We start from the raw sequence: 55,981 nt of genomic DNA, 5'->3' as shown, positions 1-55,981 counted from the left end.
CTGGATGTTCTAAGGGTGTACAACAAAGCGTCGTACGATAAATACGAGGCGCAATACCAGGCCATTGCTGCCAAGACCGCTAAGTACATGGAAGTCAAAGACTCGTTGGGTCCTGATTTGAACTACATGGTCATGCCGGCTTATCAATTTCAAATTCGTGAGTTCTGCTTCCGGGTCAAGACTCGTTTGACGGAGCTTGTGCTTCGCCAAGCCAAATAATGATTCCACGTTGGGATGAATCTTTTGCCAGTTGAAACTTCTGAAAAGATGTTCGTTTCTGGTTGATTATCCCATGACTACACAAGCCAATGCCCCGACACGTCGGGGCATTGGCTTTTAATCGGCGCGCGCGGTGTTGATCGGTCTCAATCCGTCGCAAACCGCTGCCTTTTCACCCGGTACATATCCCCATCCGCGTGACTCAACAGCGTGTCGGCATCCAGCCCGTTCCGTGGATAGAAGGCCACGCCGATACTGCAGGACGGCATTTTCACCCCGCCAAACTCCGGCCCCAGCGGCTCGGCCATTACCGCGAGCAAGTGCGCGACCTTGCCGGTCACCGCATCCTGTGAGGGGATGTCGGTCATCAGTACGGTGAATTCATCCCCGCCCATCCGGGCCACCAGGTCGCTTTCGCGTACGCAGCGCTCCAGTCGTCGTGCAATCACGCACAGCAGGCGGTCGCCCATGGCGTGGCCATGCACATCGTTGATGCCCTTGAAATCATTAATGTCCAGGAACAGCAGCGCCAGGGGCTGGTTGTGAAGCCGTGCGGTATGCAAGGCGTCATCCAGCCGGGCATTGAACAGCGAACGGTTGGTGAGGGCTGTCAGCGGGTCATGGTGGGCGAGGAAGCGCAGCTCCTCTTCGGCCTGGGTGAGTGCGGTCACGTCCCGTGCGACACCGATGCGCGCGCCCACTTCTTCGGACCAGAACGCCGCCCACAGGATGTGCACGACGCTGCCATCTTTGCGGATATAACGATTACGGAAGTCGACATGGGGTTGGCCGTTCATGACCCGGACAATGGAGGCTCGGGTGCGTGCCAGGTCGTCAGGATGCATGTAGTGGGTGATGGGTGTGCCCACCAGTTCATCGGCGCTGTAGCCGAGCAGTGCCTCACAGGCATCGCTCACGAACACAATCTGGTTGTCGCCGTCGACGACGAAGACTGTATCCAGCATCAGGTGGATCAGTTTGGGATAGAGGGCTTCCAGGTCAACGGGCATGGGCAGTCAGCCTTCTGGTTCATAGGGGGCGATCATAGCCTGAACAGGCCGAGTGTCGACTAGGCGTCTTGTGAATTTTGGATGCCCTGCGCAGGTTGTTCAAAGCGCTTGACCAAACGTATGATCAGGCCGGGCGTCCTCTACGGTCGCTGGGATTCACCCCCTTTTCAAGGACACGAGCATGCAAAAGCACTTCGGTAATTCAGGCCTGTTCAAGGCTGCTTCGTATCGCTGCAACGAAAACCTCGGCAACGGCATCGCCCGCTGGGAGTTGAAAAACAGTGCGTTGAATACGAAGGAGTTTTTGATATGTCCAAAGAACTACTCGGAGTTTCTGCTCTAGGGTTGATGGTCGTTGGTGAGTTTTGTGCAATCTACAGCGAGGTAATCACCGCCAGGCTGGCTCAGGCCGGCGACGGTTCATGGCAGGCGTTCATCATGCCGGTGGTGGTCATGTGTTTTGCCGGGCTGTGTCTGCTGGGGGCTTACTGGCTGGGGTATCGTGCGGTCGGTGATATCTGGGTGGTGACAGTCGTATCCATCACCTCGTTATTGCTGCTGGAGCCTGTGGTGATCTGGGCGCTGTTCCATGAAGTACCCGGGCGGGGTGCCCTGATCGGGTTTTGCCTGGGGGCTCTAGGCATGCTGGCCACGGTCTTGTTGTAGTTGCACGTTCTGGCCCGGCCAATGGGGGCGGGCCAGTTGCTGAGGAGGTTGCAGACAATACCTCCCAGCGCCGCAACCACGGCTGAATTTGACACCGGTGACACGTTTTCAGCAAAAAAGCTGAGCCACCGAAAGCAGGCAAATCATCTGAACAACCATTTGCGCCCGAATTGGATGTTTCATTGCCGTCACCTCCTATACAGCTGCTTATGAGCAAATGCGCCAACAACACACGCCGCTGTTGCCTTCAGTATAGGCCCTGAAACGAATCCTTCACGATTGCGCCGATTCACCTGCCCGGTGGTCTCTGCTTACAACTATCTGCCGGGGTCCACTGCACTTTTTTAGATTTCTCCGCTCTATCCTTGTCCCAGCCCTGCCGATTTCCCGTGTGGGCAGATGAATCAGATCGGGTGCCGATGGATCGCACGTTTCTTCGTTTCAACCTTCCGCGCTGTTGCCAGCCCTTGCTGCTGGCCGCCGTGTTGATGCTCTGCGCTGGCGGTTGCAGCCAGCAACAGGGGCGGGATATCGCCAAGCAGTTCAGCAACGGCAAGCCCGATGAGTTCTTCCAGACCAGTGTCGACCGCATGGCCACGCTTGGCATGCGCGACAACCTGCAAAGCCTGTATCTGCTGATGAGCAAGCTCTACCTGCGTAACCCTAGCCAATGGCGTCAGTCGGGCTATCCGGATGCGGTCACCGCTGCGCGCGAGATCCGCCAGGCCATCGAGCAGCGGCGATCGCTGCCGGCCCTGGGTGATCGGCGTGACCTGGCGGCGCTGAGTTATTCCCTGAGTGCGGAGTTCAAAGGCGACCGCGTCGGCGCATTTATCTACGCCATCGGCAGCATGATCGTGACCGCCCACGGTGGGCGCACCGAGTTCTACATCACCGATTCGATCAACCCGCAGTTCGTCAGCAACGCCGCACGCAACATCGAGAAGGCCACCTGGCTGCTGAGCAAGCGCCAGGATGCCAATGGCGTGCTGCTGTTGTTCTCCAACGAGATATCGGAGGAGGGCAGCAACCTCAGCTTCGCGGTGGAGTTCGGCAAAATCGTTGCGCGACTCGACTTGCTGACCCAGATGCTTGACGAACGCTACCGGCGCATCGGTCTCAATTACGCGCAGAGCCTATTGCTGATGAACTTTCTGCCGGTGCAATAAAGCCTGGCTTCCTTTGATGATTGGTACGGTGTTTCCCTTTCTTCTGTAGGAAGTGACCTATCTTGCCTCCTGATGCTTGAAACACCCTCAAGCCATCAATAGCCTCGGATTTTTCCGAAAGCTTGAGGCCTCTACCATGGGTAAGCAAAAAACGGTTTGGCCCACTGATCGCGAAATACGTTTGCGTTTTATCCTTTTTGCCGTGATCGATGCGGCGAGTGTCCAAGGCGTTTGCGCCGAATTGTTACTGGCGGCACACAAGCTGCTGCGTGACTCGCCAACCGAGGCGCAATTACTCGACGCGGTGGGCGAGATTCTGGCCGCTGATGAAATGTTCGGTTTCCGCCTTCCGCCAGGGTCGGAAGCAGAGGAGCTGATGCGAGCATTGGGCCAAACTGGAAAGTAGGCCTAGCGGGCGGATGTCAACAGGTCAGGTTACGTTATGTTTGAGCATAAAGTTCTGGCAGTGAGGCAATAAGCGATACAACGTGTCGGTAGCTGTGCTGCATACCTAGGAAGTGAGACATTGATTTCAGGTTTTCGGATGTGACTTTTTCGAGCATTGATCGATCCATGACAAGTTCTTGTGTTGTAGGCCATATCAAGACCATTTTTTTGTTGCGTTTGTTGGCATCCACTATTATTGGATAACTGGACGTTTCATGGCTAAGAATGTGCAACACCAAGGTGCCGAGCATTATCGCTGTTGATCGAACATTAATCGGATGTGCCTGTGTCGGTTTGGCCTTGAGCAAAACCGTTGTCCTATGCCTGATTTCCACTTGACCGTCTTCACAGTAGCCCAGCCAAATCCTCGTGTTAGGTGGCGGGGTCTTGTGCTGGAACACATGATGCGTGTGTCGTTCTGAATACCCTGAAGTGTTGACTTCAGTGAGGTCCCATTTTATCGCCAGTAAAATGGCCCACGTACTGAGGGCTCGTTGGTCATCCATCGATAAGGTGGTGAGCGATTGACGATGTAGTTTTTCATAGAGGGACATCATTTCTGTCTCTAATCTACTCATCCATTGGTTATTGCAAGTTGTACAAACTTTCTTGGTCTGAGTACTCAATACCGAGTTGCTGGTGTTTTTTGGGAAAACTTCTGTTGATGCACCCCCAATAGGTTGTTTTGTGACCAGTGTGCGATGGTAGCTTTTATCGTCGCTTCCCCGTTCGATGGGTATGAACTGCCTTAACCAACGGGGGAAAATGTGCTCGTTTGAGGTTTTATTACCTTTGCAAAATATGCACGTATTTCTGAATTGCTGTTTCTTTTCGCTCATTTGACGTTCGCTTGCCCTACTCGGTTTGAAAGCCGGTTTTTCGCCTGTCCATGCTCGGCCGTTGCTCGCGGGTGGTTCACGAGGTGTAACAGAACGGGTTAAACGCAGGGCGTATAGATAGCGGCTAATGGCCATATTTTCAAGCCACGCCCAATGGCAGGGGCTCTTTCAGCTACAGTTGACGTTACTGTGCTGCAGTTTGGCTTTCACAGTATTTCGATCAATGAACGGAGACGTTTCCAATGAAGAAATTACTGATAGGCGCACTTGCAGTAGTGTTTTCAACGATGGCCAGCGCGGTTACGACTGCGGTCCGCCAAGACCAGTCCGGATTGGACGTGTTTGCGACCAATACGGACGATAAGCCCCATACTTGTCATATCAGCTTCAGATTTTTCACAGAAAACAGCCCAGGAGGCCAAAGCGTCAACGTACAGGCGACTGCCTTACCTGGGATACAAAACCAAGTGATACATTCGACGCGGGGAGGTTGGTCGCAATTTCGAACAGACAGCGACCCCAAAGTGATCTGTATGTGAGCTGCTGAAAAAATCTATGCGTTTTCGGGAGGTTGAAATCGCAAACCTCCCAGGCTTAAAAGCCATCCCTCTCAAGGTCTTTGAAAAACCGGCCATATCTGGCTGATACCCTCCCATTAAAGACGAACACTGCATCGGTGGCGAGCGGGCTTGTCCCGCGTTGGGTTGCGAAGCGACCCTGGAAGGAAGAATGCGGTGAGTCAGGCACTCTTCGGCTGCTGGTTTTGGGGCTGCTTCGCAGCCCAACGCGGGACAAGCGCGCTCGCCACTTCCTACTGCTCTGCCACCATCCTGCAGAGAATAGTCTCGGTCCGACGTTGGTGTAGGAAGGGTCTGGTCCGTTAATAAGGAGTGACCTGGCGGGCGCCCCTGTCTTCCCACCACGTGCCCCCCGAATTCCAAGGACCTGCCCGATGCTGCTGCGCCAACCTCCGCTCCTGTTTGCCGCCCTGACCTTAAGCTCACTGGTGCACGCCGAAGACCTGCAATTGGCCCCGGTCGAAGTCACCAGCAGCCAAGCCAGCGACTTTGAAGTTGCCCAGGCGCAGCTCAAGAGCGTGCCCGGCGCCACCAACTATATCGACATGAACAGCGTGCAGCAGGGAAGGGTGAGCACCAACGAAGACGTGTTCAAGTACCAGGCTGGGGTGTATGCCAAGGCGGCCAACAATGAAGGGGTGAAACTCTCGATTCGCGGCTCGGGCCTGAACCGTAGTCCCGGTTCCCATGCTTCCGGCTTGTATGAAATGTTCGATGGCCTGCCACTCACCGGCCCCGGCGGCACGCCCTATGAGCTGAAAGACCCGCTGTGGCAAAGCCGGGTCGAAGTGCTGCGCGGCGCCAACGGTTTTGATCAGGGTGCGCTGGCCTTGGGCGGCGCGGTCAACTACGTGACCCGCACGGGCTATGACGCGCCCAAGCTGCAACTGCGTTACGAAGCGGGCAGCAAAGGTTATGCCCAGCGCGAGATCAGTTCGGGCCAGGTACTGGGGGATGCCGACTACTACATCAGCCTCACCGATTCCGAATCCGACGGCTACCAGCGCCAGAGCGCCGCCACCGGCAAGGGCGTGGCCGCCAACTTCGGCTACCGCTTCAACCCGGACCTGGAAACCCGCTTCTACTTCCGTTACCGCGAAACCACCAACGACACCCCAGGCAAGCTCACGCGCAGCCAGATCAGCCACGACCCGCGCGCGGCCAACAGCCTCAACGCCGCCCGCGATTCCAAGCGCCTGCAACCGGGCTCCACCTGGATCGCCAACAAGACCACCCTGCAGTTGGACGACAACGCCCGGGTCGAAGTCGGGCTGGCCTACCACGACTACCCGATGGACCTGCGCGAAGGCACCAACCGCCTTAAAGTCGCCTACACGGATATCAGCAGCACCCTCAATTACATCCGCCAGGACACGCTGTTTGGCCATGACAGCACAACCACCGTCGGCCTGCGTACCACCCAGGCGATGCCCAACAATGGCGCTTCGGAATACGTGCGCACACCCGCCGGCAATACCGCCGGCTACACCCCAGGTACCAAGACTCGCGACTACAGCTACCTGGGTTCCGACACCGTGCTGCATATCGGCAACGACCTGGAACTGGTGCCTGACCTGTGGCTGACCACCGGCCTGGCGGCGATCTACACCCGTCGCGAAACCCAGGTCACCTACCCTGAAGGCCAGGCGCCGCTCAGCCAGCACGACTGGGACTACGCACCACGCATCGGCCTGCGCTATGACTTCACCCCGCAATTGCAGGTGTACGGCAACCTGAGCCGCTCGGTCGAGCCGCCGCATGCGTGGTCGATGATCTGGGGTTCCAACAAATACTTTACCGGTGGTCCAGCCAAAGGCCTGGCACGGGAGGGCGTGAGCCTGAAAAACCAGACCGCCACCACTCTGGAGATCGGCGGGCGCGGTGAGGCCTGGCTCGGCCAATGGGACCTGGCCCTGTACCGCTCCGAAGTGCGCCACGAACTGCTCACCGTTGAAACCCAGGCGCAAACCTCCACCAGCAATGCCATCGTCGCCGAGTCCAACGCCAGCCCCACGGTGCACCAGGGTGTGGAACTGAGCCTGCTCAGCCCACTGTGGGACGGCGGCCGCAACGGCCAGCTTGCCCTGCGCCAGGCCTACACCTTCAGTGACTTTCACTACCGTGACGATGACCGCTTCGGCGACAACACCTTGCCGGGCATCCCCAAGCACTACTACCAGGCACAAGTGCGCTACAGCCATCCGACGGGTTTCTACACCAGCCTCAACACCGAGTATTCCTCGCGGGTGGCGGTGGACTACGCCAATTCCTACTATGCCGCGTCCTACACCGTTCTCGGCGCCACGTTCGGCTACGACGCGCCCAAGCAGGACTGGCAAGCCTGGGTCGACCTGCGCAACCTGGCCAACCGTCGTTACGCCAATACCGTGACGCCGGGTTATGACGACAAGGGGTTGGATGTAGCGCGCTCTACGCCGGCGGATGGTCGTGGCATCTATACCGGCGTGTCCTGGAGTTGGCGTTAAAGACAGGCCCTTGCCCCAGGCAGGTTTTACTGGCATTGTTCGCGCAATTGGTAACTCTTACCATTTGAGATCTTTTTGCGCATGCATGACATTCCGGCCGCGCTGGGCGACTCTGTTCGCCAGCAGACCCTCACGGCGATGTACAGCGAGCACCACGGCTGGTTGCACGGCTGGCTGCGCAAAAAACTCGGGTGTTCCCAGTATGCTGCCGACCTGGCCCATGACGCATTCATCCGCGTATTGATGCTGGCCGAACCGCAGGCGATCAAGGAACCCCGCGCTTTCCTCGCCACCACGGCTGGACGCTTGTTGATCGACGGCGCCCGTCGCCGCCGTATCGAAAAAGCCTACATGGAAGCCCTGCTGATCCAGTGCGAAGACGCCGGCATGCCCGACCCGGCCGCGATTCATGTGGCGCTGCAAGCCCTGGAGCGCATCGCCGAGATGCTCGCCGGCTTGCCTGCCAAAGCCCGTGAAGCGTTCCTGTTGAGCCGCCTCGACGGGCTGACCTACAGCGAAATCGCCCTGCGCCTGGACGTTTCCTCCAGTACCGTCAAAAACTATATTTCCAGTGCCCTGGTGCATTGCTACCACAGCCTGCACCCGGCAGACCCATTGGCATGAGTTCCGAGCAGATCATCCAACAAGCCGCGCAGTGGCTGACTCGCCTGCACGACGAAGGCGTGACCGACGCCGACCGCCAGGCGTTCAACGCCTGGCGCCAGGCCGACCCGCGCCACGCCGTGGCCATCGAGCGCATGAGTGCGTTATGGGGCAGCCTCGATGCCGTGCCCGCCAAGCCCGCGCGCATGGCCCTGAACCGCGCCTTCACATCGCGACGCCCGCGTGGCGCGCAGGTGATGGGCGTGCTCGGCCTGGTTTTATGCGGCTGGCTGGGCCTGCAACACCTGCCGGTGTGGATGGCCGACCAGCGTACCGGTGTCGGTGAGCGTCGACAGATCGCCCTCGAAGACGGTAGCCAGTTGCAGCTCAACAGCAACTCGGCAGTGGATGTGAAGTTCGACGGCCATCAACGGGTGATCGAACTGCTGCAAGGCGAGCTCTGGGTCGAGGTGGCGAAGGATGCGCAGCGGCCGTTCGTGGTTCGCACCGACCAGGGCACGGCCACTGCGCTGGGCACGCGTTATCTGGTCAAGCGCGCGGAGGACGGCACCACGCTGGTCACGGTGATCGAATCCACGGTAGCGGTCAAAGGTGAAAGCAACGAAGGAGTCAAGGTCACGGCCGGCCAGCGCTCGGTGCTCGACCACGGTCGTGCCCAGCCGCCGCAAGCCATCGGCGACAGCGACCCCGACGCCTGGACCCGGGGCCTGCTCAAGGTCAACGACCAACCCCTGAGCGAAGTCCTGCAAACCCTCGCCAGCTATCGCCACGGCATGCTGCGCTTCGACCCCCAGGCCCTGCAAAACCTGCGGGTATCCGGGGTGTTCAAGCTGGACGACACGGCGGCGGCGTTGTCGTCGCTGGCCGATAACCTGCCGATTCAGGTGGAGTACTTCACCGATCTGCTGGTGGTGGTCAAGCCGCGCTAGTTTTCGTTCTGGCGCAGGCGTTTGTAGAGAGTATTGCGGCTCACCCCCAGCTCCCGCGCCAGGTGGGAGATGTTGCCGCCGGCGGCCTTCAAGCGCTGGTTCAGGTCGATGCTGTCATCCAGGTACTCACTGGTGGGCAGTGGCGCGGTAACTTTCAGATCCACGAAGAAATCATCCGGCAGATGCTCGGCACGGATCGGCTGTTCCTCGGCCATGGCCAGCGCCACCTGCAACACACTGCTCACCTGGCGCAAATTCCCCGGCCACGGGTGCTGCTCGAACAGCGCCAGCACTTCGGCGCTCAGGCCCGCCCATTGAGTCGGCTCGCGGTGCTGCTGCCACAGTTGCTGGAACAGCGCCTGTTTATCGGTGCGCTCGCGTAACGGCGGCAGCTCCAGGGTCAGGCCGCCGATGCGGTAGTACAGATCCTCACGGAAACGCCCGGCCTGCACCAACTCCCGCAGTGCACGGTTGGTGGCCGAGATGATGCGCAGATCCACCGGGAACAATTCGCTGCTGCCCACCGGTTGCACGCAACGCTCCTGCAACACCCGCAGCAAGCGGGCCTGGGTGGGCAGCGGCATATCACCGATCTCGTCGAGAAACAGCGTGCCCTTGTCGGCCTTGCGGATCAGGCCGATGCTGCCCTTCTGGTTGGCGCCGGTGAATGCACCTTTTTCGTAGCCGAACAGCTCAGATTCCACCAGCTCGGCGGGAATCGCCGCGCAGTTCACCGCGATAAACGCCTTATGGCTGCGCGAGCTGGCTTGGTGCAGGGCTTTGACGAACACCTCCTTGCCCACGCCGGTTTCACCATGGATCAGCAGCGGGATGTCCTTCTCCAGCAGGCGCTCGGCCTGGCGCACGGCTTTCTCCACGCGCGCGTCGCCGAAGTGCAAGGTCTTGAGGCCAATCGGCGCAGGCTTCGATGGCGCCGGCGCGGTGAACACGCGCGCTTGCACCGGCGTCTGCTTGGGCCGCTTCAACAAGCATTGGAAGCGGTTGCGTCCCGCCGCTTGCAGGGAGAAGGGCAGGCCTTCCGGCTGGTTCAACAGTTCCAGCAACGACACCTTGAACAGGCTGTCGATCATCACCCGCGACAGGCTGATGCCCAGCAGGTTGTCGGCACGCCGATTGGCCGAGAGCACCTGGCCGCTCTCATCAAAGATCAACAGGCCGGCCCACTGGCTGTCGAGGTTGCTCAGCCCGGTATTGAAGGTCAGTTGGAAGTGTTCGCCGCGAAACAGGTTGAGGATCAGCCGGTTCTCCACGGTCTGGCTCATCATCTTGACCATGCCCAGGGTGTGGGAGGGCGGCAGGTAACTGTCGCTGGACACATCCAGCACCGCGATGATCTCGCGCTGGGCATCGAAGATCGGTGCCGCCGAGCCCGTCATGAAACGGTTGGCCTTCAGGAAGTGTTCATCGTGTTCGATATGCACCGCCTGGGCGCAGGCCAACGCAGTGCCGATGGCATTGGTGCCGCTGGCGCGCTCCATCCAGCTGGCTCCCGGGTTGAAACCACGGGCCAGCTTCGGCTCGATAAAGCGCTGGGTGCCCCAACTGGTCAGCACCTGGCCTTGGTTGTCGGCCAGCATGATCAGGCAGTTGGAATTGCTCAGGATGTTCTCGTAGTAGGGCAGCACTTCCTGGTGGGTGGTCTGCACCAGCGAGTGCTGGCTCTCCAGCAATTGGCTGATGCCCTCGGCAGGGAGTTGATCGAAGCTGGGCGTGCTCTGGTGGTCCAGGCCAAAGGCGCGGCAACGGCGCCAGGATTCCTGGATAAGGGTGTCGTGAGCCAGTGGGTCGGCCATGGGGTGACCTTCGTTTTTATTGTTATGGGGTCTTGCACTATTTAACGATTGGAACCGGGTCAATGTGGGAGGGGCGGTGCGACGATTCGACTTGCCCCCTCCCACATTTGTCCTGCGTTAGTCATGAGAGTGTTGTTCAGAACTGTTCATTGTCAACCCTCGAATTGTTCAGTTGTTCAGTCAGATTGTTCACTCCCGAACATCCCATTTACGCCATTCCCTTGCACATCAACCACTTGCCGTTTTGGCACGAAACTCGCTCTGACACCTCGCCAGATTCATTCCAATAATAAAAAGGTCGTGTCATGTCATTGACCCTGGAACATGTCTCCCGCGTCGTCGAAGGCCAGACCTGGATCGACGACGCCAACCTGCGTTTCGAAGCCGGTTCCTTCAACGTATTGCTCGGTCGCACGCTGTCCGGCAAGACCAGCCTGATGCGCCTGATGGCCGGCCTGGACAAGCCCGACAGCGGCCGCATCCTGATGAACGGCGTGGATGTCACGCAAAAGCCGGTGCGCCTGCGCAACGTGTCGATGGTGTATCAGCAGTTCATCAATTACCCGACCATGACCGTGTTCGAAAACATCGCCTCGCCCTTGCGCGAGGCCGGTGTGTCCAACGAACTGATCCAGAGCAAAGTGCTGGAAACCGCAAAAATGCTGCGCATTGAGAAATTCCTCCAGCGTCACCCGCTGGAACTCTCCGGTGGCCAGCAGCAGCGCACGGCCATGGCGCGCGCGCTGGTCAAGGATGCCGAGCTGATTCTGTTTGATGAGCCGCTGGTAAACCTGGACTACAAACTGCGCGAAGAGCTGCGTCAGGAAATGCGCGAACTGTTCGCAGCGCGCCACACCATCGCCATCTACGCCACCACCGAGCCCAACGAAGCCCTGGCCCTCGGCGGCACCACCACCATCCTGCACGAAGGCCGGGTGATCCAGAGCGGCAAGGCGGCCGAGGTGTATCACCAGCCGCAGACCGTCTTGGCCGCTGAGCTGTTTTCCGAGCCGCCGATCAACCTGATGCCGGGGCGTATCAGTGGCAACGAGGTGAGCTTCGCCAATTTCGTGCACTTCCCGCTGAACGTCGACCTGCGTCCCATCGGCGAAGGCGAGTTCCGGTTCGGCGTACGCCCCAGCCATATCAGCCTGGTGCCGAGCAACGATGACGACCTGGAACTGGCGGTCACCGTGGAAGTCGCGGAGATCAGCGGTTCGGAAACCTTCCTGCATGTGCGCAGCGAGCACTTCCTGCTGGTGCTGCACCTGCCGGGGGTGCACGAATACGACGTCGACGCGCCGATCCGCGTGTATATCCCCACCCATAAACTGTTTGTGTTCGATGGCCAGGGCCGGTTGGTCCAGGCCCCCGGGCGCCGTGTCGCGAGGGTTGCCTGATGGCCGAGATCCATTTGCAGAACCTGGCGCACAGCTACAGCCCTGCGCCGAAAGGGCCTGAGGACTACGCCATCCGGGCAATGAATCACGTGTGGGAGCAGGGCGGGGCCTACGCCTTGCTCGGGCCGTCGGGCTGCGGCAAGTCGACCTTGCTCAATATCATCTCCGGCCTGCTCAGCCCCTCCGAAGGCCAGGTGCTGTTCGACACCCAAGTGGTCAACGACCTCACCCCGGAAAAACGCAATATCGCCCAGGTGTTTCAGTTCCCGGTGGTGTACGACACCATGACGGTGTTCGATAACCTGGCATTCCCACTGCGTAACCAGGGCATGGCCGAGGCGAAAATTCACAGCAAGGTGCAGGAAATTGCCGAAGTCCTCGACCTGCAAAACCTGCTGACCAAAAAGGCGCGCAACCTCACCGCCGACGAAAAACAGAAAGTCTCCATGGGCCGGGGCCTGGTGCGCGACGACGTGTCGGCGATCCTGTTCGATGAACCGCTGACGGTGATTGACCCGCACCTCAAGTGGAAACTGCGGCGCAAGCTCAAGCAGATCCATGAGCAATTCAACATCACCATGGTCTATGTGACCCACGATCAACTGGAGGCCTCGACCTTTGCCGACAAGATCGCAGTGATGTACGGCGGCCAGATCGTGCAGTTCGGTACGCCGCGTGACCTGTTCGAACGGCCCAGCCATACCTTTGTCGGCTATTTCATCGGCAGCCCTGGGATGAATCTGATCGAGGTGCAGGCTGAGGCGGGCGGGGTGCGCTTTGCTGGCACCCATCTGCCCTTGTCCGAGGCCGTGCAGCAACGCATTGCCACGACCGACTACAAGAAATTGCAGGTCGGTATCCGCCCGGAATTCATCCATGTCTGGGACGAGTACAACCCTGACGCCCTGCAGGCCGATGTCACTCACCTCGAAGACCTCGGCACCTACAAGATCATCACTCTCAACCTCGATGGCGCGCTGCTAAAAGTGCGCCTGGCCGAAGACAAGCCGGTGCCTGAGGGCAAGGCGTCCATCAGCTTTCCGGCGCAATGGCTGATGGTGTATGCCGACGACTACCTGCTGGAGGTGCAGCCATGAACAAGGTGCAGAACAACAAGGCCTGGTGGCTGGTGTTGCCGGTGTTCCTGCTGGTGGCGTTCAGTGCGGTGATCCCGATGATGACCGTGGTCAATTACTCGGTGCAGGACATCTTCGACCAGTCCAGCCGCTACTTCGTCGGTGCCGACTGGTACAAGCAGGTGCTGCTCGACCCGCGCCTGCATGACTCGCTGCTGCGTCAGTTCATCTACTCGGCCTGTGTGCTGCTGATCGAAATCCCGCTGGGCATCGCCATCGCCCTGACCATGCCGACCAAGGGCCGCTGGTCGTCGCTGGTGCTGATCATCCTGGCCATTCCGCTGCTGATCCCGTGGAACGTGGTGGGCACCATCTGGCAGATCTTCGGTCGCGCCGATATCGGCCTGCTGGGTTACAGCCTCAACGCCCTGGGCATCAGTTACAACTACGCCGCCAACACCATGGACGCCTGGGTCACGGTGTTGGTCATGGACGTCTGGCACTGGACCTCACTGGTGGCGCTGCTCTGCTATTCGGGGTTGCGGGCGATTCCGGACGTGTACTACCAGGCCGCGCGGATCGATCGTGCATCGCCCTGGGCGGTGTTCCGACATATCCAGTTGCCGAAGATGAAAAGCGTGCTGCTGATCGCGGTGATGTTGCGGTTCATGGACAGTTTCATGATCTACACCGAGCCGTTCGTGCTTACGGGCGGTGGACCGGGTAACGCCACTACCTTCTTGAGTCAGACGCTGACCCAGATGGCCGTAGGCCAATTCGACCTGGGCCCGGCCGCAGCGTTTTCCCTGGTGTACTTCCTGATCATCCTGTTGGTGTCCTGGCTGTTCTACACCGCCATGACCCACTCCGACGCCAACCGCTGAGGCCGCCAACATGAGCAAACGTCTTACGTTTATGAAGAAAGTGATCCCGCTGCTGGTCTACATCCTGTTCCTGCTGGTGCCGATCTACTGGCTGCTGAACATGTCCTTCAAGAGCAACACCGAAATCCTCGGCGGGCTGACGCTGTTTCCGCAGGACTTCACCCTGGCCAACTACAAGGTGATCTTCACTGACCCGAGCTGGTACACCGGTTACCTCAACTCGCTGTACTACGTGAGCCTGAACACGGTGATTTCCCTGAGTGTGGCGCTGCCGGCGGCCTATGCGTTTTCGCGTTATCGGTTCCTGGGCGACAAGCACCTGTTCTTCTGGCTGCTGACCAACCGCATGGCGCCACCGGCGGTGTTTTTGCTGCCGTTCTTCCAGCTGTACTCGTCGATAGGGCTGTTCGACACGCACATCGCAGTAGCCCTGGCCCACTGCCTGTTCAACGTGCCGTTGGCGGTGTGGATCCTGGAGGGGTTCATGTCCGGCGTGCCCAAGGAAATCGACGAAACCGCCTACATCGACGGCTACTCGTTTCCGAAGTTTTTCGTGAAGATTTTTATCCCGTTGATTGGCTCCGGCATCGGCGTGACGGCGTTTTTCTGCTTCATGTTTTCCTGGGTCGAACTGCTGCTGGCGCGCACCCTGACCTCGGTCAACGCCAAGCCGATTGCGGCAGTCATGACGCGCACGGTGTCGGCGTCGGGTATCGATTGGGGCGTGCTGGCGGCGGCGGGGGTGTTGACTATCCTTCCGGGCATGCTGGTGATCTGGTTTGTTCGCAACCACGTGGCCAAGGGCTTTGCCCTGGGCCGGGTCTGAGGAGTCGATGATGGAATGGATGGCCTGGACCACCCCCACCGCGCTGTTCTTTGGCGGCATAGCCCTGATCCTTGCGGGCATGACCACTTGGGAACTGCGCTCGCCGAGCATCCCCCGGCGGGGCTTTTTGCCGATCAGCACCACCCGTGGTGATCGTTTGTTTATCGGTCTTCTCGGCAGCGCCTACCTGCATTTGCTGGTGATCGGCGTTACCGACTGGAGCATCTGGGTAGCGTCCGCGCTCTCCCTGGTATGGCTGTTGAGTGTGATGCGTTGGGGCTAGTGCCCTTATGAATAAACAACCAGGAGGTCTCTATGTTGAATAAGAACAATAAGCTGCGACATAGCATTTCATTGGCCGCCGTACTGGCTATGAGCGGTTTGAGCGCTTCGGCCTGGGCCGATGCGTACGAAGATGCTGCGAAAAAATGGATCGGCAGCGAGTTCAAACCGTCCACCCTCACGGCCGATCAGCAACTGGAGGAATTGAAGTGGTTTATCAAGGCCGCCGAACCGTTCCGTGGGATGAAGATCAACGTGGTGTCGGAAACCCTCACCACCCACGAGTACGAGTCCAAGGTGCTGGCCAAGGCCTTCACGGAAATCACCGGGATCAAGCTGACCCACGACCTGTTGCAGGAAGGCGACGTGGTGGAGAAGCTGCAAACCCAGATGCAGTCCGACAAAAACATCTACGACGGCTGGGTCAACGACTCGGACCTGATCGGTACGCACTTTCGCTACGGCAAGACTGAATCCATCACCGACCTGATGGCCAACGAAGGCAAGGACTTCACCTCGCCGACCCTGGATATCAAGGACTTTATCGGTATCTCCTTCACCACCGCGCCGGACGGCAAGATCTACCAGTTGCCCGACCAGCAGTTCGCCAACCTCTATTGGTTTCGCGCCGACTGGTTCGAGCGTCCGGAGCTGAAAGCCAAGTTCAAGGAAAAATACGGCTATGACCTCGGCGTGCCGGTGAACTGGTCGGCCTATGAAGACATTGCCAAGTTCTTCAGCGAAGACGTCAAGGAAATCGACGGCAAACGTGTCTACGGCCACATGGACTACGGCAAGAAAGACCCGTCCCTGGGCTGGCGCTTCACCGATGCCTGGTTCTCCATGGCCGGTGGCGGCGACAAGGGCTTGCCCAACGGCTTGCCGGTGGACGAGTGGGGCATTCGTGTGGAGGACTGCCACCCGGTGGGCTCTAGCGTCACCCGTGGCGGCGACACCAACGGCCCGGCCGCCGTGTTTGCCACACAGAAATACGTGGATTGGATGAAAGCCTACGCGCCACCGGAAGCCGCGGGCATGACCTTCTCCGAGTCCGGCCCGGTGCCGTCCCAGGGCAACATCGCCCAGCAGATCTTCTGGTACACCGCGTTTACCGCCGATATGACCAAACCGGGCCTGCCGGTGGTGAATGCCGACGGCACGCCGAAATGGCGCATGGCGCCGTCGCCTGTGGGACCTTACTGGGAAAAGGGCATGAAGAAGGGCTATCAGGACGTAGGCTCCTGGACCTTCCTCAAGTCGACACCTGAGAAACAGAAACTCGCGGCCTGGCTCTACGCGCAGTTTGTGACCTCGAAAACCGTCTCGCTGAAGAAAACCATCGTCGGCCTGACGCCGATCCGTGAATCCGACATCAACTCCCAGGCCATGACCGACATGGCGCCGAAACTCGGTGGCCTGGTGGAGTTCTACCGCAGCCCGGCCCGTGTCGAGTGGACCCCGACCGGCACCAATGTGCCGGACTACCCACGCCTGGCACAACTGTGGTGGAGCAACATCGCCGCCGCAGCCAGCGGCGAGAAAACCCCGCAGCAAGCGCTGGACAACCTGGCCAAGGAACAGGACGCGATCATGACGCGCCTGGAACGCTCCAAGGTGCAACCAGTGTGCGGCCCGAAAATGAACCCCGAGCGTGATGCGCAGTACTGGTTCGACCAGCCGGGCGCGCCGAAGCCGAAACTGGCCAACGAGAAGCCGAAGGGTGAGACCGTGGGCTATAACGACCTGCTCAAGCAGTGGGAGGCGGCGCGCAAGTAATTGCGCCTTGGGAAAACGCAGAACAGCGCGATTTGCGTGCTGTTTTGCGGTCCTTGGTTGCAGATAATCTTTTGGTTAGCTTAACGCGATGGGACGATTAGGTTCAGAGGAAAAGGGCATACGTCACGCCCCAAAGTTATGACCTTTAGCGTAAATATATAGGCTGTATATTTCAATTTGATCTGCCGAGCTGTCATTGTTGACAGGTGTCGAGGGTGTTGAGTTGGTGGAAGCTAAAGGCAACACTGACGAAGGAGGTGTTGTCATGGAAAATTCACTGTGTAAGATAAGTATGATTCTGGAAGTTGGCGCCAGGTATGAGTTCTTAGTTGTGCTTCCTGATTTAACTAAAGTGTGTGCTGGAACCGTGACGAGCTTGGATGCTGATGCGCGAATTGTAACGCTTCAGGAAGATGAAACGAGTATGGCGCGGACTTTTTTTCTAGAGGAAATTAGAGGTGTAGTTGTCACTTCTAAGTTGTTAGAGCAATCCATTGCTGCTGGGGGTTTAAATCGCAGCAATGTTTCTTATACGCAGTACCATGAAATATATTATGAGGAACAGGATTTTGCACGCCCGGCTCCAGCTCCGGCTCCGGCTCCAGTTCCAAAACCTTCTCCACGGCCGCCCACTCTAGGGGAGCTAAACTTTATGTTCACAACGGGTCTTATGGCCTATCGAGTGTAGTGATGTTGTTTTTCTCATTCCGAAAGAAAAGCTGCTGAGGGTGAATGTCCTGACTCTATGAAAAATCAGTAGGCTTTTTAAGGTTTTCAAGTGAATAAGGAGATTTTTTTGGCTTTGTATTAGTAGGTGGGTGGTTTATGTGCAAGTTCACCGCTATCTAATAAACTTTGCAGGCGTGACTCAATAAGAGCCGAGCGCGACGTACTATACGGGTTCGACCAGCCAGACCCGTGCGCAAGTGTATTGAGCGGGTTTGTTGTGGCAAGCCCGCTCGCCACAACCATCTACCTGCTCGACAAAATGTGGCTTACGCCGCCTGCGGCTGAACCTGCAACGCCCCCTCCACATCCTTGACCAACCCACTGGCCAAAAACAGCGGTATCAACCGCTTGTGCAACTGCGGCTCGACAAACTCCTTCACCGTATCCAGCGCCAGTACACCGCTCAACGGCAGCTCGGCCTTGGTGTACGACAACCAGGCCTTCTTCAACACTTGCAACACATCGCTGCCCGCCGTGGTGGCGAAGCGGCGCTGGGTGGGTTTGCCGTCGAAGGTGAAGCTGTGCTGGAACTCATAGCCGCTTTCATCACCGTTACCGCTGGTGCAGCGGATGCAGCTGCACGGGCCGTCGCCGAACGCGCTGCGCAGGTAGGCGTTGAAGTCCACCACGGGTTTGAGTGACAGGCGCTTATCCACCTCGAACAGGTCCCCGGTCATTTTTTCGTCAGTGTTCAACGTCCATTTCCTCGCTGGTTCGGCAGTTTTTCAAAACGCGGCACAATAGCAGCCGAGCGCTGGTTTGTGGGCCATTTGCATAACAATAGATCCAGATATTCTTTTCCAGTCTAAAAAAACGTCGCTAGGCTCCATCACCTTCTTAAAAAACGCGGCAGACTCCCATGACTTTCAAGCGTTCCTCCCTGACCCTGTTGGCGGCTGCGACGGCCCTGATCAGTATCGGCGCCCAGGCCGAAGGCAAGATCAGCATCGCCCAGCAATTCGGCATCGGCTACCTGATCCTCGACGTGGTGCGTGACCAGCATCTGATCGAAAAACACGGCAAGGAACAGGGCCTGGATATCCAGGTGGAGTGGAACAGCATTTCCGGCGCCACCGCCATGAACGAATCGCTGCTGGCCGGTGCGCTCGACGTAGTCTCTGCCGGTGTACCGCCAATGCTGACCCTGTGGGACCGCACCAAGGGCAAGCAGAACGTCAAGGCCATCGCCTCCCTGGGCTCGATGCCCAACTACCTGCTGACCAACAACCCCAACGTGAAGACCCTCAAGGACTTCAGCGAAAAAGATCGCATCGCCGTGCCCGCCGCCGGCGTGGGTTTCCAGTCACGCACCTTGCAGATCGAGACCGCCAAGCAGTTCGGCGACGCCAACTTCAAGAAGTTCGACGACATCTCCATCAGCCTGGCTCACCCCGGTGCCACTGCTGCGCTGATTGCCGGGGGATCGGAGATCAACGCGCACTTCTCCAGCCCGCCGTTCCAGTACCAGGAACTGTTGAATCCGAATGTGCACAAGGTGCTCAGTTCCTACGACATCCTCGGTGGGCCGGCTACGTTCAACGTGCTCTACACCACGCAGAAATTCCACGACGAAAACCCCAAGACCTACAAGGCGTTCTATGCCGCGCTGGCCGAAGCGGAGAAGATCATCAAGGCTGATAAGCCGGCGGCAGCCAAGGCGTATATCCGCGTAGAACAGTCGAAGTTGCCGTTGGACCTGGTAGAGAAGATCGTCCAGGACCCGGAGATCGACTTCACCATCGCGCCGCAGCGTACCTACATCTACGCCGAGAAATTGCAGGCATTGGGCGTGCTGAAAAACAAGGCCGCCAGTTGGAAGGACTACTTCTTCGAAGAGGCCCATGGCGGCAATGGCAGCTGATGTCAGCGGAAAAATTCGCCGGGCGTGGCCTCGAATTGCTGCCGAAACGCATTGATAAACGCCGACGTCGACTCATAGCCACACCCCAGCGCCACATCCGTGACCCGCTCGCCTTGCTCCAGGGCGGGCAGGGCGCTCAATAAGCGCAGGCGCTGGCGCCAGGCGCGGAACGTCAGCCCGGTGTCGCTCAAGAACAACCGACTGAGGGTCTTCTCGCTTACCCCCAGTTTCTGGCTCCACTGGCCCAAGGTCGTTTGCTGTTCCGGGTGCGCACTCAGGCTGCGATAGATCGGCCGCAGGCGTGTGTCCAGCGGCAGTGGCAGCATCAGGTCGACGTGCGGCGCCGCCGCCAGCTGGTCCAGCACCACCTGGGCCAGGCGCCCGTCCGGCCCATCCTCGGCATATTCCACCGGCAGTTCGCTGAAACTGCGGATCAACTCGCGCAGCAGGCTGCTCACCGCCAGCACATGACAGCGCTCGGCCGCCCAGGTGGTGACGCTGCAATCCAGGTACAGGCTGCGCATCTCTGTGTGGGGCGAACTGAACACCCGATGCGGTACACCGGCTGGAATCCACACCGCGCGCTGGGGGGGCGCGACGAAACGGCCAACGCTGGTCTGGATCTCCAGCACCCCGGAAATCGCGTAGGACAATTGCACCCACGGGTGGCTGTGCCGGCGGGTCAGCGCACGGTTGGGCAGCGATTCGGTGCGCCCATACACCGGCCGTGGCAGGCTGGAAAGCCCGGGCACGCTACGGCGCACGGTGTTGGCATGTCCTTTAGGCGGCATTTGTTGGCTCGTTGGCGTTAGTCGGTAACAAGCCGTTACGTTAGAGTCGCGATGACGCTCTTGGCAACCCCCGGAAGATCCTGCTTATGACTCGCCCCCGTTTCCTGCCCGATAACTTCACCCTGACCCTGATCGCCACGGTGATTCTCGCTTCCCTGCTGCCCGCCAGCGGCCAGACCGCCGTGGCCTTCGGCTGGGTGACCAACCTGGCCATCGCGCTGCTGTTTTTCCTGCACGGCGCCAAGCTGTCGCGCCAGGCCATCGTGGCCGGCGCCGGGCACTGGCGCCTGCATCTGCTGGTGTTCAGCCTGACCTTCGTGCTGTTCCCGCTGCTGGGCCTGGCGCTCAAGCCGGTGCTGTCGCCGCTGATCGGCAAAGACCTGTACATGGGCATGCTCTACCTGTGCGCCTTGCCGGCCACGGTGCAATCGGCGATTGCGTTCACGTCCCTGGCGCGGGGCAATATCCCGGCGGCGATCTGCAGCGCGGCGGCGTCCAGCCTGTTCGGCATCTTCCTGACACCGTTGCTGGTGACGCTGCTGCTCAATGTGCACGGCGACGGCGGCTCGACGGTCGACGCCATCCTGAAAATCAGCGTGCAATTGCTGCTGCCGTTTATCGCCGGGCAAATCGCCCGTCGCTGGATTGGTGAGTGGGTCGGGCGCAACAAGTCCTGGCTGAAATTCGTCGATCAGGGCTCGATCCTGTTGGTGGTCTATGGCGCATTCAGCGAAGCGGTGAATGAAGGTATCTGGCACCAGATCCCGCTGTGGGAACTGGGTGGCCTGGTGGTGGCGTGCTGCGTGTTGCTGGGCCTGGTGCTGGTGGCGTCCACGGTGCTTGGCAAGGCGTTCGGTTTCAACCAGGAAGACCGCATCACCATCCTGTTCTGCGGTTCGAAAAAGAGCCTGGCCACCGGTGTGCCGATGGCTCAGGTGCTGTTCGCCGGGGCGAGCATGGGCGTGCTGATCCTGCCGCTGATGCTGTTCCACCAGATCCAGTTGATGGTCTGCGCGGCGTTGGCCCAGCGTTATGCGAATCGGCCGGAGTCGATTCCGGAATTGATGGGGCAGGTGGACCCGTAACTTTTCTTTCAGACACCGACGAATAACCTCAAGTAAACGCCGGGCCAGACGACTTACTTCTTAACAGCCCAAGAAGGAGCGTCGACATGAACGTTTTACGTTTGTCACTGGTTACCGGTGTTCTTGCGGTATGGACGGGGGCATGCCTGGCGGCATCTTCCGGTGTCATTCAATTTCACGGCAGCATCGTCGAGCCCGGTTGTAACCCCAGTACGTCGGGCGGGGCGACAGTGGAGTTCAATGGATGCCCGCAAGCCCTGCGTGGCAGCCAGTTCGAGGCACAGTCGGTGCGCAGTGTGACCGCGCTGGGCAATTCGGCGGTCAACGTCAAGTTGGTGGCCGACAGCCCCAACGGGCGCTATTTCGACCAGCGGTATGTGCTGGTGGATGCCCTCGGCAAGCCGGTTCAATCGGGCGCCTACGTGGTCACCATGACGGCACCCTGACCCGGTTGAGGTCATTTTGAGCGGGATGAGCGCCAACAGTCGGGCCGGAAACCTATAGAATGCTCGGCGGCGGCGCTTGTCCTGGGTGGCCGCTCGATCACCGCTCCCGCTTGATCACTGCCAGAGTACCGCGCCGTTCCATGAGCATTTCAGCCGCAACGCCCCAAGCCAATTGGCAACCGGTCTTCGCTCTCGCGTTGGCCGCGTTTGTGTTCAATACCACCGAATTCGTGCCCGTCGGGCTGCTCAGTGCCATCGGCGCCAGTTTCGACATGCCGGTGTCCAGCGTCGGGCTGATGCTCACTATCTATGCCTGGATCGTGTCCCTGACTTCATTGCCGGTGATGCTGCTGACCCGCAACGTGGAGCGGCGCAAGCTGCTGATCGTGCTGTTCGGCCTGTTTATCGCCAGTCATATCCTTTCCAGTGTCGCCACCAGTTTCGGCATCCTGATGCTCAGTCGTATCGGCATCGCCCTGTCCCATGCGCTGTTCTGGTCGATCACCGCCTCACTCGCGGTTCGCTTGGCGCCGGAAGGCAAGCAGGTGCAAGCGCTCGGTCTGCTGGCCACCGGCACTTCCCTGGCGATGGTGCTGGGGATTCCGTTGGGCCGCCTGCTGGGCGAGGCCATGGGCTGGCGTACCACGTTCCTGGTGATCGGCGCGTTCGCCGCTGCGCTGGTGTTCTGGCTGGCGCGCACCTTGCCGTTGTTGCCGAGCCAGAACTCCGGCTCGTTGCGCAGCCTGCCGCTGCTGTTCAAGCGCCCGGCGCTGGTGGCGCTGTATGTGCTGACCGCCATGACCGTCACTGCGCAATTCACCGCCTACAGCTACATCGAACCCTTCGTCGAAGGCGTGGCCGGCATGAGCGGCAGCGCGGTGACCCTGATCCTGCTGGTGTTCGGCGGCGCGGGCATCATCGGTTCGCTGCTGTTCAGCCTGGTGCACCGTTTCAACCCGCATCTGTTCGTGGTGGGCGCAGTGTTTATCCTGGCCGCCTGCCTGGCGTTACTGCTGCCCTTGAGCGGTGCCGAGTCTTACCTGGTGGTACTGAGCATTTTCTGGGGCATGGCGATCATGGGCTTCGGCCTGGCCATGCAATCCAAGGTGCTGGTGCTGGCACCCGACGCCACCGACGTGGCCATGGCGATGTTCTCCGGCATCTACAACATCGGCATTGGCGGCGGTGCGCTGATGGGCAGTTGGGTCGGCAGCCAGTTCGGCTTCGCCTGGATCGGCGCGGCCGGTGGGTTGCTGGCGGCGGTAGCGTTGATCGGTTACTGCCTGGCGATCAGGAAATTTGGGCAGGGCGTTGTCAGCCGTTAAAACCAGACAAGTCTTACAGGACATATTGATACCCATTGCTACCGTCGCCCCGGACCGCCCACCTCCCGTGGTGACGGCACTTGAGCTGCAATGGAGTTGATTGTGCAAAGACGTTTGACTGCAGAGTTCATCGGTACTTTCTGGCTGACCTTCGGCGGCTGTGGCAGCGCCATCCTGGCGGCTGCTTTCCCCGGGTTGGGCATTGGTTTTGTGGGCGTTTCCCTGGCGTTTGGGCTGACGGTGTTGACCATGGCCTATGCGCTGGGCGGTATTTCCGGCGGGCATTTCAACCCGGCGGTGACCCTCGGCCTGTGGGTGGGGCGCCGTATCGAGGGCGCTGATGTGCTGCCGTACATCGTGGCGCAGGTCGCGGGGGCGATTACGGCCGCTGCCACATTGTTCCTGATTGCCAACGGGCAGCCGGATTTCGCGGTGGGCGGTTTTGCCGCCAACGGCTATGGTCCGCTCAGCCCCGGTCATTTCGACATGAAGTCCGCGTTGCTGGCTGAACTGATCGCCACGTTTTTCTTCGTCTTCATCATTATGCGCGTCACCGCACCCGGCGCGGTGCCTGGCTTTGCCCCGATTGCCATTGGCTTGGCACTGACCTTGATTCACCTGGTCCTGATCCCTGTGACCAATACCTCGGTCAACCCGGCGCGCAGCACCGGGCCGGCGTTGTTTGCCGGGGTGGATTACCTGGCACAGCTTTGGCTGTTCTGGCTGGCGCCGATGGTGGGCGGGGTGATGGGCGCGGTGGCGGCTCGATCAATGGATGAATGCCGCAAAAAAATGCCCGCCTGAACAACAGCGGCGGGCGCCCGGGAGTACGGGCTTCAGGCCACCGGAATCAACGGGTCGGCCGCCGCCAGCGCGCCAGCACGCTCGGCGGCCGGTGGGTAGATCCACACGGTATTGATCTGATGCTTGAGGTCCTTGGCTTCCTGACCAACCAGCTTCAGTTGGCGATCCCAACCTTCGGTGTACACGGCACCCCAGGCGCCGAGGTCGAGGCAGGTCACGTATTTGGGTTGTCGGTAGGTCATCGGCGCCACGCCGATCAGGTCGGCGGCGACGTTATTGCCGGCATAGCGGCCCAGGGCGATGGCGTGCTGGCAGGACATGCCGGCAAAGTTGCCCAGGTCGTCGGTGGCGGCGTAAGCCACGTCACCGGCGGCGAACACGTCGGCCTGGCCCTTGACCTTGAGGGTGCCGTCTACATGCAGGCGGCCCTGGGGATCGCGGGCACCGCTGACCTGCTCGGTGAGCGGGTTGGCCCGGAAGCCGATGGTCCAGATCACGGTTTTCGATTCAATGCGTTGTCCATCCGCCAGGGTCACGCCGCTGGCATCCACTGAAGCCACCGACGTGTTCAATATCCATTCCAGGCCCAGTGCGTTGCTGGCTTCGATGATCGATGGGCGGATGCCATCGCCCATGGAGGCGGCAATCTGCGGGCCACGGTCGACGACGATGACGCGGATATCGGCATCGTCACCCAAGGCTGCCCTCAGACGCGCCGGCATTTCGGTGGAGGTCTCGATGCCGGTGAAACCACCGCCAGCGACCAGCACCGTGTTGCGCGCGGGACTATCAGGCAGGTTTTTCAACGCGGTGATATGAGCTTCCAGGCGCGTGGCATCCTCGATCTGGTCCACATCGAAGACATGCTCGATGCCTGGCATCTGCGGACGGTTCAGACGGCTGCCGGCGGCGAGCACCAGGCGGTCGTACGGGATCGTGGTGGAGATGCCGGCCGTATCCCGGTAGGTCACGTGTTTGGCGTTTTCATCGATGCTGTCAGCCGCGCCTTGAATGAACTTGACGTTCACGGCTTCGAACAACGGACCCAGTGGCGCCTGCATGGTGTGTACAGCGGGCTCGTAGAAACGTGGGCGGATGCGCAGTTCCGGCTGTGGGGCGAGGAGGCTGATCTGCACGTCGTGGCGATCATGTTTGTCCAGCAGGCGCGCAGCGCTCAACGCGCTCCAGACGCCACCGAACCCGGCGCCGATAATAAGGATGTGCTGTTTCATGGGATGCTCCAGGGACCAGGTCAATTCGTTTGCTCAAGCGGTGAGGCGTTGCCGGCTCACTGTAAAAGCAGCGCTGCTTGTCTGGTAGGACACATAACCCTGAATTACTGCCAGGCCGCAGGCGCTCAGCGTGAAAAGCGCTCGCGATAGTTGCGGGGAGAGATCGAAAGGTGACGCTGGAAGGTATAGCGCATGCGTTCTTCGTCGCCGAAGCCGCACAGTTGCGCGACCTGGTCGATGTTGCGCTGGGAGTCTTCCAGCAGGCGCCGCGCCGCTTCCAGGCGAAACAGCTCGATGGCCTTGGCCGGCGTGCGCCCGGTTTTCTGCTTGTAGACCCGGGCAAAGTTGCGCGGGCTCATGCGGCTTTGTTCAGCCAGGCGCTCCACGGTGAGGTCGCTGTCGCTGAGGTTGTCGGCGACCCACAGGTGCAAGGCATCGAAACCGGCGGTGTCGTCGGTTTGCGCTTGCAGCAGTTGGCTGAATTGCGCCTGGCCTCCGGGGCGCTTGAGAAACACCACCAGTTCCCGCGCCACTTGCAGGGCGACGGGCCGTCCGCAATCGGCCTCTACCAACGCCAGCGCGAGGTCGATACCGGCGGTCACACCCGCCGACGTCCACACATTGCCCTGTTGGATAAAGATCGCGTCCATGTCCACGATAATGTCCGGGAAACCCTGCTTGAGCATGTCGCACATGGCCCAGTGGGTGGCGGCGCGGCGGCCGTCGAGCAAGCCGGCCATGGCCAGCAGGAAGGTGCCGCTGCACACCGAGGCGGTGCGCCCGGCGCTGGCGGAGGCCACGCGCAGCCATTGCACCAGCTCGGTATTGGCGGCCATCGCCTGTTGGATCGCCGGCGCGCCGGGCACGATCAGGGTGTCGATGACGTGCGTGTCCAGGTGCTCCAGCGCCAGCGTGTCCACGCTCAGCCCCTCGGCGGTCTGCATCAGGCCGCCGGCCAGGCTGGCGGTGTGCATCACGTAGCCCGGCAAGCCACGCTCGGCCATGGCCTTGGTGGCGGCCCAGAACACGGTCTGGGCGCCGGTCAGGTCGAGCAGGCCCATCTGGGGGTAGGCCAGGAACACCAGGGTGCGAGGCTGGCTCAGCGACAGGGCAGGGCTCATAGGGCTGCGAGGACCGCCTCGAGTTTTTCCTGGTCGCGGGCGAACTGACGAATGCCTTCGGCCAGTTTCTCGGTGGCCATCGCGTCCTCATTGGAGCCCCAGCGGAATTGCGCCTCGTTGAGGGTCTGGCGCGGCTCGCCAACCGCCCCCGGATTCAATCGACGTTCCAGCAGGCCCTGGTCTTCATCGAGCTTTTGCAGCAGCTCGGGGCTGATGGTCAGGCGATCGCAGCCGGCCAGTTGTTCGATCTGGCTGAGGGTGCGGAAGCTGGCGCCCATGACCACGGTGTTGATGGCGTTGGCCTTGTAGTAGTTGTAGATCCGCGTCACGGACTGCACGCCTGGGTCTTCGGCGCCGGTGTAGTCCAGGCCGGTGTTCTTGCGGTACCAGTCATAGATGCGGCCTACGAACGGCGAAATCAGGAACACCCCTGCATCGGCGCAGGCGGCGGCCTGGACGAACGAAAACAGCAGGGTCAGGTTGGTCTGGATCCCGGCCTTTTCCAGGCGCTCGGCGGTGCGAATGCCTTCCCAGGTAGAGGCCAGCTTGATCAGCACGCGGTCGCGGCCGACGCCGGCCTGGTCGTACAGCGCGATCAACTGGTTAGCCTTGGCCCATAATGCGTCTGCGTCGAAGGACAGGCGCGCGTCGACTTCGGTGGAGATGCGCCCCGGAATCACCTTGAGAATGCCGCAGCCCACCGCCACCGCAAAGCGGTCACAGGCCAGGTCCACATCGCCCTTGGACTGGCCCACCGCGCTGCGCAGCAACTCGGCATATTCCGGGATGGCGGCCGCCTTGAGCAGCAGGGACGGGTTAGTGGTGGCATCCACCGGGCGCAGGCGGCTGATGGCTTCCAGGTCGCCGGTGTCGCACACCACGGTGGTGAATTGCTTGAGTTGTTCGAGCTTGGACGTCATGAGCGGCAGTCTCCAAAAAGGGTTATTGGTTGAGGGCCTGTGCGGTGTCCAGGTCGGTGATCAGGATGTCCAGGTAGCCGCCCTGGAGTGCGCCACGAATGGCCTGGACCTTGTTCAACCCACCGGCCAGGCCGAGCACTCGGTGGATGGCACGCAGCTTGGGCAGCGCCACCGACACCACGAATTCTTCATCTTCCTCCAGCACCGGCTGGCCCTGGGCATCGAAGTAGCGCAGGCAGATATCGCCCACCGCGCCGCGTTCGGCGAGCAGGCGCAGCATGTCTTCGGTGTAGTAGTTGCCGCTGTTGCGCAGCAGTTGCGAGGGCTCCAGGTCGCCGATGCCGACAATCGCCAGGGTGATGCTGTCAAAGCGCTGCAGCACTTCCTTGACCTCTTCCATCTGCACGATGCGCTGCTTGCTCTCCACCGATTGCTCGATGCTTTGCGAGGGCAGCAGAAACGCCGGGCAGTTGAGCAGGGTCGCCAGGCGCTGGGTCAGCAACGTGGCTTCAAACGCGCCCTTGTGGCCGACGCCGCCCAACAGTTGCACCACTTCCTGGGCTGCCTGTTTGCCCGGTTGCGCGTGCAGGTGGCTCACCATGGCGCGAATGGTGCTGCTCCACGACGAAATACCGATATGGTCCTGGGGCGACAGGCTGGTTTCCAGGTAGTGGGCGGCGGCCGAACCGATGGCCTGCTTGATGCTCTCGTCATTGCCCGGCTCGGTGGCTTCCACCACGATCACCCGGCGCACGCCGTAGCGGCGTTGCAACTGGGTTTCCAGCTCCAGGTGCAGGCCTTGCAGGCGCATCACCGTGATCTTCACCACGCCTTCCTGCAGCGCCCGACGCAGGGCGCGGCTGATAAAGGATTGGGACAGGTCCAGTTGCGCGGAAATCTCGGACTGCTTGAGCCCTTCTTCGTAATAGAGGCTCGCGATCTTGGTGATCAGGCGCTGTTCTTCGATCTGGCTCATGAAGGCCTCAGGGCTCTTTATAGTAAAAGGCATGACTCAATGGCCGTGAGGATACCAAACCCTTACGACATGATCAGGCCGCCGTCGATATTGATCGCCTGGCCGGTCAGGTAGGCCGCATCGTCCGAGGCCAGAAACGCCACCAGGCCCGCGACATCCGAGGGTTTGCCGGCGCGGCGCAGGGGGATGTTCCTGACCCATTCGGCCATCAATTCACCCTTGCCGTAGCGTTTCTCGTCGGTGCTGAGGATCTCGCCCCACACGCGGTCGTTGTAGTCCCACATCTCGCTTTCGATGATGCCGGGGCAAAACGCGTTGACCGTGATGTTATGCCGCGCCAGCTCCAGCGCCAGGCTCTGGGTGATGCCGATCACGCCCATTTTGCTGGCGGCATAGTGGGGCGTGTAGATGAACCCCTGGCGACCCTGGCCGGAGGAGGTGTTGATCAGCCGGCCGCTGCCTTGCTTGACCATGTACTTGGCCGCCTCCCGGCAGCCGAGCCAGACGCCGGTGGTGTTGACCTGCAGCACCTTGTCGAAATCGGCGCGGGGCATTTTGTCGTAATGGTCGATGGTGATGATGCCGGCGTTCTGCACCGACACGTCGATGCTGCCAAACCGCGCGTGGCCTTCGCGGTAGAGCGTTTCGATATCGTCTTCGCGGGTGACGTCGATGGCCAGGGCCAGGGTGTCGACCTGGTATTCCTGGGCCAGTTGGTCGGCGGTGAAGGTCACGCGTTCCAAGTCGTTGGAAGCCAGTACCAGGTTGGCGCCTTCCTGGGCGAAGCGCTCGGCAATGCCGGCGCCGATGCCCCGGCAGGCGCCGGTGATCACTACAGTTTTACCGCTGAATCGTTGTGACATGACAAGGGTTCCCATGCTTACCAGCACACAAAGCCGCCATCGACCAACAGGTCGACACCGGTGCAGAAAGACGAGGCCTGGCTGACCAGGAAAATCGCCGGGCCGACCATTTCTTCCACGCTGGCCATGCGGCCCATGGGCGTGGTCTGTTCAAAGATCTTCACCTGGTCGGCAACTTCCGGGCGCGAGTTCATCGGCGTGGCGGTGTAGCCGGGGCTGATGCAATTGACCCGCAAGCCTTTGTCGGCCCATTCCATCGCCAGGCTCTTGCTCAGGTGAATCACGCCGGCCTTGGAGGTGTTGTAGTGCGCTTGCAGCAAGCCACGGTTGACGATGCTGCCGGACATCGAGGCAATATTGACGATGGCGCCTTTGCCCCGAGGCAACATCACGGCGGCCTGGGCCTGGCAACTGAGGAAAATGCCGGTGAGGTTGATGTCCAGGGTGGTTTGCCAGCGTTGCAGTTCGAGGTCTTCGGCGGCCTGGGCATTGGCGATGCCGGCGCAATTGACCGCGACGCTCAGTTCGCCCAGCTCGGCTTCGGTGCGCGCGACCGCTGCATCCAGTGCGGCGCGCTCGGTGACCGTACCGCTCAAGGCCAGGGCGCGACGGCCTAAGGCCTGGATGCGTTCGACGGTGCTGGCGATGCCGGGGCTGCCCGGTAGATCGAAGCAGGCCACATCCGCACCTGCCTCGGCCAGCCCCACGGCAATCGCCTGGCCAATGCCGCTGCCTGCGCCGGTGACAAAGGCGACTTGGCCTTCAAGACTAAAAAGCTGCATGGATAACTCCGTTATTTGAAATCACAGCTGACCCCTGTGGGAGGGGGCTTGCCCCCGATGGCAGTGGTTCAGTTGAAAAGTGTGTGACTGATACACCGCTATCGGGGGCAAGCCCCCTCCCACAAAAAACAGCGGTGTTCTCTGGTTAAGCAGTCGCCATTTCCATCACCGAAACGGGGGTAGCCTCGCCCCGCGCCAGGATCCCCATCTGCCGGCCCCGGCTCATCACCATCACCCGATGGGACAACCCCAGCACCTCATCGAGGTCCGAGCTCACCACAATCACCGCCATGCCCTTGGCCGCCAGGTCCGCGATCACTTCATAGATCGCCGCCCGTGCGCCCACGTCGATGCCGCGTGTCGGTTCATCCAGGATGAACACCTTGGGATTGCGCGCCAGCCACTTGGCAATGATCACCTTCTGCTGGTTACCACCAGACAAACTCGAAATTCGCGACTGCGGCGCACCCTTCACCCCCAACCGCGCCACCGCCGTGCGGGCGAATTCGCGCAGCGGGGCAGGGAACACCCAGCCGCGCTTGTCCAGCAGGTCGGTGTTGCCGTAGATCAGGTTGTCTTCGATGCGATGCTCCACCACCACGCCTTGCTGCTTGCGGTCCTCGGGCACCAGCACCACGCCGGCCTGGATTGCCTCGAAGGGCGAGCGCAGGTGGCGCACTTCACCGTCGAGCACCAGGTGGCCCTGGATATCCTGTGCCGCGCCGGCAAGGGTGCGCACCAGCTCGGTCCGCCCGGCGCCGACCACGCCGGCAATACCGAACACTTCGCCAGCGCGCACGCTGAAGTCGATGCCGTGCAAGGCAAACTCGCGACAGCTGAGGTCCTTGACCTGCAACATCACGCGATCCTGTGGTGCTTGCAGGGCCGGGAAAATCCGCTCCAGGCTACGCCCGACCATCTGTTCCACCAGCTCGCGCACCGGCACCTGGGCGGTGGCGTGCAAGGCAATCTGGCGACCGTCGCGCAGCACCAGCACGCGGTCGGCGATGCGTGCGATTTCTTCCAGGCGGTGGCTGATATAGATAAACGACACGCCCTCGGCCTTGAGCCGTTCCACCTGTTTGAACAACAGCTCGGTTTCTTCGCCGCCCAATGCCGCAGTGGGTTCATCCAGAATCAACAGGCTGGCCTTGAGGGTCAGCGCCTTGGCGATTTCCACCAATTGCTGGGCCGCCACGCTCAGGCCTTCGACCTTGCGCGATGCCGGCACCTTGAGCCCCAGGCGCTCCAACTGGATCTGCGCCTGGGCCTCCATGTACGCGCGGTCCACCCGCCCATGACGCATGGGCAGGCGGCCGACGAAGATATTCTCGGCGATCGACAATTGCGGCAGCAGGCGGATTTCCTGGTGGATCAGACCGATCCCGGCGCTCAGCGCCGCACCGGGCGACGCCGGTGCGTAAGGCGCGCCGAGCCAGGTCATGCTGCCCCCGGCTTCAGGCTGTACCAACCCGGCGATGATCGACGACAAGGTCGACTTGCCCGCACCGTTCTCACCGAGCAGGGCCAGCACTTCGCCGGGGCGGATGTCCACATTGACCTGCGACAGTACCTGCACCGGCCCATAGGCCTTGCTGATATTGCGCAGGCACAGCACCGCGTCGGCGCGAGTGGTGTCCAGGGCTGCTGCTTGCATGACGACCTCCAAGGCTTACGGGTGCTGTTGCAGGAACGGCGCGACGTTTTCTTTAGTGGTCAGCACGGTAGGCAACAGTTGCTCCTTGGGTACCGCCTTGCCGGCTTTCAGGTCGATGGCCGACGCCACGGCCAGGCGGCCCATCTTCTGGGTCTGCTGGGTCATGGTCGCGTTCAGCACGCCACTTTCCACGGCCTTGAGCCCGGCGACGTCACCGTCAAAACCGACCACCACCACCTTGTGGTCGAGGTTACCGACCTTCACCGCCTGGGCGGCGCCCAACGCCATGGCATCGGCACGGCCGAAGAACACCGTGATGTTCGGGTCACGCTGGAGCAGGTCCTGGGCCACGGCGAAGCCTTTGTCCTGAGCCCATTCGGCGGGTTGCTGGGCGACGACCTTGAGGTCCGGGAAAGCTTTCAAACCTTCTTCGAAGCCCTTGGCGCGATCGTTCTCGGGGGTGGTGCCGAGCTGGCCTTGCAGGATCGCGATGCGGCCTTTGCCATCGGTGATCTTGCCGACGTACTCGGCCAGGGTCTTGGCCCCGGCCACGCTGTCACTGGCGATAAAGGTATCGCCTGGCGCGTCGGGGGCGTTGCGGTCGACGGCGATCACCGGGATACCGGCGGCTTTCGCCGCCTTGACCGGCACACCGGCGGCGGTGGCACCGGCCGGGATGTAGATCAGCACATCGATCTGGCGAGTGATTAGGTCTTCAATCTGGCTGACCTGGGTGGAGGAGTTGCCCTGGGCATCCACGGTAATCACCTTGATGCCCTTGGCCTTGCCCTCGGCTTCCACCGATTGCTTGATCTGGTTGAAAAAGTCGGCCTGCAGGTTGGCCACGGCCAGGCCGATGGTCAGGTCCTTGGCCCACGTGGTGCCGGCAGCGGTGAGGGTGGCGGCCGCGAGGGCGGTGGCCAACAGCAGTTTCTTGGGGCTGAACATGTCGGTGACTCCTGGTTTTATTGTTGGAGGGTGTCAACTGTCGAACAGGTTTAACGGGCAGTACTGGAGCGGCGTCGCAGGGTGTCGATGGTCACGGCGAGGGCGATGACCACGCCGATCACCACTTGTTGAATGAAGGGCGAAACGCCGAGCAGGTTGAGGCCATTGCGCAGCACGCCAATGATCAGCACGCCGACCAGGGTGCCGCCGATGCTGCCGACGCCGCCGCTGAGGCTGGCGCCGCCGATCACCACGGCGGCGATGGCGTCCAGTTCCAGGCTCAGGCCGGCGCTGGGTTGGGACGAGTCCAGGCGCGCGGCCAGGGTTACGGCGGCGATACCGGCCAGCGCACCGCTGATGGCATACACCCACAGGGTGATCGCCCGCACCTTGATCCCGGACAGGCGCGCCACTTCCGGGCTGCCGCCCATGGCGTACAAGTTACGGCCACCGGCACGAAAGCGCAGGAACACCCAGGCTACCACCAGCATCACCAGGAACAGCCCGACGGTTGCCGAGAGGAAACCGAAGTGACGCACCGTGGCCAGGCTGGTGAACCAGTCGGGGTAGCCGACGATCTGCCGGCCTTCGGTGAGGATGTTCGCCAGGCCACGGGCCACCGACATCATGGTCAGCGTGGCAATGAACGGCGGCAGCTTGGCATAGGTGATCAAGGCGCCGGACACCAGCCCGGCGAGCATGCCGCTGGCAATCGAGATCGGGATCGCAAACCCCAGCGGCACCGCCTGGTCCTGGTACAGCCAGCCGAGCATCATCATCGAGAAGGCCAGCACCGACCCCACTGACAGGTCGATGCCGCCGATCACGATCACGGCGGTCATGCCAATTGCGAGGATGCCCAGCACCGTGACCTGGTCAAGAATGTTCAGGCCATTGCGCAGCGAGAAGAAGAATTCGGAACTGAAGGAGAAGACCAGCACCAGCAACACCAGGCCGATCAGCGGGCCGCCGATATTGCTGGGGAGCAGTTTCACCAACCGGGGGCGGTGGGGCGGCTTGAGTTCGGCCGGATGCTGGACAGTAGCTTTGGCGTCCACAGTGTTCTCCTGATTTATTTTTTTTGGAGTGCTTTCAAGTGCCGTGAATATTTATGCGTGCTTGACTGTTAATTCAGATTCCAGTGCCACCGTGGCAATGTCAAGCGCTTAATTTTTCCAGTAGGCCTCTGGATCGCGACTTTCATCCGGCGCAAAGCCACGGGATAGAGAAGCGCGTGTGGGATTTTGGCCGTTTGTCTGAGGGACATTTCCAGGTTTTATTTCATTTTCCCCCCGGTCATTCACTTGACCTGTCGAGCGTTCGGCGTCTAAATAGAAATATATTGTCACTGCTGAATAAATATTCAAATACAGCTTTGCACACTTTCACCCCGCGTGGTCAGCCTCAAAGGAGCCGCTGCATGAATGCCTTCCAGTACGACGCCCACCAGATCAAAGAACAGGCCCGCCTGATCCGGCGCCATGTGATCCGCCTGAATGCCGACTCACCGGCCGGCGGCCACACCGGGGCCGACCTCTCGGAAACCGATATTCTCGCGACCCTGTATTTCCGCATTCTCAATACCGGCCCGGAACGCACCGACGACCCTGAGCGCGATATCTATATCCAGAGCAAGGGCCACGGTGTCGGCGGTTTGTATTGCTGCCTGGCGCAGGCGGGCTACATCCCCGTCGACTGGCTGCCCACCTACCAGCACTTCAACTCCCACTTGCCGGGCCACCCGGTGCGGCAGAAAACCCCTGGCATCGAACTGAACACCGGCGCCCTCGGCCACGGCCTGCCGGTGGCGGTGGGGCTGGCGCTGGCGGCGAAGATGTCCGGCAGCAAAAAACGCATTTATGTGCTGACCGGCGACGGTGAACTGGCGGAAGGCTCCAACTGGGAAGCGGCGATGGCGGCGGCGAAATACGGCCTGGATAACCTGTTCGTGATCGTCGACAAGAACAAGCTGCAACTGGCGGGCTTGACGGCGGACATCATGCCGCTGGACCCGCTGGACGTGAAATGGGCGGCCTTCGGTTTTCGCGTCAGCGAGTGCGATGGCAACGATGCGGGCCAGTTGATCGAGGCCCTGGAAAACATGCAGGCCAGGACCGGTGCGCCCCAGGTGCTGATCGCCCACACCATCAAAGGCAAGGGCGTGTCGTTTATCGAAGCCCGTCCCGAATGGCACCACCGCGTGCCCAAGGGTGATGAAATCAACGCGGCACTGGAGGAGTTGAATCATGGCGAGTGAACACCTGGCGAGCGTCATGGTGGAGGCCTTTATTGCCGCCGTCGATGCCGGACTGGACGTGGTGCCGGTGGTCAGTGACTCCACCTCCACGGCTAAGATCGGCCCGTTTGTACAGCGCTTTCCCGAGCGGCTGATCAACGTGGGCATTGCCGAGCAGTCGCTGGTCAGCGTCGCGGCGGGCCTGGCACTGGGCGGCAAGATCGCCGCCACCTGCAACGCGGCGCCATTTCTGATTTCGCGGGCCAATGAGCAGATCAAAGTCGACGTTTGCTACAACCAGGCCAACGTGAAGATGTTCGGCCTGAACGCCGGCGCCAGTTACGGCCCGTTGGCCAGCACCCACCACAGCCTCGACGACATTTCGGTGATGCGCGGTTTTGGCAACGTGCAGATCTTTGCCCCGGCCGACGCGCTTGAATGCCGGCAGATCGTCGACTACGCGCTGCGCTACCACGGCCCGGTGTACATCCGTCTGGATGGCAAGGCGTTGCCGGACGTGCACACGGGCGACTATCAATTTGCCCCGGGGCAGGTGGATATCCTGCGTCAGGGTGCAGACGTGAGCATCGTCGCCCTGGGCTCGGTGGTGCATGAAGCGGTGGACGCGGCACGGGTGCTGGCGGAGCAGGGCATCCAGGCGCAGGTGATCAACCTGTCGTCGATCCGGCCATTGCAGCGTGACGTGTTGCTCAGCGCCCTGCGTGGCACGCGGGCGGTCATCACGGTCGAGGAGCACAACATCAACGGTGGCATCGGCAGCCTGGTCGCCGAAGTGCTGGCCGAAGCCGGGCTGGGCATTGCCCTGGTGCGCCTGGGCATCGGCGATGGCGAATATGCCGCGGCCGGCGCCCGCGAACCCACCCGCGCCTTGCATAACATCGACGCGGCTGGGATTGTGGCGGCTGCCACTCGGTTGCGGTGAATGCGATGACAGACAACACTCCGCTGATCCTGGCGATAGATGAAGGCACCAGCAACGCCAAGGCGGTGCTGGTCAATGCGCGCGGGCAGGTAATTGCCCGAGGCTCGCGGCCGCTGAGCATCACCCATCCGCAGCCGGGGTTCTCCGAGCAGGACCCGCTGCTGATCTGGCACAGCACCCTGGCCGCCATTGAGGAATGCCTGGCCCAGGTGGACCGCCCGATCACAGCGCTGGCCATCAGCAACCAGCGTGAATCGGTGGTGGCCTGGGACCGGCAGACCGGCGAGGCGCTGTCGCCGTGCATCAGTTGGCAATGCCGGCGCTCCACCGCGTTGTGTGCCCAATTGCATGAGCAGGGACATGAGGCGCTGATCCTGGAAAAAACCGGGCTGGCCTTGGACCCGATGTTCTCCGCCGGCAAGTTGCGCTGGATTCTCGACCACCTTGAAGAGGGGCACGCACGTGCCGCTGCCGGTGATATCTGCCTGGGCACGGTGGACAGCTGGTTGCTGTGGAAACTCAGCGGCGGCCAGGTGTTTGCCACCGACTACTCCAACGCGGCGCGCACGCAACTGTTCAACCTGCACACCTGCGCCTGGGACCCGGAGCTATTGGCACTGTTCAAGATTCCACTGGCGGCATTGGCCCCGATCCAGCCGAGCGCCGGTTTCTTTGCTGAAACCGTCGCGGCGGGTGGTTTGCCCGCCGGCATCCCGGTGATGTCGATGATCGGCGACTCCCACGCTGCGCTGTACGGGCAGGGCGGGTTCGCGCCGGGGCTGGTGAAAGCCACGCTGGGCACCGGCTCGTCCTTGATGACGCCCATGGGCGGCCCGATTGCTTCGACTCACGGTTTGTCCACCACGCTGGCCTGGCACGACGGCGGCCAACCGACGTTCGGCATGGAAGGCAACATCGTCCATACGGGCGCCGCCGTGCAGTGGGCCTCGCGCCTGGTGGCGGGAGAATCCCTGGATGCTCTCACCGAGCAGGCTGCGCAACTGCCGGACAATGGTGGTGTGTATTTTGTGCCGGCGCTGTCCGGGCTGGGTGCACCGCACTGGCAGGCTGATGCGCGCGGTTTGATCTGCGGGCTGACCGAGGCCACCTCCGGCGCGCATATCCTGCGGGCGTCGCTGGAGTCGATTGGTTATCAGATTCGGGATGTCTTTGAGGCTATGCAGCAGGACATCGGTAGCCCGTTGAAGGAGTTGTGGGTGGACGGCGGTGCGACGCGTAACCGTTGGTTGATGCAGTTTTTGGCCGATCTGTTGCAACGTCCGGTGGTGCGCAGCCTGTCGCCGGAAGTGTCGGCGCTGGGCGCGGCGCACTTGGCGGGGAGGGCGTTGGGGGTGTGGGGGAGTGATGACGCGTTGGGCGCGCTGGAGCGGCAGCGGGAGCGGTTTGAGCCGCAGGATGATCCTGCTATGGCGGGGCGTTATGCTGCGTGGAAAAAGGCGCTGGAGCGCACGCTGTTGTGACTGCCGACCACTCTCCAACTGTTGCCCCGCGATCCAAATGTGGGAGCTGGCTTGCCTGCGAAGACGGCCTGACAGCCGACCGCTCTCTAACTGCCACCCCACGATCCAAATGCGGGAGCTGGCTTACCTGCGAAGACGGCCTGACAGCCGACCGCTCTCTAACTGCCACCCCACGATCCAAATGTGGGAGCTGGCTTGCCTGCGAAGTCGGCCTGACAGCCAACCGCTCTCTAACTGCCACCCCACGATCCAAATGTGGGAGCTGGCTTGCCTGCGAAGTCGGCCTGACAGCCAACCACTCTCCAACTGTTGCCCCGCGATCCAAATGTGGGAGCGGGCTTGCTCGCGAAGGCGGCCTGACAGCCGACCAGAATGTTGGATCAGACCAGGTACATATCCGTTATTTAGGTAACGGCTGCTAATGGTTCCGCCCTTACGGCGGCTCACTTTTGAAAAGCCGGAATGCCGGCCCAGTCAAAAGTAAGCAAAACGCTCTTGCCCCAACACTCGGCACCTCGCCTAGGCTCGGTGTGCCCGTAATCCGACAGGTATTTGGGGGGCCGCCGCCACGCGCCATTCATGGCGCGGGGCGGCTAAACCGGCATCCCTGCCGGTTTACCCCCCAAATCCCTGTCGAATTCCGGCCAGCGTGTTTGACGGGGCGCCTTAGATCAAAAGCAGGATCAAGAGCGACTCGCTTCGCATCGTGGATACGGGGGGGCACCTTTTTGCCTGCGAATGACGCCCCCTGTAGGAGCCGGCTTGCCAGCGATAGCGGTAGATCAGCAACGGAAAAGCGGCTGACCCAGCGCTTTCGCCGGCAAGCCAGCTCCTACAATGGCTGCCTCAAGGCTTCCAGGTCTGTACATCCTTGGCATCCACGGCCTTGGGCAATAACCCCGCCTTGAAGAACGCATCGGCGATTTTCTGTTGTTCGCCCAACTGATCAATCGTCACAGGCTGCACTTGATAGCTGCGGTGCGCATTGGCTGCTTCAACCGTCGCGACATCCAGGTTGCCCCACAGCGGGCCAAGTACTTTGGCCGCGTCTTGTGGGTGGGTTTTCACCCATTGGCCGGTCTTTTCCAGTTGCGCGTACACCACGTTCAACACTTGCGGGTGGGCCTTGGCGTACGGCGTACCCGTCAGGTAGTAGCGCTTGTAGCTGGCCAGCCCTGCGCCGTCCGCCAGGGTGCGTGTTGGCAGTTGGCGCTGCACGCTGGTGAGGAAGGGTTCCCAGGTGACCCAGGCGTCGACCTTGTTGTTTTCGAAGGCTGCGCGGCCGTCGGCGGGTGACAGGTAGGCCGGTTCGATATCTGAAAAGGCCAGCCCCGCCTTGGCCAGTGCGGCGATCAACAAATAGTGGGTGCCGGCGGCCTTGGTCACGGCGATCTTCTTGCCCTTGAGGTCCGCCAGGTTCTGGATCGGCGAGTCCTTGCGTACCACGATGGCCTGGGCCGAAGGCGAGGGGGCTTCCTGGGCGAAGTAGGTGAGTTTGGCCTGGGCTGCCTGGGCGAAGATCGGCACGGTGTCGGCCACGTCGGCGCTGATGTCCACGTTGCCCACGTTCAGTGCTTCGAGCAGCGGCAGGCCGCTGGGGAACTCGTGCCAGCTCACGTCGATGTTGTCGGCCTTGAGGGCTTTTTCCAGGGTGCCCTGGGTTTTCAGCAGGGTGATCAGGGTCGAGGACTTCTGGTAACCGATGCGTACGGTTTCCTGGGCCTGCGCGCTGATGGCGACGGACAGAGCCAGCAAGCCGAGGAGTGCGGCGAAGGGGTGACGTAGGGACATGGCGAGCTCGATCTGTGACGAAATAGGCCTGAGCTTAAAGTTCTAAAAACTATTCGTTAAATACTCTTTCGATCTGAGCTTAGGACGCTTTTCCCTGCCGCCTATGAATTGGGCATAACCATAGAATTATAAGATTCTTTCATCATTTCTCATCGTTAATATAATTGAACAAGCTTTATTGCCAGGCCTGACGTGGTTTTTTGGCATAAGCAGCGCCCTTCATTTCTTCCTCGCCAAGGCCTCCCATGACGTTCAAAAACCTAATCGTCGCCGCCAGCCTGCTGTTCGCCGCCACGGCAGCCCAGGCCGAGCAAACCCTGGATATCAGCTACCAGCGCTCATCCACGCTGTGGATCCTGCTCAAGCAAAATGGCCAGTTGGAACAGCGCCTCAAGCCTCTGGGGTTCACGGTGAACTGGCATGAATTCAGCACCGGTCTGCTCAGCTCGCTGAACGCCGGCAGTGTCGACCTGCACGCCGATGTGGCGGACGCTTTCGCGCTGTTCACCCAGGCCGCCGATGCACCGCTGACCTATTACGCCCAGGAAAACGCATCGCCGGGCGCCCAGGCGATCATCGTCCAGGACACGTCGCCGATCCACAGCATCGCCGACCTCAAGGGCAAGACGGTTGCCGTGTCCAAGGGTTCGGGCAGCAACTACCTGCTGATCTCGGCCCTGAAAAAGGCCGGCCTGACCCTGGCCGATATCACCCCGCGTTACCTGGAAGCCCCGGATGGCGGCGCGGCGTTCGCCAATGGCAGTGTCGACGCGTGGGTAATCTGGGACCCGTTCCTCGCCACCCAACAGCTGGATCACCATGTACGGGTGATCGCCGACGGCAAGAACGGCCTGGCCGACTACAACCGTTTCTACCTGGCGACGACAAAGTTCGCCAAGGCCCACCCGGACGTGTTGCAGGTGACCTTCGACACCCTGCGCGAGACCGGCCAATGGGTAAAGGCCCATCCCAAGGAAGCCGCCGCCATCCTTGGCCCGCTGTGGGGCAATATCCCCCCGGCCACGGTGGAGCGCGCCAATAGCCGCCGCAGCTACGACATCATCCCGGTCAAGCTGGACCACCTCGCCGAGCAACAGCGCATCGCCGACAGCTACTACGCCGCCAAGCTGATTCCCAAGCCGTTGCAGGTCAGTACCATCACCGTGTGGACGCCCAAGCCATGAGCCGCCAGATCCATTTATCCGCGTTCCTGTTGAGCGGGCCGGTGGTGCACAGCCATGCGGTGTGGCGCCACCCGCAAACCGTCGGCAATTACCTCGACCCCGAGTACTACGCGCGCGTGGCCAAGGTGGTGGAGGAGGGGTTGTTCGACTTCCTGTTCTTCGCCGACCGCCTGGCCGTGGGCGACCAGATGGGCGGCTCGCGCGAGTTCGCCTTGCGCTACGGCGCCCAGGACGCCACGCGCCTGGACCCGTTGCCGATCCTCTCTTACCTGGTCGGCAAGACCAGCAAGCTGGGCCTGGGTGCAACGCGGTCCACCACCTATTACGAACCGGCGCACATCGCCCGTGAATTTGCCACCCTCGACCACCTGTCCAAGGGCCGTGCGGCGTGGAATATCGTCACCTCGATGAACGACAGCGAAGGGCGCCTGTTCGGCAAGGACAAGCACCTGGAGCACGACCTGCGCTATGACCGCGCCGATGAGTTTGTCGAAGTCGCGTTGAAACTGTGGAACAGCTGGGGCCAGGACGCGCTGAAACTGGACCGCGAAAGCGGCGTACTGGCGGACCCTGGATTGATCCGTTCGGTGCAGCACCAGGGCGAATGGTTCAGGGTTGAAGGCCCGCTGAATATCCCGCGCACGCCCCAGGGCCGACCGGTGCTGATCCAGGCCGGTTCTTCCGGGCGTGGCCGGCGCTTTGGTGCGCGTTGGGCCGAGGCGATTTTCACCATTCACCCGCACTTGGTGGCCATGCGTGCGTTTCGCGATGACGTGCGTGCCCAGGTGGTGCAGCAGGGGCGTGACGCCGACAGTTGCAAAGTGCTCACGGCGGTGATGCCGTTCATTGGCGGCAGCGAGGCTGAGGCCCGTGCCAAGCGCGACCAGCACAATGCATTGGCCCGTCCGGAATTGGGGCTGGTGACGTTGGCTTCGCAGTTGAATGTGGACCTTTCGCCATTCCCGCTCTCGGCGACGCTGGCCGAGATCGCCCAGTCGCCGCTGATCCACCCGGCGGCGGCTGAAAAGCTGTTGATGCAAGGCCCGCAAACCACCTTGGAGCAACTCGGGCGCATCTTCGCCAGCAGCGTGCGCGTGCCGCAATTGGTGGGTACCGGCGCGCAGATTGCCGATCAACTGGCCGAGTTGTTCGAGCAGGGCGGTTGCGACGGGTTTGTGATCTCTCCGGGGTATTTGCCGGGCTCGTTCTCGGAGTTTGTCGAGAGCGTGATTCCGCATTTGCAGCGCAAGGGGCTGTTCCGCACCGCGTATGAAGGGGCGACGTTGCGTGAGCATTTGGGCTTGGCTGATCTGGACAGTTGACTGTGTGGCGAGCAGGCCCGCAGATCCGGGTAGGCAATACCTTCAGTTCAGCGCAATCGTCGCCGGCGCCAGCGAGTGCAAGGCCCCGGCGCGGTCCGCCAGATAACGCGCCGGCGGCTGGCCCACGGTCTTGCGGAACATGGTGATAAAACCACTGGCGTTCTCATAGCCCAAGTCCAGGGCCACGCGCTGCACACTCTCACCCCTGGCCAGGCGTTGCAGCGACAGGATCACATGCAACTGCCGACGCCAACGGCCAAAACTCAGGCCCAGTTCCTCCAGCAGCAGGCGCGTCATGCTGCGTTCGCTCATGCCGATGCGCACCGCCCATTGACCGAGGGTGGACTTGTCCGCCGGTTCAGCCAGCAGGCTGTCGGCCAGGCGACGCAGGCGCGGATCTTGTGGCATGGGCAGGTGCAGGGCTTCAACAGGCGCGACGGCCAATTCATCCAGCAAGGTACTGATCAAACGGCCCTGGGCGCCGTGCTCGTCATACAGTTGCGGGAAACTCACTGCCTTGCTGATCAGCTCATGCAACAGGGCCGACACCGCCAGCGTGCAGCATTGCCGGGGCAGGGCGCAGGCGGCATCGGGGTCGATCAACAGGCAATAGACTTCCGCAGCGCCAGCCCCCCGTGCCGCGTGGGGCGTGCCGCCGGGAATCCACAGCGCGCATTGCGGCGGCACGATCCAGATACCGGCCTCAATCTCGCAATGGATGACCCCGCGCAAGGTGTACATCAGTTGGCCTTTGCGATGGGCATGCTGGGTATGTTCCCAGGTATCCGACGTGGCGGTGGCCCCTACGGCCACTACGGCGCGGGGGAATACGTCGGCGTCTCTGGACAGTGACGGATCGTGCATTTCCAGGCGATGGTGTTTCATGACAAGGGATCGCAGGTTGGCTGAATTGCGAAACAGTCTGGCTATTCTGTGCAATGCCGTCCAGTGGTCTGGCCCTTATAGTGAGATCAATTCTCAACAAGGAGCTCGGCCATGCGACTCGACAGTTCAACATTCCCGGTGGTGAAAATCGTCTTTGATGCGCCCAATGAAGGCGGGCCGGAGGATGCCTTCGCCGTGTTCGAAAGCCTGCTGGCCCGCCAGCAACCCTTCCTGCTGCTGCACGAAAAATCCGTGGACGAGAACAATCACGAACACTCCCATGAGGAGCGCAAGCAAGCGTCGATCTGGATGAAGAAAAACAAGCAGGCGCTGCGCACCTATGTCAAAGGCATGATCCAGGTGGAACCCAGTGCCGCGCAGCGCCTGGCACTCAAGCCGTTTGCCGCGATGTTCGGCAAGGCCTGGGGCTATCCGCTGCTGGTGGTGGAGTCCAGGGACCGGGCCTGGGCGCTGGCGCGGGATGTGCTGGATGAGCGGGTGTCGGATGTGGCGCACTTTTGAGCGAGGGCGACCGGATTGTGGCGAGGATATCGGGCATTTCAGGTATCCTCCGCGCCCCGCTTACCACCGATTCAAAGACAGATGACTGGACAAGACATGCAGGCGCTGCTGGAGTCGATCCTCGACGAAGTGCGCCCCCTGATCGGCCTCGGCAAAGTCGCCGATTACATCCCGGCATTGGCCGATGTGCCTGCCAACCAATTGGGCATCGCCGTGTACGGCAACGACGGCTCGGCCTACTGCGCCGGTGACGCCGACACGCTGTTCTCGGTGCAGAGCATTTCCAAGGTGTTCAGCCTGGTGCAGGCCATCGACCACGGTGGCGAAACCATCTGGGAGCGCCTGGGGCACGAGCCTTCCGGGCAGCCGTTCAACTCCATGGTGCAGCTGGAGTTCGAACGTGGCCGCCCGCGTAATCCGTTCATCAACGCCGGTGCGCTGGTGATCTGCGACATCAACCAATCGCGCTTCGCCGTGCCGATCTTGTCGATGCGCGATTTCGTCCGGCGCCTGTCGGGCAACCCGCAGATCCTGGTCAACAGCGTCGTCGCCGAATCCGAGGCCCAGCACGGTGCCCGCAACGCGGCCATGGCCTACCTGATGAAATCCTTTGGCAACTTCCACAACGACGTGGACGCGGTGCTGCACAGCTATTTCAACTACTGCGCCTTGCAGATGAGCTGCCTGGACTTGGCCAAGGCATTCAGCTTCCTGGCCAACGAAGGCACGAGTGCCCACAGCGGCGAACAGATTTTAACGGCGCGCCAGACCAAGCAGGTCAACTCGATCATGGCCACCAGCGGGCTGTACGACGAGGCAGGCAATTTTGCCTATCGCGTGGGCTTGCCGGGCAAGAGCGGGGTAGGGGGCGGGATTGTCGCGGTGGTGCCGGGGCAATTTACGGTGTGCGTGTGGTCACCGGAGTTGAATGCGGCGGGGAACTCGCTGGCGGGAATGAAGGCGTTGGAATTGTTGAGTGAGCGGATTGGGTGGTCGGTGTTTTGAGGGTGCGCCCCGTTCATGGGAGCGATCGCCGTTGGCGATTGAGAGTATTAATCGCTTTACGTGTGCAATAGGTTCTCCCGGAAAAGGAGATCCAGTGTGGGAGCTGGCTTGCCTGCGATGGCGGTACATCAGCCAGCACATCCAGCGGCTGACACACCGCTGTCGCGGGCAAGCCCACTCTCACATGGGGAGTGGTGTGAGTGAGGGCTCTGTTCAGCTCACATTGAGCCGATCCAGCAAGCTGTACCACGCCACCCCCGCGCCAATGTAAAACCGCTGCAACCCATGCATCGGCAAGCGCTGCAACGGCGTCACCGGGTAGGCGAACTCCGCCTGGCTGTCACACAACTTGCCCGCCAATTGCTGCCCCAGGCTGGTACACAGCGCGATGCCACGGCCATTACAACCCAGCGCCAATGTAAGCCCCGGTGCGGGCTGGTGCACATGGGGCATGAAGTCCCGCGTGATCGCAATACGGCCCGCCCAGCGATACTCGAATTCCAGTGGCCCCAATTGCGGAAACAGCAGCGCCAGCGAGCGTTCCAGGTGGGCGAAATCCGTGGGTGACGTGGGGTCGTTGAACAGCCCGCGTCCGCCCATCAGCAAGCGGCCATGGCTGTCTTTGCGAAAGTACAGCAGCAGCCGTTGTGCGGTGGAGACGGTTTCCTGCCCCGGCAAGATGCTGTCCGCTGCGCGCCCGCTCAAGGGTTTGGTGGCGACGATAAAACTGTTCGCCGCCAGGATGCTCTGCGCCATGCCCGGCCACAGGTTGCCGCTGTAGCCGTTGGTGGCCAACACCACTTGATCGGCCGTGACCTGCGCACCGCCAGCCGTCTGCAATTGCCAGCCGCAACCCTGGCGCTGCAACCCGGTCACCGCGCTCTGCCCATGGATCCGCACACCCGCCGCCAACGCCGCACCCACCAAGCCACGGGCATACGCCAACGGCTGAATCGCCCCGGCGCGACCGTCCAGCCAGCCACCGGCAAACGCCTCACTGCCCATGCGCGAAGCCACCGCTGCGGCATCCAGCCGCTGCACCGGTACACCGCGCCTGGCCCATTGATCTGCCCGTGCGTGCAACCCGGCGACGCCTTTTTCGCTGTACGACACTTGCATCCAGCCTTTGCGTACCGGCGCGCAATCGATGCCATGCCTTTCGATCAGACTGAACACCAGGTCGGCTGAACTCGATACGGTCGAGATCAATGGCTCGGCGCGCTCCGGTCCGTACATCTGCACCAGTTGCTGCGGGTCGTATTTGAGCGTCGGGTTGACCTGCCCGCCGTTGCGTCCGGACGCACCCCAGCCCGGCTCGTTGGCCTCCAGTACGCACACGCTGACGCCGCGCTCGGCCAAATGCAGCGCCGTCGACAAGCCGGTATATCCCGCGCCGACAATCGCCACGTCCACCTTCACCGACTCGCTCAACGCAGGCGTCGGCACCACTGAGGGCGCAGTCGCTGACCACAATGACTTCATGACAGGCTCCGCGTGTTACCGGTGGGGTGCAGCACGCGCCGCAGGAAGTCCTGGGTTCGCGCATGCTGCGGGTTGCCCAGCACCTGTTCGGCCGGCCCGCTTTCGACGATGTAGCCGCCATGCAGGAAGCACACGCGGTCGGCCACTTCGCGGGCAAAGCCCATTTCGTGAGTGACCACGATCATGGTCATGCCCTCATCGGCGAGGGTGCGCATCACCGCCAGCACATCACCGACCAGTTCAGGGTCGAGGGCCGAGGTGGGTTCATCGAACAGCATGGCTTCGGGTTTCATCGCCAGGGCACGGGCGATGGCCACGCGTTGTTGCTGGCCGCCGGAGAGCTGCTCCGGGTAGGCCTCGGCCTTGGCGCTCAGGCCGACTTTTTCCAGCAGCACCAGGGCTTCTTCGCGAGCCTGCCTGGGCGGCTCGCCTTTGACGTACACCGGGCCTTCCATCACGTTTTCCAGCACGGTGCGGTGGGGGAACAGGTTGAAGCGCTGGAACACCATGCCCATGCGGCTGCGCAGGGCGTGCACGCTCTTGCTGCCGCGCTGCACGGTTTCGCCGAACACGTTGATGTGCCCGCCGTCATAGGCTTCCAGCGCGTTGATGCAGCGCAGCAAAGTGGATTTGCCCGAGCCCGACGGCCCGATCAGGCACACCACTTCGCCCTTGGCCACGTCGAGGTCTACGCCGTGCAGCACGCGGTGGCTGCCGTAATGTTTTTGCAGTTGGCGAATCTCGATCATGCTTTTTTCCTCCGGCCCAGGTGTTGTTCCATGCGGCGCAGGCCGTACACCAGCGGCAGGCTCATCAGCAGGTAGAGCAGGGCGACCAGGGTGTAGACGGTCATGTTCTGGAAGGTCGACGAGGCGATCAGTTGGCCCTGGCGGGTCATCTCCGCGACGGTGATGGTGGACACCAGCGACGAGTCCTTGAGCATCATTACCAACGTGTTGCCGTACGGCGGCAGGGCGATGCGAAACGCTTGCGGCAGGATCACCCGGCGCATCATCAGCGCCGAGCGCATGCCCAGTGCTTCGGCGGCTTCACGCTGGCCCTGTTCGACGGCAATGATGCCGGTGCGGAAGTTCTCGGCCTGGTACGCCGAGTAGGCGATGCCCATGCCGATCACGCCCGCATAGAACGCGGTGAGGTGCACGCCCATGTCCGGTAGCACGAAGTAGATGTAGAACAACTGCACGATGATCGGCAGCCCACGGATCACGTTGATGATGGTGCTCGCCGCCCACGACAGTGCACGGATCGGCGACAGCTTGAGCAACGCCAGCACCAGGCCGATCGCGCTGCTGAGCAGGAAGGACAGCACGGTGATCTGGATCGTCACCCACGCGCCTTGCAGCAGGATCGGCAAAAAGTCCTGGGCGTTTTGCAGGAACTCGGCCGGATTCATGGGCGCACCTGGGTATCAAGCCCCCACTTCTTGAGGATGCTGTCCAGGGTGCCATCGGCCTTGATGCTGGTGATGGCGGTGTTCAGGCGCTCAAGGGTCTGGGTGTCGCCCTTGCGCACCACCAGGCACACTTCGCCGACGTTGGTGGGCTGGTAGTCGGTGGCCAGTTTCACGCCTTTGAACAGCTTCTGGCGGATCTGGTAGGCCACCACCGGTTGGTCACCCACGGCAGCCTTGATACGGCCCAGGGACAGGTCGCGGACCATCTCGCCTATGGAGTCGTAGGTGCGGATCTCCTTGAAGATGCCGAGCTTGTTCAGTTGGTCGTAGAACACCGTGCCGGCTTGCACGCCGACGATCTGGTCCTTGAGCGGGGTCAGGTCGGGGTACGCGGTGGTGTCGTCGGCATTGACGATCAGGCCTTCACCGTAGGCGTACACCGGGGCACTGAAATCGACGACCTTGGTGCGCTCCTCGGTCTTGAGCATGCCGGCGGAAATAAAGTCCAGCTTGCCCGAGGTGAGGGATGGGATCAGCGCGGCGAAGTTGGTCTGTTCGATCTGGCTGGTAAAGCCGCCAGCCTTGCCCACCGCCTCGGCCACATCGACCATCACGCCTTGGATGCTGTTGCTCTTGATATCGAGGAAGGTAAACGGCGAACCGCTGGCCGTTGCACCGACTTTGTACGAGGACGCACTCTCTGCGTGCACGGCGCTGGCACACAGGGTGGCGCATACGGCGAAGGCGAGGCGGCGAAACAAGGGCGAAAGACTGTTCATCGGGTTACTCCAGAAGGAAAACGGATCGTCAGTACCGCAAGCGGTTGAGGATGAAACCGCAAGCTCTGTGCCATTTCGATTGTAAAAAATCGTATAGCGCTATAGAAAATCGACAAAATGAACCATTCGTATCGATATGCGATATTTTGTGGTCTATTTTTATGATTTACGGTAGAAATATCGGCACGCCTGATCGACCCAACCGCGAGTTCGCCATGTCCGAAGAACGCAACAGCTTGCACAACCAATCCCTGGAAAAAGGCCTGTCGGTGCTCAAGGCATTCAGCGCACAGCGCCGCAGCATGAGCCTTGCAGAGGTGGCCGAGGCTGCCGGCATGACCAAAAGCTCGGCCCAGCGCATGGTGTTTACCCTCGAAAGCCTGGGTTACCTTCGGAAACACTCCCGCACACGTCATTACCAACTCACACCACGGGTGTTGGAGTTGGGCTTCAGTTACCTGGATGCGCATTCGTTGATTGAGGTGGCCAACCCGTTTCTATCGGAGTTGACCCGGCTGACGGGGGAGACCTCGTGCCTCACCGAGCCTGCGGGCTACGACATGACCTATATCGCGCGCTTCGTGAGTTCAGGTTTTGTGCCGGTGCATATGCCGATTGGCTCGCGGGTGCCGATGTACTGCACAGCGTCGGGCCGGGCGTATTTGAGCGCGTTGCCGATGGATGAGGCGTTGGTGTTGATCGAGAACAGCCAGCGCATCGCCCACACTAGCCAGACGCTGACGGACGTCGAGCAGATTCTGGAGTCGCTGCAACAGGTGCGCGAGCAGGGCTATGCGGTGAATGGCCAGGAGTTGTTCCTGGGTGATATGACCATTGGCGCGCCAGTGTTGGGTGCGAATGGCCGGCCGGTGGCGGCGGTGCATGTGGTGGCGCCGACCAGTCGGTGGAGCAGGGCGGATGCGGAACGGCAGTTGGCGCCGGCGTTGTTGCAGTGTTCAAGGGCGCTGAGCAATTCGGCGCGGAACTTGGAATAGCAGTCGCCCTAGATTCAATTGTGGGAGGGGGCTTGCCCCCGATGACGGTGTGTCAGCCAGCCTATTCTTCACTGACCCACTGCTATCGGGGGCAAGCCCCCTCCCACATTTGGATATTCATTGGGCTTGAGAGAGTTGTTCGATCATGCCGCCGGATGTGCCTGGTCCAACGCCTTGTCCACCAGCAGTTGCACACCTTCGAGCAGGCGGCAGATACCCAACGCTACGTTGCGTTGAGCGCCATCGACTTCAAAGGCGAGGTGGGCGGCGATGTCGTTGAGGCAGGCCAGGTCTTGCGAGGCATTGGCCAGCAGGGTTTCGGTGCCCAGGTTGGGGTGGAGGGTGAAGGGGGTGGTTGGGGGATTTGGACTGTCTTTGATCATGGTGGCGCTCCTTTGTAAATGGGGCTGCCACGATTCGCGGTCAAACGAAAAGGGTGGCAGCTATACGCGGGTTGACCGACCGGCCAAAGAAGCAAAACCGGCATACCCGAAGGTATCCCGCGTACAGCTGCCGCGACACGATACATCAGGCGCAAAAAAAACGCCTTGAATCGGTTTTGGCGCAGTTGCTCTTTGTAGTCGGACGGTCAAATCCGGCCGCTGAATGGGCAGCGACGGCGAAGAGGTTAGCCAGCGAAGTTCCCAGAGACAACCTGAAAGCTTTGTGGGAAATCTCTGAACACAGCAATGAGCCATGCGGAAGGGGGCTTGCTCTGATGCCAGTCAGTTAAGGAAACGACAGGCTGCCACATACTTGTGGTGAGCGGGCTTGCCCCGCGCTGGGCTGCGAAGCAGCCCCAAAGCCAGGCAACTGTGCGCTTCCTGGAAGAACGCGTCGGCCGAGTTAGGGGCGCTTCGCAGCCCAGCGCGGGGCAAGCCCGCTCACCACAGAGGTTGTATTGCGCCTAACTGCTTGGCATTAGAGCAAAACCCGCCCAAACAAAAATGCGCCCCTTGGGGCGCATCGCGTGACAGAAAAAAGCTCAGTGTCGTCAGCCATTGCTTAATGATGACCTGCGATCTTCACATTCTTTAGCGGTTGCCCGACAATGCGACCCCTGTTCCGGAGTAGTTCAGCGGTAGAACACTCGGCTCTTAACCGGGTGGGCGCTGGTTCGAATCCAGCCTCCGGACCCATCATATTCAAAGTCAATCTGGACACATCTCCAGAGCACATGGAGCGACTGGCATGGACGCAGGTTATGCGGTCTTCCAACTTTCCAAGGCATTGATCGCACACGATCATACCCCTGGCCCTCTTGCTCGTTTCAACGCTCGCAGACGTATCTCACGCTGGGAACAAGTGATTGCACATATGCTGCAAGGTACTGCCGAGTATGGTTCGCGAACCCCGCTGGCTGAGATACCCGCCTGGGTTACGCTGGAAGTCATTACAGGCGGCTTTGCCACCGGCAATCTGTTGGCAGGTGGTGAGTTGACTGACTATGAGCGTGAATTGGCCGCTTCTATTCCCGGTATTCGCAAAGGGTTTGAGCGGCTGGATCTCAACACTTGGCATCTGACGGACGAAGGCCTTGAACATCTGCAACAGCGTCTGACCCGTTGTGACTATCGCGTTGATGTTCCGGAAGAAGCCGCGTTACTGACCGTGGCATGGCTGTCGAGCCAGCGTCGCAACGACGAGGCCAGGGCACTGCTAGACGTGATTGTTCCGTTTTTCGACCGATTGCGTTTCTTTCCGGCAACGTCCGCACAGCTACCGGTATCAGCTACGCACGTCCACATCGCCAATGCAGGTGAGGTCAAGCAGTTACTTTCAACCTTGCCACCGCGGGCTCAAATCGTTGCTCAGAAACAGGCGATCGAAGCCCGTCTACCTCTTTATGATTCAGCTGTCGCGCATTTCCTCCTGACGTACCAGGTGGGCTGGCCATGCCGTATCTTCCCGGCAAAGTGGCACGAACAGGCAGCCGAATTGGCTATGCGTTATGAACAACTCGGGATCAACAAACGCTCTCCTGATCGTGTAGCGGAATTGTTTCTGTTGCTAGAGCAATGCTCTCGCGATGTAGAGTCGCTTACAGGGCGTCAGGTGGGTCGCATACGGCGAATAGTCGATGACTTTGTGCGCAAACATGGTGCGCCGGCTTCCGGCTCTCACCTCGCGTTCCGGGAGGACCAGCTTCGCCAGGTATCAGGACCAGAGCATCATCTGATCGCGCGTGCCGTCGCAAAGCGCCTCTCTAAGTACCCCGCACACAGTGGCATCTTTGATTTTGCCGATTTGGCCAAGCCGCTTGATGTTCAAGAGGCGGTGGATTGCGCACTGGGCGAAGGTGTCGCGATACCCGCGCCAATTCTGCGACGTGTTCAACGCTGTCGCAGCGGAACAATCAGGGAGTTGATTGAGCATGGGCTGATTACTTCGGGTGACACAGTCGCACGAGTACTGCCCGCGATGACCGCACAGCTGAGTAGCGCAGGGCTGCACGACGAAGCGTTGAGGAAGGTCTATGCCTCCACCTATCAGGCTTTCCGCCTTAGGCGTTCGTTGTTGCTATTGAATCTTCAACGTCAGGTGGGCTTCAGTGAGTTGCCTTGGATTGCAGCCATTGAGGGTGATCGACAGTCAGGTACCGGGGCAGCGGGTGCAGCGAGCCAGGCTCTCGTTGAGTCTTCGGCATTGACGCTTCATGCGTTCCCCTACGCCATCCTTCCTAACAAGCTTCTCCAGGAATTTGGAACGCTGGTGGACACTGCGGAGCTGGACCTTCCCTTTGTGGAGGAGGTCGCTGCAGATATCTTCATGGGGCAGTTCTCAACCAAGTTCGCTGACACTGCTCGGCGAGCGAGTCGGGTAATCGCAGGCTCCCTTTATGCACGTTACTACTCTATCGATACCGACGAACTGGCTGGCTTCGTCACAAGAGGGCGACGGCGTGCGCGAGGTGCAAATGAGGCTTTTGCTGCCTTATGCGCAAAGCGGGCTGGGGCAGAGCTGGGCACTTGGCACCCTGCAACCAATGGCACGATCCTTGAGCAACAGCAGATTTTAACGACGCAAAACCTTGCGCTGATTTTCGACGAGCTCGGGTTGAAAGGTTTGCTGAGTACTCGGCTAGGGGGCATGGCCCAGGCGAGTTTTGAGTGGGTCTGCAAACGGCAGCAGATGCACACCGGTCTCTATCATGCTCGATTGATTATGCTCAAGAACACAGCTTATGCCTGGCGCCAGATGGTGTTTTACCTCGCAATGCTTGAGGAGCATGAATGCAAAGAGGCCTTGAAGTCGATCGAGGCTTTTTTCGCTAAGCAACCACAGGCTTTCCGCGAAAGGTTTCTGCCAGTGATGATCGGTTTGCGCAAGGCTGCCGCAGGCGAAGTGTTGTCTCAGCAAGGTCAGACCGCCGACGGTGCGAGGGTCTTTTTGGGGTGGACCACTACACGGCATTGGTTACTACCACCACAGGGCGTCACTCCAAATTAAGTGTTTGGGGGCAGTAGGTCATGCACGGTGTAACGGCGCTTTTGCAGTGTTCAAGGCCACTGAGCAATTAGGCTCGGAATCTGGAATAACAGACTCTGGAAATTCAACTGTGGGAGGGGGGGGCTCCCGATAGCAGTGTGTCTGCTGATATATGTGTTGACTGACACACCGCCATCGGGGGCAAGCCCCCTCCCACAGTTGACCTCATTGGTCGTGAGGGCTGTGTTTGCCCCAAACAAAAAATGCGCCCCAGAGGGCGCATTTTTTTGTTCGGGCCGCTATCGCCTATCAGGCAATCGCATCCCAAGCCCGATCACCGTTCTCGTCTTTAATTCGAGTCGGCAACCCCATCACATCCAGCGCTTTCAGGAACGGTTCGGCCGGCAGTTCCTCGACGTTGGCCATGTGCTTCACATCCCACTCGCCACGGGCCACCAGCAGCGCTGCGGCCACTGGTGGCACGCCTGCGGTGTAGGAGATGCCCTGGCTGTCGGTCTCGGCAAAGGCTTCTTCATGGCACGCCACGTTGTAGATGAACATCTCGTGGGGCTGGCCGTTCTTGGTGCCCTTGACCAGGTCACCGATGCAGGTCTTGCCGGTGTAGCCCGGTGCCAGCGAAGACGGGTCGGGCAGTACGGCCTTGACCAGTTTCAGCGGCACGACTTCCAGGCCTTCGGCGGTGGTGACCGGTTTTTCGGAGAGCAGGCCGAGGTTTTTCAGCACGGTGAACACGTTGATGTAGTGTTCGCCGAAGCTCATCCAGAAACGCACGTTGGGCACGTCGAGGTTTTTCGACAGCGAGTGCACTTCATCGTGACCGGTGAGGTAGAGGTTCTGCGAACCGACAACCGGCAGGTCATCGGTGCGTTTGACTTCGAACATGGTGTTGCTGGTCCACTGGCTGTTCTGCCAGCTCCACACCTGTCCGGTGAACTCGCGGAAGTTGATTTCCGGGTCGAAGTTGGTGGCGAAATATTTGCCATGGGAGCCGGCATTGACGTCGAGAATGTCGATCGAATCAATGCGGTCGAAATGCTGTTGCTGCGCCAGCGCGGCGTACGCGTTGACGACACCCGGGTCGAAGCCCACGCCAAGGATGGCGGTGATGTTCTTCTGTTTGCACTCTTCCAGGTGGTTCCATTCGTAGTTGCCGTACCACGGCGGGGTCTCGCAGACCTTGCCCGGCTCTTCGTGGATGGCGGTGTCGAGGTAGGCAACGCCGGTGTCGATGCAGGCACGCAGTACCGACATGTTGAGGAACGCGGAACCTACGTTGATGACGATCTGCGATTGTGTCTCGCGGATCAGGGCCTTGGTCGCTTCCACGTCCAGGGCGTTCAGCGCGAAGGCTTGGATGTCGGCGGGTAGCTTGAGGCTACCCTTGGCCTTGACGCTGTCGATGATGGCCTGGCATTTGGAGATGTTGCGCGACGCGATAGCAATACGACCGAGTTCGTCGTTGTGCTGCGCGCACTTGTGGGCCACCACCTTGGCGACACCTCCTGCACCAATGATAAGAACGTTCTTTTTCAATTGCTTTATCTCTCCTTTATCCGCCAGCTTACGAAAGGCTGGACAGGTAGTCGTCGTAACCAAATTCACGAACCACCTCGACTGTACCGTCGAGTTGTTTCACTACGATGGACGGCATTTTCAGGCCGTTGAACCAGTTTTTCTTGACCATGGTGTAGCCTGCAGTGTCGATGAACGACAGCCGATCGCCGATGGCCAGCGGACGATCAAATTGATACTCGCCGAAGATGTCCCCGGCCAGGCAGGATTTGCCGCACACCATGTAGGTGTGTTCACCGTCGCTCGGCGCCAGCTTGGCGTTGAGGCGGTAGATCAGCAGGTCCAGCAGGTGGGCTTCGATGGAGCTGTCGACCACGGCGAGGTTCTTGCCGTTGTAGAGGGTGTCGAGCACGGTGACTTCCAGGGAAGCGCTGTTGGTGATCGCCGCTTCGCCGGGTTCCAGGTACACCTGCACGCCGTACTTCTCGGAGAACGCCTTCAAGCGCGCGCAGAACGCGTCCACGGCATAGTCTTCACCGGTGAAGTGAATGCCACCGCCAAGGCTGACCCATTCGACCTTGTGCAGCAGCGCGCCGAAGCGCTCTTCGATGACGCCAAGCATCTTGTCGAACAGGCTGAAGTCGCCGTTTTCGCAGTTGTTGTGGAACATGAAGCCGGAGATCTGCTCGATCACGCCTTCGATCTTCACCGGGTCCCATTCGCCCAGGCGACTGAACGGACGCGCCGGATCGGCCAGCAGGTAGTCGGAGCTGCTCACCTGTGGGTTGACGCGCAGGCCGCGGGTCTTGCCCTCGGAACGTTCGGCAAAACGCTGCAGCTGGCTGATGGAGTTGAAGATGATCTTGTCGCAGTTATCCAGCATCTCTTCGATTTCATCGTCGGCCCAGGCCACGCTGTAGGCGTGCGCCTCACCTTCGAACTTCTGGCGGCCGAGCTTCAACTCGTACAGCGACGACGAGGTGGTGCCGTCCATGTATTGCTGCATCAGGTCGAACACCGACCAGGTGGCAAAGCACTTGAGCGCCAGCAGGGCCTTGGCGCCGGACTGTTCGCGCACGTAAGCAATCTTCTGCATGTTGACCAGAAGTTTCTGTTTATCGATGAGGTAGTACGGCGTTTTGATCATTTTTGAGAGCCTGCGGCGGTGCCTGCCAAAAAAGGACACGCATTGTGCCCGCACTTGGATCGAATCGAAAGGTTAGTGGGCGGATTTTGCGCGCCCGGTTTGTGACCCTACCCTCCGAGTATGACCATCTATGGATGGGCACCGGTCCAATGTGGGGGGGGGCTTGCCCCCGATAGCAGTGTGTCAGCCACCCAATCCAGTACTGACCCACTGCCATCGGGGGCAATCCCCCTCCCACAGTTTGGCCCCTGTCTATCGGGTTCATCGACATCAAACTGTCATCACCTTACCGCCGAACTGCCACATTTCCCCATTACTGTCCTCGCCAATGAGATCGATCTCAAGCGAGTGACAATGACTGACTTGAAAGACGTAGCACGGTTGGCCGGGGTATCCCGCGCCACCGCCGCCCGCACTTTTGCCTCCCCCGACCAGGTGCGCCCGACCACCCGTGAGCAGGTGTTCGCCGCCGCCCGCGAGTTGGGCTTCCGGCCCAATCTGCTGGGCCGCCAATTGCGCCTGCAAACCACCCAGTTGATCGGCGTGGTGGTGCCCAACCTGCTCAACCCGGTGTTCGCCGAACAGTTCCAGGCCATGGAGCGCGCGGCACGGTTACGTGGTTATAGCCTGTTGCTGGCGACTACCGACTACAGCAGCGAGCGCGAAAGCATTGTGGTGGAAGAGCTGTTGCGCCAGCGCGTGGACGGCCTGGTGCTGACGGTCACCGATGCTGAAAGCAACGTGGTGCTCAGCAGCCTGAATACTGAGAAAACCCCGTTTGTGCTGGCCTACCACCAACCCAGCAACCCCAACTACAGCGCCGTGTCGGTGGACAACCGCGCCGGCATGGCCCTGGCCACGCGCTACCTGCTCGAAGCCGGGCACCGCCGCATCAGTATGGTCGCCGGCCCCGCGCTGCAGTCGGACCGTGCGCGCCTGCGCTACGCCGGCTATTGCGATGCGATGCGCGAATACGGCCTCGAGCCCCGCACAGTGATCGAAATGCCAGCCCATACCCAGGCCGAATTCGCCGCCATCGAACCTTGTCTGCAAGGCCCTGAGGCACCCTCCGCACTGGTGTGTTCCAACGACTTCCTGGCGATCAGCCTGATCGCCGAACTGCGTCGCAACGCCTGGAACGTGCCCGGGCAACTCTCGGTGATGGGCTTCGATGGCATCAGCCTTGGCACCCAGATGCACCCGACCCTGTGCAGCGTGGTGCAGCCCATCGCGCTGCTCGCCAGCACTGTGATTGACCAACTGCTGGC

53 protein-coding genes and 1 tRNA gene (2 of these 54 cut by a window edge) are annotated in these 55,981 nt (G+C 60.8%); 31 read left to right on the top strand and 23 right to left on the bottom strand.

Annotation, left to right across the window (positions count from 1 at the left end; genetic code table 11):
- Positions 1–219: the end of a hypothetical protein gene (locus tag M2497_RS18660; RefSeq protein WP_248482248.1), read on the top strand. The gene continues 282 nt to the left of window position 1, outside the view; the window shows 219 of its 501 coding nt (coding positions 283–501); its start codon lies off the left edge, out of view; it ends in the stop codon at positions 217–219.
- A 146-nt stretch (positions 220–365) separates the two neighbouring features.
- On the opposite strand, the gene M2497_RS18655 is transcribed toward M2497_RS18660, so the two are convergent.
- Positions 366–1,229 (bottom strand): GGDEF domain-containing protein, encoded by an 864-nt coding sequence (locus M2497_RS18655; protein WP_058424031.1) that lies wholly within the window; start codon positions 1,227–1,229, stop codon positions 366–368.
- Between the two features lie 181 nt (positions 1,230–1,410).
- On the opposite strand from M2497_RS18655, the gene M2497_RS18650 reads away from it, so the two are divergent.
- The 4 genes from M2497_RS18650 (at position 1,411) to M2497_RS18635 (ending at position 3,470) form a co-directional block, all read left to right on the top strand.
- Positions 1,411–1,572, top strand: a complete 162-nt coding sequence (locus M2497_RS18650) for a hypothetical protein (protein ID WP_179030221.1) — start codon at positions 1,411–1,413, stop codon at positions 1,570–1,572.
- A 5-nt stretch (positions 1,573–1,577) separates the two neighbouring features.
- Positions 1,578–1,895, top strand: a complete 318-nt coding sequence (locus M2497_RS18645) for a hypothetical protein (RefSeq protein WP_071493343.1) — start codon at positions 1,578–1,580, stop codon at positions 1,893–1,895.
- Positions 1,896–2,314: 419 nt separating this feature from the next.
- A complete protein-coding gene (locus M2497_RS18640; RefSeq protein ID WP_248482246.1) occupies positions 2,315–3,064 on the top strand; it encodes a hypothetical protein in 750 nt (249 codons plus the stop codon).
- Between the two features lie 136 nt (positions 3,065–3,200).
- Entirely contained in the window at positions 3,201–3,470 is a 270-nt protein-coding gene (locus M2497_RS18635) for a hypothetical protein (protein WP_248482244.1), read from the top strand.
- Positions 3,471–3,504: 34 nt separating this feature from the next.
- Here the strand turns inward: M2497_RS18635 and M2497_RS18630 are convergent, their stop codons facing one another.
- Complete coding sequence (locus M2497_RS18630; protein ID WP_248482242.1) at positions 3,505–4,485, bottom strand: hypothetical protein; 981 nt, start codon at positions 4,483–4,485, stop codon at positions 3,505–3,507.
- An 817-nt stretch (positions 4,486–5,302) separates the two neighbouring features.
- On the opposite strand from M2497_RS18630, the gene M2497_RS18625 reads away from it, so the two are divergent.
- The 3 genes from M2497_RS18625 (at position 5,303) to M2497_RS18615 (ending at position 8,967) form a co-directional block, all read left to right on the top strand.
- The gene (locus M2497_RS18625; RefSeq protein ID WP_248482240.1) at positions 5,303–7,414 is read left to right on the top strand and encodes a TonB-dependent receptor; all 2,112 of its coding nucleotides are present in this window, start codon (positions 5,303–5,305) and stop codon (positions 7,412–7,414) included.
- Positions 7,415–7,495: 81 nt separating this feature from the next.
- Complete coding sequence (locus tag M2497_RS18620) at positions 7,496–8,038, top strand: sigma-70 family RNA polymerase sigma factor (protein WP_248482238.1); 543 nt, start codon at positions 7,496–7,498, stop codon at positions 8,036–8,038.
- Positions 8,035–8,967, top strand: a complete 933-nt coding sequence (locus tag M2497_RS18615; protein ID WP_248482236.1) for a FecR family protein — start codon at positions 8,035–8,037, stop codon at positions 8,965–8,967. Before M2497_RS18620 ends, M2497_RS18615 begins: the two co-directional genes overlap by 4 nt.
- On the opposite strand, the gene M2497_RS18610 is transcribed toward M2497_RS18615, so the two are convergent.
- Positions 8,964–10,781 carry a sigma-54-dependent Fis family transcriptional regulator gene (locus tag M2497_RS18610; protein WP_248482234.1) on the bottom strand — a complete coding sequence of 606 codons (1,818 nt, stop codon included), beginning with the start codon at positions 10,779–10,781 and terminating at the stop codon, positions 8,964–8,966. The two genes, M2497_RS18615 and M2497_RS18610, sit on opposite strands and share 4 nt — an antisense overlap.
- 305 nt (positions 10,782–11,086) lie before the next feature.
- On the opposite strand from M2497_RS18610, the gene M2497_RS18605 reads away from it, so the two are divergent.
- The 7 genes from M2497_RS18605 (at position 11,087) to M2497_RS18575 (ending at position 17,713) form a co-directional block, all read left to right on the top strand.
- Positions 11,087–12,181, top strand: a complete 1,095-nt coding sequence (locus M2497_RS18605) for an ABC transporter ATP-binding protein (RefSeq protein WP_248482232.1) — start codon at positions 11,087–11,089, stop codon at positions 12,179–12,181.
- Positions 12,181–13,278 (top strand): ABC transporter ATP-binding protein, encoded by a 1,098-nt coding sequence (locus M2497_RS18600; RefSeq protein ID WP_248482230.1) that lies wholly within the window; start codon positions 12,181–12,183, stop codon positions 13,276–13,278. The genes M2497_RS18605 and M2497_RS18600 overlap by 1 nt, the downstream gene beginning before the upstream one ends.
- Positions 13,275–14,141 (top strand): sugar ABC transporter permease, encoded by an 867-nt coding sequence (locus tag M2497_RS18595; protein ID WP_010209674.1) that lies wholly within the window; start codon positions 13,275–13,277, stop codon positions 14,139–14,141. Before M2497_RS18600 ends, M2497_RS18595 begins: the two co-directional genes overlap by 4 nt.
- A 10-nt stretch (positions 14,142–14,151) precedes the next feature.
- Positions 14,152–14,967: a carbohydrate ABC transporter permease gene (locus tag M2497_RS18590; protein ID WP_065933878.1), complete on the top strand. Its 816-nt coding sequence runs from the start codon at positions 14,152–14,154 to the stop codon at positions 14,965–14,967.
- Positions 14,968–14,977: 10 nt separating this feature from the next.
- On the top strand, positions 14,978–15,250 hold the full coding sequence (locus M2497_RS18585) for a DUF2160 domain-containing protein (RefSeq protein WP_003232363.1): 273 nt from the start codon (positions 14,978–14,980) through the stop codon (positions 15,248–15,250).
- Between the two features lie 32 nt (positions 15,251–15,282).
- The gene (locus M2497_RS18580; protein ID WP_248482228.1) at positions 15,283–17,025 is read left to right on the top strand and encodes an ABC transporter substrate-binding protein; all 1,743 of its coding nucleotides are present in this window, start codon (positions 15,283–15,285) and stop codon (positions 17,023–17,025) included.
- Positions 17,026–17,290: 265 nt separating this feature from the next.
- Positions 17,291–17,713, top strand: coding sequence for a hypothetical protein (locus tag M2497_RS18575; RefSeq protein ID WP_248482226.1), 423 nt, complete (start codon positions 17,291–17,293; stop codon positions 17,711–17,713).
- Between the two features lie 307 nt (positions 17,714–18,020).
- On the opposite strand, the gene M2497_RS18570 is transcribed toward M2497_RS18575, so the two are convergent.
- Positions 18,021–18,449 carry a hypothetical protein gene (locus M2497_RS18570; protein WP_248482224.1) on the bottom strand — a complete coding sequence of 143 codons (429 nt, stop codon included), beginning with the start codon at positions 18,447–18,449 and terminating at the stop codon, positions 18,021–18,023.
- 164 nt (positions 18,450–18,613) lie between these two features.
- On the opposite strand from M2497_RS18570, the gene M2497_RS18565 reads away from it, so the two are divergent.
- The gene (locus M2497_RS18565; protein ID WP_248482222.1) at positions 18,614–19,615 is read left to right on the top strand and encodes an ABC transporter substrate-binding protein; all 1,002 of its coding nucleotides are present in this window, start codon (positions 18,614–18,616) and stop codon (positions 19,613–19,615) included.
- Between the two features lie 2 nt (positions 19,616–19,617).
- Here the strand turns inward: M2497_RS18565 and M2497_RS18560 are convergent, their stop codons facing one another.
- Positions 19,618–20,406, bottom strand: a complete 789-nt coding sequence (locus tag M2497_RS18560; protein ID WP_248482221.1) for a helix-turn-helix transcriptional regulator — start codon at positions 20,404–20,406, stop codon at positions 19,618–19,620.
- 86 nt (positions 20,407–20,492) lie between these two features.
- Here M2497_RS18560 and M2497_RS18555 point away from each other — a divergent pair, with 86 nt between their 5' ends.
- The 4 genes from M2497_RS18555 to aqpZ all read left to right on the top strand — a co-directional run bounded on the left by M2497_RS18555 (position 20,493) and on the right by aqpZ (position 24,066).
- On the top strand, positions 20,493–21,491 hold the full coding sequence (locus M2497_RS18555; protein ID WP_058424017.1) for a bile acid:sodium symporter family protein: 999 nt from the start codon (positions 20,493–20,495) through the stop codon (positions 21,489–21,491).
- 86 nt (positions 21,492–21,577) lie between these two features.
- Complete coding sequence (locus M2497_RS18550) at positions 21,578–21,937, top strand: type 1 fimbrial protein (protein WP_248482220.1); 360 nt, start codon at positions 21,578–21,580, stop codon at positions 21,935–21,937.
- Between the two features lie 140 nt (positions 21,938–22,077).
- Positions 22,078–23,262, top strand: a complete 1,185-nt coding sequence (locus tag M2497_RS18545; protein ID WP_248482219.1) for a sugar transporter — start codon at positions 22,078–22,080, stop codon at positions 23,260–23,262.
- A gap of 90 nt (positions 23,263–23,352) precedes the next feature.
- A complete protein-coding gene (aqpZ, locus tag M2497_RS18540; RefSeq protein ID WP_248482218.1) occupies positions 23,353–24,066 on the top strand; it encodes an aquaporin Z in 714 nt (237 codons plus the stop codon).
- 32 nt (positions 24,067–24,098) lie between these two features.
- Here the strand turns inward: aqpZ and M2497_RS18535 are convergent, their stop codons facing one another.
- The 9 genes from M2497_RS18535 to M2497_RS18495 form a co-directional block, all read right to left on the bottom strand.
- Positions 24,099–25,298 carry an NAD(P)/FAD-dependent oxidoreductase gene (locus M2497_RS18535; protein WP_248482217.1) on the bottom strand — a complete coding sequence of 400 codons (1,200 nt, stop codon included), beginning with the start codon at positions 25,296–25,298 and terminating at the stop codon, positions 24,099–24,101.
- 125 nt (positions 25,299–25,423) lie between these two features.
- Positions 25,424–26,419, bottom strand: coding sequence for a DJ-1/PfpI family protein (locus tag M2497_RS18530; protein ID WP_248482215.1), 996 nt, complete (start codon positions 26,417–26,419; stop codon positions 25,424–25,426).
- Positions 26,416–27,339, bottom strand: coding sequence for a transaldolase (gene tal / locus M2497_RS18525; protein WP_248482214.1), 924 nt, complete (start codon positions 27,337–27,339; stop codon positions 26,416–26,418). Before tal ends, M2497_RS18530 begins: the two co-directional genes overlap by 4 nt.
- Positions 27,340–27,361: 22 nt before the next feature.
- The gene (locus M2497_RS18520) at positions 27,362–28,315 is read right to left on the bottom strand and encodes a sugar-binding transcriptional regulator (RefSeq protein ID WP_248482211.1); all 954 of its coding nucleotides are present in this window, start codon (positions 28,313–28,315) and stop codon (positions 27,362–27,364) included.
- A 62-nt stretch (positions 28,316–28,377) separates the two neighbouring features.
- Positions 28,378–29,178: an SDR family oxidoreductase gene (locus M2497_RS18515; RefSeq protein WP_248482209.1), complete on the bottom strand. Its 801-nt coding sequence runs from the start codon at positions 29,176–29,178 to the stop codon at positions 28,378–28,380.
- 17 nt (positions 29,179–29,195) lie between these two features.
- Entirely contained in the window at positions 29,196–29,975 is a 780-nt protein-coding gene (locus M2497_RS18510; protein ID WP_259641573.1) for an SDR family oxidoreductase, read from the bottom strand.
- A 130-nt stretch (positions 29,976–30,105) separates the two neighbouring features.
- Entirely contained in the window at positions 30,106–31,617 is a 1,512-nt protein-coding gene (locus M2497_RS18505; protein ID WP_248482206.1) for a sugar ABC transporter ATP-binding protein, read from the bottom strand.
- Between the two features lie 15 nt (positions 31,618–31,632).
- Positions 31,633–32,565, bottom strand: coding sequence for a sugar ABC transporter substrate-binding protein (locus M2497_RS18500; protein ID WP_248482204.1), 933 nt, complete (start codon positions 32,563–32,565; stop codon positions 31,633–31,635).
- A 50-nt stretch (positions 32,566–32,615) separates the two neighbouring features.
- The gene (locus M2497_RS18495) at positions 32,616–33,623 is read right to left on the bottom strand and encodes an ABC transporter permease (RefSeq protein ID WP_071491770.1); all 1,008 of its coding nucleotides are present in this window, start codon (positions 33,621–33,623) and stop codon (positions 32,616–32,618) included.
- Between the two features lie 362 nt (positions 33,624–33,985).
- On the opposite strand from M2497_RS18495, the gene M2497_RS18490 reads away from it, so the two are divergent.
- The 3 genes from M2497_RS18490 to M2497_RS18480 are packed head-to-tail and all read left to right on the top strand — an operon-like array spanning position 33,986 to position 37,225.
- Positions 33,986–34,822, top strand: coding sequence for a transketolase (locus M2497_RS18490; RefSeq protein WP_058424004.1), 837 nt, complete (start codon positions 33,986–33,988; stop codon positions 34,820–34,822).
- Entirely contained in the window at positions 34,812–35,744 is a 933-nt protein-coding gene (locus tag M2497_RS18485; protein WP_179029443.1) for a transketolase C-terminal domain-containing protein, read from the top strand. The genes M2497_RS18490 and M2497_RS18485 overlap by 11 nt, the downstream gene beginning before the upstream one ends.
- A 5-nt stretch (positions 35,745–35,749) precedes the next feature.
- Positions 35,750–37,225 (top strand): FGGY-family carbohydrate kinase, encoded by a 1,476-nt coding sequence (locus tag M2497_RS18480; RefSeq protein ID WP_248482202.1) that lies wholly within the window; start codon positions 35,750–35,752, stop codon positions 37,223–37,225.
- A gap of 846 nt (positions 37,226–38,071) precedes the next feature.
- On the opposite strand, the gene M2497_RS18475 is transcribed toward M2497_RS18480, so the two are convergent.
- Complete coding sequence (locus M2497_RS18475; RefSeq protein WP_248482200.1) at positions 38,072–39,016, bottom strand: aliphatic sulfonate ABC transporter substrate-binding protein; 945 nt, start codon at positions 39,014–39,016, stop codon at positions 38,072–38,074.
- 245 nt (positions 39,017–39,261) lie between these two features.
- Between M2497_RS18475 and M2497_RS18470 the strand changes: the two genes are divergently transcribed.
- Both M2497_RS18470 and M2497_RS18465 read left to right on the top strand, forming a co-directional pair.
- On the top strand, positions 39,262–40,200 hold the full coding sequence (locus M2497_RS18470; RefSeq protein WP_248482199.1) for an aliphatic sulfonate ABC transporter substrate-binding protein: 939 nt from the start codon (positions 39,262–39,264) through the stop codon (positions 40,198–40,200).
- Positions 40,197–41,522: an LLM class flavin-dependent oxidoreductase gene (locus tag M2497_RS18465; protein ID WP_248482197.1), complete on the top strand. Its 1,326-nt coding sequence runs from the start codon at positions 40,197–40,199 to the stop codon at positions 41,520–41,522. Before M2497_RS18470 ends, M2497_RS18465 begins: the two co-directional genes overlap by 4 nt.
- 42 nt (positions 41,523–41,564) lie before the next feature.
- On the opposite strand, the gene M2497_RS18460 is transcribed toward M2497_RS18465, so the two are convergent.
- Positions 41,565–42,407, bottom strand: coding sequence for a helix-turn-helix transcriptional regulator (locus M2497_RS18460; RefSeq protein WP_248482195.1), 843 nt, complete (start codon positions 42,405–42,407; stop codon positions 41,565–41,567).
- 111 nt (positions 42,408–42,518) lie between these two features.
- Here M2497_RS18460 and M2497_RS18455 point away from each other — a divergent pair, with 111 nt between their 5' ends.
- Both M2497_RS18455 and glsB read left to right on the top strand, forming a co-directional pair.
- The gene (locus tag M2497_RS18455) at positions 42,519–42,929 is read left to right on the top strand and encodes a hypothetical protein (protein WP_058423997.1); all 411 of its coding nucleotides are present in this window, start codon (positions 42,519–42,521) and stop codon (positions 42,927–42,929) included.
- Positions 42,930–43,025: 96 nt separating this feature from the next.
- Positions 43,026–43,934 (top strand): glutaminase B, encoded by a 909-nt coding sequence (glsB, locus tag M2497_RS18450; RefSeq protein ID WP_248488227.1) that lies wholly within the window; start codon positions 43,026–43,028, stop codon positions 43,932–43,934.
- A gap of 213 nt (positions 43,935–44,147) precedes the next feature.
- Here glsB and M2497_RS18445 read toward each other — a convergent pair whose 3' ends face one another.
- From M2497_RS18445 to M2497_RS18430, 4 genes are read right to left on the bottom strand one after another with little or no spacing between them, the layout of a single operon-like run.
- Entirely contained in the window at positions 44,148–45,416 is a 1,269-nt protein-coding gene (locus tag M2497_RS18445) for an FAD-binding oxidoreductase (protein WP_248482193.1), read from the bottom strand.
- Positions 45,413–46,165 carry an amino acid ABC transporter ATP-binding protein gene (locus M2497_RS18440; protein WP_071491759.1) on the bottom strand — a complete coding sequence of 251 codons (753 nt, stop codon included), beginning with the start codon at positions 46,163–46,165 and terminating at the stop codon, positions 45,413–45,415. The genes M2497_RS18445 and M2497_RS18440 overlap by 4 nt, the downstream gene beginning before the upstream one ends.
- Positions 46,162–46,830, bottom strand: coding sequence for an amino acid ABC transporter permease (locus M2497_RS18435; RefSeq protein ID WP_016977168.1), 669 nt, complete (start codon positions 46,828–46,830; stop codon positions 46,162–46,164). Before M2497_RS18435 ends, M2497_RS18440 begins: the two co-directional genes overlap by 4 nt.
- Entirely contained in the window at positions 46,827–47,609 is a 783-nt protein-coding gene (locus M2497_RS18430) for an ABC transporter substrate-binding protein (RefSeq protein WP_248482191.1), read from the bottom strand. Before M2497_RS18430 ends, M2497_RS18435 begins: the two co-directional genes overlap by 4 nt.
- 215 nt (positions 47,610–47,824) lie before the next feature.
- On the opposite strand from M2497_RS18430, the gene M2497_RS18425 reads away from it, so the two are divergent.
- On the top strand, positions 47,825–48,604 hold the full coding sequence (locus M2497_RS18425; RefSeq protein ID WP_248488226.1) for an IclR family transcriptional regulator: 780 nt from the start codon (positions 47,825–47,827) through the stop codon (positions 48,602–48,604).
- Positions 48,605–48,747: 143 nt separating this feature from the next.
- Here the strand turns inward: M2497_RS18425 and M2497_RS18420 are convergent, their stop codons facing one another.
- Positions 48,748–48,987, bottom strand: coding sequence for a DUF6124 family protein (locus M2497_RS18420; protein WP_248482189.1), 240 nt, complete (start codon positions 48,985–48,987; stop codon positions 48,748–48,750).
- A 681-nt stretch (positions 48,988–49,668) separates the two neighbouring features.
- On the opposite strand from M2497_RS18420, the gene M2497_RS18415 reads away from it, so the two are divergent.
- Both M2497_RS18415 and M2497_RS18410 read left to right on the top strand, forming a co-directional pair.
- Positions 49,669–49,743: transfer RNA gene (locus tag M2497_RS18415), tRNA-Lys, on the top strand.
- A 52-nt stretch (positions 49,744–49,795) separates the two neighbouring features.
- Complete coding sequence (locus M2497_RS18410; protein WP_248482188.1) at positions 49,796–52,054, top strand: hypothetical protein; 2,259 nt, start codon at positions 49,796–49,798, stop codon at positions 52,052–52,054.
- Positions 52,055–52,342: 288 nt separating this feature from the next.
- Here M2497_RS18410 and M2497_RS18405 read toward each other — a convergent pair whose 3' ends face one another.
- Both M2497_RS18405 and M2497_RS18400 read right to left on the bottom strand, forming a co-directional pair.
- On the bottom strand, positions 52,343–53,587 hold the full coding sequence (locus M2497_RS18405; RefSeq protein ID WP_248482186.1) for a saccharopine dehydrogenase family protein: 1,245 nt from the start codon (positions 53,585–53,587) through the stop codon (positions 52,343–52,345).
- Positions 53,588–53,615: 28 nt separating this feature from the next.
- Positions 53,616–54,713: a carboxynorspermidine decarboxylase gene (locus tag M2497_RS18400; protein ID WP_248482184.1), complete on the bottom strand. Its 1,098-nt coding sequence runs from the start codon at positions 54,711–54,713 to the stop codon at positions 53,616–53,618.
- 354 nt (positions 54,714–55,067) lie between these two features.
- Between M2497_RS18400 and M2497_RS18395 the strand changes: the two genes are divergently transcribed.
- Positions 55,068–55,981 carry the 5' portion of a LacI family DNA-binding transcriptional regulator gene (locus M2497_RS18395; RefSeq protein WP_248482182.1) on the top strand. It continues 106 nt past the right edge of the window, so only the first 914 of its 1,020 coding nucleotides appear in the window; the start codon lies at positions 55,068–55,070; its stop codon lies off the right edge, out of view.

Source organism: Pseudomonas sp. CYM-20-01, assembly GCF_023169845.1.
Classification (GTDB): Bacteria; Pseudomonadota; Gammaproteobacteria; order Pseudomonadales; family Pseudomonadaceae; genus Aquipseudomonas; species Aquipseudomonas azotoformans.
This window is presented reverse-complemented; position numbering and strand designations above follow the sequence as displayed.

Excerpts from the sequence above, each read along its gene's own strand:
- M2497_RS18550 (WP_248482220.1), top strand. The coding sequence starts at position 21,578 with ATGAACGTTTTACGTTTGTCACTGGTTACCGGTGTTCTTGCGGTATGG.
- M2497_RS18555 (WP_058424017.1), top strand. The coding sequence starts at position 20,493 with ATGACTCGCCCCCGTTTCCTGCCCGATAACTTCACCCTGACCCTGATC.
- M2497_RS18565 (WP_248482222.1), top strand. The coding sequence starts at position 18,614 with ATGACTTTCAAGCGTTCCTCCCTGACCCTGTTGGCGGCTGCGACGGCC.
- M2497_RS18655 (WP_058424031.1), bottom strand. The coding sequence starts at position 1,229 with ATGCCCGTTGACCTGGAAGCCCTCTATCCCAAACTGATCCACCTGATG.
- M2497_RS18485 (WP_179029443.1), top strand. The coding sequence starts at position 34,812 with ATGGCGAGTGAACACCTGGCGAGCGTCATGGTGGAGGCCTTTATTGCC.
- M2497_RS18430 (WP_248482191.1), bottom strand. The coding sequence starts at position 47,609 with ATGAACAGTCTTTCGCCCTTGTTTCGCCGCCTCGCCTTCGCCGTATGC.
- M2497_RS18445 (WP_248482193.1), bottom strand. The coding sequence starts at position 45,416 with ATGAAGTCATTGTGGTCAGCGACTGCGCCCTCAGTGGTGCCGACGCCT.
- M2497_RS18610 (WP_248482234.1), bottom strand. The coding sequence starts at position 10,781 with ATGGCCGACCCACTGGCTCACGACACCCTTATCCAGGAATCCTGGCGC.
- M2497_RS18480 (WP_248482202.1), top strand. The coding sequence starts at position 35,750 with ATGACAGACAACACTCCGCTGATCCTGGCGATAGATGAAGGCACCAGC.
- M2497_RS18620 (WP_248482238.1), top strand. The coding sequence starts at position 7,496 with ATGCATGACATTCCGGCCGCGCTGGGCGACTCTGTTCGCCAGCAGACC.
- M2497_RS18635 (WP_248482244.1), top strand. The coding sequence starts at position 3,201 with ATGGGTAAGCAAAAAACGGTTTGGCCCACTGATCGCGAAATACGTTTG.
- M2497_RS18505 (WP_248482206.1), bottom strand. The coding sequence starts at position 31,617 with ATGCAAGCAGCAGCCCTGGACACCACTCGCGCCGACGCGGTGCTGTGC.
- M2497_RS18650 (WP_179030221.1), top strand. The coding sequence starts at position 1,411 with ATGCAAAAGCACTTCGGTAATTCAGGCCTGTTCAAGGCTGCTTCGTAT.
- M2497_RS18605 (WP_248482232.1), top strand. The coding sequence starts at position 11,087 with ATGTCATTGACCCTGGAACATGTCTCCCGCGTCGTCGAAGGCCAGACC.
- M2497_RS18515 (WP_248482209.1), bottom strand. The coding sequence starts at position 29,178 with ATGTCACAACGATTCAGCGGTAAAACTGTAGTGATCACCGGCGCCTGC.
- M2497_RS18425 (WP_248488226.1), top strand. The coding sequence starts at position 47,825 with ATGTCCGAAGAACGCAACAGCTTGCACAACCAATCCCTGGAAAAAGGC.
- M2497_RS18630 (WP_248482242.1), bottom strand. The coding sequence starts at position 4,485 with ATGGCCATTAGCCGCTATCTATACGCCCTGCGTTTAACCCGTTCTGTT.
- M2497_RS18545 (WP_248482219.1), top strand. The coding sequence starts at position 22,078 with ATGAGCATTTCAGCCGCAACGCCCCAAGCCAATTGGCAACCGGTCTTC.
- M2497_RS18465 (WP_248482197.1), top strand. The coding sequence starts at position 40,197 with ATGAGCCGCCAGATCCATTTATCCGCGTTCCTGTTGAGCGGGCCGGTG.
- M2497_RS18585 (WP_003232363.1), top strand. The coding sequence starts at position 14,978 with ATGGAATGGATGGCCTGGACCACCCCCACCGCGCTGTTCTTTGGCGGC.
- M2497_RS18615 (WP_248482236.1), top strand. The coding sequence starts at position 8,035 with ATGAGTTCCGAGCAGATCATCCAACAAGCCGCGCAGTGGCTGACTCGC.
- M2497_RS18600 (WP_248482230.1), top strand. The coding sequence starts at position 12,181 with ATGGCCGAGATCCATTTGCAGAACCTGGCGCACAGCTACAGCCCTGCG.
- M2497_RS18580 (WP_248482228.1), top strand. The coding sequence starts at position 15,283 with ATGTTGAATAAGAACAATAAGCTGCGACATAGCATTTCATTGGCCGCC.
- M2497_RS18640 (WP_248482246.1), top strand. The coding sequence starts at position 2,315 with ATGGATCGCACGTTTCTTCGTTTCAACCTTCCGCGCTGTTGCCAGCCC.
- M2497_RS18440 (WP_071491759.1), bottom strand. The coding sequence starts at position 46,165 with ATGATCGAGATTCGCCAACTGCAAAAACATTACGGCAGCCACCGCGTG.
- M2497_RS18420 (WP_248482189.1), bottom strand. The coding sequence starts at position 48,987 with ATGATCAAAGACAGTCCAAATCCCCCAACCACCCCCTTCACCCTCCAC.
- M2497_RS18575 (WP_248482226.1), top strand. The coding sequence starts at position 17,291 with ATGGAAAATTCACTGTGTAAGATAAGTATGATTCTGGAAGTTGGCGCC.
- M2497_RS18625 (WP_248482240.1), top strand. The coding sequence starts at position 5,303 with ATGCTGCTGCGCCAACCTCCGCTCCTGTTTGCCGCCCTGACCTTAAGC.
- M2497_RS18410 (WP_248482188.1), top strand. The coding sequence starts at position 49,796 with ATGGACGCAGGTTATGCGGTCTTCCAACTTTCCAAGGCATTGATCGCA.
- M2497_RS18590 (WP_065933878.1), top strand. The coding sequence starts at position 14,152 with ATGAGCAAACGTCTTACGTTTATGAAGAAAGTGATCCCGCTGCTGGTC.
- M2497_RS18470 (WP_248482199.1), top strand. The coding sequence starts at position 39,262 with ATGACGTTCAAAAACCTAATCGTCGCCGCCAGCCTGCTGTTCGCCGCC.
- M2497_RS18475 (WP_248482200.1), bottom strand. The coding sequence starts at position 39,016 with ATGTCCCTACGTCACCCCTTCGCCGCACTCCTCGGCTTGCTGGCTCTG.
- M2497_RS18560 (WP_248482221.1), bottom strand. The coding sequence starts at position 20,406 with ATGCCGCCTAAAGGACATGCCAACACCGTGCGCCGTAGCGTGCCCGGG.
- tal (WP_248482214.1), bottom strand. The coding sequence starts at position 27,339 with ATGACGTCCAAGCTCGAACAACTCAAGCAATTCACCACCGTGGTGTGC.
- glsB (WP_248488227.1), top strand. The coding sequence starts at position 43,026 with ATGCAGGCGCTGCTGGAGTCGATCCTCGACGAAGTGCGCCCCCTGATC.
- M2497_RS18535 (WP_248482217.1), bottom strand. The coding sequence starts at position 25,298 with ATGAAACAGCACATCCTTATTATCGGCGCCGGGTTCGGTGGCGTCTGG.
- M2497_RS18400 (WP_248482184.1), bottom strand. The coding sequence starts at position 54,713 with ATGATCAAAACGCCGTACTACCTCATCGATAAACAGAAACTTCTGGTC.
- M2497_RS18645 (WP_071493343.1), top strand. The coding sequence starts at position 1,578 with ATGGTCGTTGGTGAGTTTTGTGCAATCTACAGCGAGGTAATCACCGCC.
- aqpZ (WP_248482218.1), top strand. The coding sequence starts at position 23,353 with ATGGAGTTGATTGTGCAAAGACGTTTGACTGCAGAGTTCATCGGTACT.
- M2497_RS18595 (WP_010209674.1), top strand. The coding sequence starts at position 13,275 with ATGAACAAGGTGCAGAACAACAAGGCCTGGTGGCTGGTGTTGCCGGTG.
- M2497_RS18520 (WP_248482211.1), bottom strand. The coding sequence starts at position 28,315 with ATGAGCCAGATCGAAGAACAGCGCCTGATCACCAAGATCGCGAGCCTC.
- M2497_RS18455 (WP_058423997.1), top strand. The coding sequence starts at position 42,519 with ATGCGACTCGACAGTTCAACATTCCCGGTGGTGAAAATCGTCTTTGAT.
- M2497_RS18460 (WP_248482195.1), bottom strand. The coding sequence starts at position 42,407 with ATGAAACACCATCGCCTGGAAATGCACGATCCGTCACTGTCCAGAGAC.
- M2497_RS18435 (WP_016977168.1), bottom strand. The coding sequence starts at position 46,830 with ATGAATCCGGCCGAGTTCCTGCAAAACGCCCAGGACTTTTTGCCGATC.
- M2497_RS18500 (WP_248482204.1), bottom strand. The coding sequence starts at position 32,565 with ATGTTCAGCCCCAAGAAACTGCTGTTGGCCACCGCCCTCGCGGCCGCC.
- M2497_RS18490 (WP_058424004.1), top strand. The coding sequence starts at position 33,986 with ATGAATGCCTTCCAGTACGACGCCCACCAGATCAAAGAACAGGCCCGC.
- M2497_RS18530 (WP_248482215.1), bottom strand. The coding sequence starts at position 26,419 with ATGAGCCCTGCCCTGTCGCTGAGCCAGCCTCGCACCCTGGTGTTCCTG.